General features: G+C 61.5%; 60 protein-coding genes and 1 pseudogene (2 of these 61 cut by a window edge). 28 read left to right on the forward strand and 33 right to left on the reverse strand.

Going from position 1 to position 55,009, the window contains the following annotated elements; genetic code table 11:
* From NKI50_RS06980 to NKI50_RS07020, 9 genes are all read right to left on the reverse strand, one after another.
* On the reverse strand, positions 1-565 hold the 5' portion of the coding sequence (locus NKI50_RS06980; protein WP_352590402.1) for a hypothetical protein. Its footprint begins 350 nt before the window's first position; only the first 565 of its 915 coding nucleotides appear in the window; it begins with the start codon at positions 563-565; its stop codon lies beyond the left edge, outside the window.
* The gene (locus NKI50_RS06985; RefSeq protein WP_352590405.1) at positions 562-957 is read right to left on the reverse strand and encodes a phage holin family protein; all 396 of its coding nucleotides are present in this window, start codon (positions 955-957) and stop codon (positions 562-564) included. The genes NKI50_RS06980 and NKI50_RS06985 overlap by 4 nt, the downstream gene beginning before the upstream one ends.
* Positions 954-1,682 carry a hypothetical protein gene (locus tag NKI50_RS06990; RefSeq protein ID WP_352715914.1) on the reverse strand — a complete coding sequence of 243 codons (729 nt, stop codon included), beginning with the start codon at positions 1,680-1,682 and terminating at the stop codon, positions 954-956. Before NKI50_RS06990 ends, NKI50_RS06985 begins: the two co-directional genes overlap by 4 nt.
* 271 nt (positions 1,683-1,953) lie before the next feature.
* On the reverse strand, positions 1,954-2,427 hold the full coding sequence (locus NKI50_RS06995) for a DUF2269 family protein (protein WP_352715917.1): 474 nt from the start codon (positions 2,425-2,427) through the stop codon (positions 1,954-1,956).
* Entirely contained in the window at positions 2,427-3,713 is a 1,287-nt protein-coding gene (locus tag NKI50_RS07000; RefSeq protein WP_352715920.1) for an SDR family oxidoreductase, read from the reverse strand. Before NKI50_RS07000 ends, NKI50_RS06995 begins: the two co-directional genes overlap by 1 nt.
* Positions 3,714-3,749: 36 nt before the next feature.
* On the reverse strand, positions 3,750-4,088 hold the full coding sequence (locus NKI50_RS07005) for a hypothetical protein (protein ID WP_352715922.1): 339 nt from the start codon (positions 4,086-4,088) through the stop codon (positions 3,750-3,752).
* A complete protein-coding gene (locus tag NKI50_RS07010; protein ID WP_352715925.1) occupies positions 4,088-4,450 on the reverse strand; it encodes a hypothetical protein in 363 nt (120 codons plus the stop codon). The genes NKI50_RS07005 and NKI50_RS07010 overlap by 1 nt, the downstream gene beginning before the upstream one ends.
* The gene (locus NKI50_RS07015) at positions 4,450-5,670 is read right to left on the reverse strand and encodes an NRAMP family divalent metal transporter (RefSeq protein ID WP_352715927.1); all 1,221 of its coding nucleotides are present in this window, start codon (positions 5,668-5,670) and stop codon (positions 4,450-4,452) included. Before NKI50_RS07015 ends, NKI50_RS07010 begins: the two co-directional genes overlap by 1 nt.
* Positions 5,667-6,065 (reverse strand): hypothetical protein, encoded by a 399-nt coding sequence (locus tag NKI50_RS07020; protein ID WP_352715930.1) that lies wholly within the window; start codon positions 6,063-6,065, stop codon positions 5,667-5,669. The genes NKI50_RS07015 and NKI50_RS07020 overlap by 4 nt, the downstream gene beginning before the upstream one ends.
* 218 nt (positions 6,066-6,283) lie before the next feature.
* Between NKI50_RS07020 and NKI50_RS07025 the strand changes: the two genes are divergently transcribed.
* Both NKI50_RS07025 and NKI50_RS07030 read left to right on the forward strand, forming a co-directional pair.
* Positions 6,284-6,496 carry a DUF2934 domain-containing protein gene (locus NKI50_RS07025; protein ID WP_352590413.1) on the forward strand — a complete coding sequence of 71 codons (213 nt, stop codon included), beginning with the start codon at positions 6,284-6,286 and terminating at the stop codon, positions 6,494-6,496.
* 6 nt (positions 6,497-6,502) lie between these two features.
* A complete protein-coding gene (locus NKI50_RS07030) occupies positions 6,503-6,631 on the forward strand; it encodes a hypothetical protein (protein WP_280940403.1) in 129 nt (42 codons plus the stop codon).
* A 182-nt stretch (positions 6,632-6,813) separates the two neighbouring features.
* Here the strand turns inward: NKI50_RS07030 and NKI50_RS07035 are convergent, their stop codons facing one another.
* The 6 genes from NKI50_RS07035 to NKI50_RS07060 all read right to left on the reverse strand — a co-directional run bounded on the left by NKI50_RS07035 (position 6,814) and on the right by NKI50_RS07060 (position 12,549).
* Positions 6,814-7,575: a GntR family transcriptional regulator gene (locus NKI50_RS07035; RefSeq protein WP_352715934.1), complete on the reverse strand. Its 762-nt coding sequence runs from the start codon at positions 7,573-7,575 to the stop codon at positions 6,814-6,816.
* A 69-nt stretch (positions 7,576-7,644) separates the two neighbouring features.
* A complete protein-coding gene (locus NKI50_RS07040; RefSeq protein WP_352715938.1) occupies positions 7,645-8,427 on the reverse strand; it encodes an SDR family NAD(P)-dependent oxidoreductase in 783 nt (260 codons plus the stop codon).
* 100 nt (positions 8,428-8,527) lie between these two features.
* Entirely contained in the window at positions 8,528-9,442 is a 915-nt protein-coding gene (locus NKI50_RS07045) for a PfkB family carbohydrate kinase (RefSeq protein WP_352715941.1), read from the reverse strand.
* On the reverse strand, positions 9,439-10,638 hold the full coding sequence (gene uxuA / locus NKI50_RS07050; protein WP_352715944.1) for a mannonate dehydratase: 1,200 nt from the start codon (positions 10,636-10,638) through the stop codon (positions 9,439-9,441). The genes NKI50_RS07045 and uxuA overlap by 4 nt, the downstream gene beginning before the upstream one ends.
* Positions 10,639-10,795: 157 nt before the next feature.
* Entirely contained in the window at positions 10,796-11,455 is a 660-nt protein-coding gene (locus tag NKI50_RS07055) for a ThuA domain-containing protein (RefSeq protein ID WP_352493889.1), read from the reverse strand.
* 11 nt (positions 11,456-11,466) lie between these two features.
* Complete coding sequence (locus NKI50_RS07060; protein ID WP_352715947.1) at positions 11,467-12,549, reverse strand: Gfo/Idh/MocA family protein; 1,083 nt, start codon at positions 12,547-12,549, stop codon at positions 11,467-11,469.
* A 265-nt stretch (positions 12,550-12,814) separates the two neighbouring features.
* Here NKI50_RS07060 and NKI50_RS07065 point away from each other — a divergent pair, with 265 nt between their 5' ends.
* Complete coding sequence (locus NKI50_RS07065) at positions 12,815-13,723, forward strand: dihydrodipicolinate synthase family protein (RefSeq protein ID WP_352715950.1); 909 nt, start codon at positions 12,815-12,817, stop codon at positions 13,721-13,723.
* On the opposite strand, the gene NKI50_RS07070 is transcribed toward NKI50_RS07065, so the two are convergent.
* The 5 genes from NKI50_RS07070 to NKI50_RS07090 all read right to left on the reverse strand — a co-directional run bounded on the left by NKI50_RS07070 (position 13,724) and on the right by NKI50_RS07090 (position 16,203).
* Positions 13,724-14,125, reverse strand: a complete 402-nt coding sequence (locus tag NKI50_RS07070) for a DUF1801 domain-containing protein (protein ID WP_352482862.1) — start codon at positions 14,123-14,125, stop codon at positions 13,724-13,726. It lies immediately after the preceding gene.
* A gap of 89 nt (positions 14,126-14,214) precedes the next feature.
* Entirely contained in the window at positions 14,215-14,685 is a 471-nt protein-coding gene (locus NKI50_RS07075) for a DUF1801 domain-containing protein (protein WP_023716564.1), read from the reverse strand.
* Between the two features lie 320 nt (positions 14,686-15,005).
* Complete coding sequence (locus NKI50_RS07080; protein WP_352715952.1) at positions 15,006-15,398, reverse strand: VOC family protein; 393 nt, start codon at positions 15,396-15,398, stop codon at positions 15,006-15,008.
* 74 nt (positions 15,399-15,472) lie between these two features.
* Entirely contained in the window at positions 15,473-15,883 is a 411-nt protein-coding gene (locus NKI50_RS07085; RefSeq protein WP_352715955.1) for an SRPBCC family protein, read from the reverse strand.
* Positions 15,880-16,203 carry an ArsR/SmtB family transcription factor gene (locus NKI50_RS07090; protein ID WP_023716560.1) on the reverse strand — a complete coding sequence of 108 codons (324 nt, stop codon included), beginning with the start codon at positions 16,201-16,203 and terminating at the stop codon, positions 15,880-15,882. The genes NKI50_RS07085 and NKI50_RS07090 overlap by 4 nt, the downstream gene beginning before the upstream one ends.
* A 199-nt stretch (positions 16,204-16,402) precedes the next feature.
* Here NKI50_RS07090 and NKI50_RS07095 point away from each other — a divergent pair, with 199 nt between their 5' ends.
* From NKI50_RS07095 to NKI50_RS07110, 4 genes are all read left to right on the forward strand, one after another.
* The gene (locus tag NKI50_RS07095) at positions 16,403-16,645 is read left to right on the forward strand and encodes a type II toxin-antitoxin system Phd/YefM family antitoxin (RefSeq protein WP_352493885.1); all 243 of its coding nucleotides are present in this window, start codon (positions 16,403-16,405) and stop codon (positions 16,643-16,645) included.
* Positions 16,645-17,070 (forward strand): type II toxin-antitoxin system VapC family toxin, encoded by a 426-nt coding sequence (locus NKI50_RS07100; RefSeq protein WP_352482869.1) that lies wholly within the window; start codon positions 16,645-16,647, stop codon positions 17,068-17,070. Before NKI50_RS07095 ends, NKI50_RS07100 begins: the two co-directional genes overlap by 1 nt.
* A 100-nt stretch (positions 17,071-17,170) precedes the next feature.
* Positions 17,171-17,401: an AbrB/MazE/SpoVT family DNA-binding domain-containing protein gene (locus NKI50_RS07105; RefSeq protein WP_023676182.1), complete on the forward strand. Its 231-nt coding sequence runs from the start codon at positions 17,171-17,173 to the stop codon at positions 17,399-17,401.
* Positions 17,391-17,798, forward strand: coding sequence for a PIN domain-containing protein (locus NKI50_RS07110; protein ID WP_352715958.1), 408 nt, complete (start codon positions 17,391-17,393; stop codon positions 17,796-17,798). The genes NKI50_RS07105 and NKI50_RS07110 overlap by 11 nt, the downstream gene beginning before the upstream one ends.
* A 64-nt stretch (positions 17,799-17,862) precedes the next feature.
* On the opposite strand, the gene NKI50_RS07115 is transcribed toward NKI50_RS07110, so the two are convergent.
* The 9 genes from NKI50_RS07115 to NKI50_RS07155 all read right to left on the reverse strand — a co-directional run bounded on the left by NKI50_RS07115 (position 17,863) and on the right by NKI50_RS07155 (position 26,888).
* Positions 17,863-19,119 (reverse strand): RNA polymerase sigma factor, encoded by a 1,257-nt coding sequence (locus NKI50_RS07115; protein ID WP_352715960.1) that lies wholly within the window; start codon positions 19,117-19,119, stop codon positions 17,863-17,865.
* 118 nt (positions 19,120-19,237) lie between these two features.
* Positions 19,238-19,606 (reverse strand): YciI family protein, encoded by a 369-nt coding sequence (locus tag NKI50_RS07120; RefSeq protein ID WP_352547395.1) that lies wholly within the window; start codon positions 19,604-19,606, stop codon positions 19,238-19,240.
* A gap of 399 nt (positions 19,607-20,005) precedes the next feature.
* Positions 20,006-20,788: an ABC transporter ATP-binding protein gene (locus NKI50_RS07125; protein WP_352493882.1), complete on the reverse strand. Its 783-nt coding sequence runs from the start codon at positions 20,786-20,788 to the stop codon at positions 20,006-20,008.
* A gap of 10 nt (positions 20,789-20,798) precedes the next feature.
* Positions 20,799-21,596 carry an ABC transporter permease gene (locus NKI50_RS07130; protein WP_245278504.1) on the reverse strand — a complete coding sequence of 266 codons (798 nt, stop codon included), beginning with the start codon at positions 21,594-21,596 and terminating at the stop codon, positions 20,799-20,801.
* Positions 21,597-21,693: 97 nt separating this feature from the next.
* Positions 21,694-22,695: an ABC transporter substrate-binding protein gene (locus NKI50_RS07135; protein WP_352715963.1), complete on the reverse strand. Its 1,002-nt coding sequence runs from the start codon at positions 22,693-22,695 to the stop codon at positions 21,694-21,696.
* Positions 22,696-22,910: 215 nt separating this feature from the next.
* The gene (hutC, locus tag NKI50_RS07140) at positions 22,911-23,642 is read right to left on the reverse strand and encodes a histidine utilization transcriptional repressor HutC (RefSeq protein WP_352715966.1); all 732 of its coding nucleotides are present in this window, start codon (positions 23,640-23,642) and stop codon (positions 22,911-22,913) included.
* 31 nt (positions 23,643-23,673) lie between these two features.
* Complete coding sequence (locus NKI50_RS07145; RefSeq protein WP_352716036.1) at positions 23,674-24,696, reverse strand: zinc-dependent alcohol dehydrogenase; 1,023 nt, start codon at positions 24,694-24,696, stop codon at positions 23,674-23,676.
* Between the two features lie 15 nt (positions 24,697-24,711).
* The gene (gene hisD / locus NKI50_RS07150) at positions 24,712-26,034 is read right to left on the reverse strand and encodes a histidinol dehydrogenase (RefSeq protein WP_352482878.1); all 1,323 of its coding nucleotides are present in this window, start codon (positions 26,032-26,034) and stop codon (positions 24,712-24,714) included.
* Positions 26,035-26,114: 80 nt separating this feature from the next.
* A complete protein-coding gene (locus NKI50_RS07155) occupies positions 26,115-26,888 on the reverse strand; it encodes an SDR family NAD(P)-dependent oxidoreductase (protein WP_023716546.1) in 774 nt (257 codons plus the stop codon).
* Positions 26,889-27,085: 197 nt separating this feature from the next.
* Here NKI50_RS07155 and NKI50_RS07160 point away from each other — a divergent pair, with 197 nt between their 5' ends.
* Positions 27,086-29,146, forward strand: coding sequence for a N,N-dimethylformamidase beta subunit family domain-containing protein (locus NKI50_RS07160; protein WP_352493881.1), 2,061 nt, complete (start codon positions 27,086-27,088; stop codon positions 29,144-29,146).
* Positions 29,147-29,201: 55 nt separating this feature from the next.
* Here the strand turns inward: NKI50_RS07160 and NKI50_RS07165 are convergent.
* Positions 29,202-30,055, reverse strand: a pseudogene (locus tag NKI50_RS07165) (SDR family oxidoreductase).
* Positions 30,056-30,249: 194 nt separating this feature from the next.
* Between NKI50_RS07165 and NKI50_RS07170 the strand changes: the two are divergent.
* From NKI50_RS07170 to NKI50_RS07205, 8 genes are all read left to right on the forward strand, one after another.
* Positions 30,250-30,537, forward strand: a complete 288-nt coding sequence (locus tag NKI50_RS07170) for a winged helix-turn-helix transcriptional regulator (protein WP_245278483.1) — start codon at positions 30,250-30,252, stop codon at positions 30,535-30,537.
* A gap of 280 nt (positions 30,538-30,817) precedes the next feature.
* Complete coding sequence (locus NKI50_RS07175) at positions 30,818-31,171, forward strand: hypothetical protein (protein WP_023716542.1); 354 nt, start codon at positions 30,818-30,820, stop codon at positions 31,169-31,171.
* A 103-nt stretch (positions 31,172-31,274) separates the two neighbouring features.
* Entirely contained in the window at positions 31,275-31,637 is a 363-nt protein-coding gene (locus NKI50_RS07180; RefSeq protein ID WP_352715972.1) for an ArsR/SmtB family transcription factor, read from the forward strand.
* Positions 31,618-32,136, forward strand: a complete 519-nt coding sequence (locus NKI50_RS07185; RefSeq protein ID WP_352715975.1) for an SRPBCC domain-containing protein — start codon at positions 31,618-31,620, stop codon at positions 32,134-32,136. The genes NKI50_RS07180 and NKI50_RS07185 overlap by 20 nt, the downstream gene beginning before the upstream one ends.
* Positions 32,137-32,480: 344 nt before the next feature.
* Entirely contained in the window at positions 32,481-32,897 is a 417-nt protein-coding gene (locus tag NKI50_RS07190; RefSeq protein WP_352493877.1) for a hypothetical protein, read from the forward strand.
* 103 nt (positions 32,898-33,000) lie between these two features.
* Positions 33,001-34,215 (forward strand): glycosyltransferase family protein, encoded by a 1,215-nt coding sequence (locus tag NKI50_RS07195; protein WP_023716538.1) that lies wholly within the window; start codon positions 33,001-33,003, stop codon positions 34,213-34,215.
* A 1-nt stretch (position 34,216) separates the two neighbouring features.
* Entirely contained in the window at positions 34,217-35,461 is a 1,245-nt protein-coding gene (locus NKI50_RS07200; RefSeq protein ID WP_352482310.1) for a glycosyltransferase, read from the forward strand.
* Positions 35,458-36,654, forward strand: a complete 1,197-nt coding sequence (locus tag NKI50_RS07205; RefSeq protein ID WP_352482311.1) for a glycosyltransferase family protein — start codon at positions 35,458-35,460, stop codon at positions 36,652-36,654. Before NKI50_RS07200 ends, NKI50_RS07205 begins: the two co-directional genes overlap by 4 nt.
* Positions 36,655-36,783: 129 nt before the next feature.
* Here NKI50_RS07205 and NKI50_RS07210 read toward each other — a convergent pair whose 3' ends face one another.
* A complete protein-coding gene (locus NKI50_RS07210) occupies positions 36,784-37,455 on the reverse strand; it encodes a class I SAM-dependent methyltransferase (RefSeq protein WP_352716038.1) in 672 nt (223 codons plus the stop codon).
* Here NKI50_RS07210 and NKI50_RS07215 point away from each other — a divergent pair.
* The 4 genes from NKI50_RS07215 (at position 37,441) to NKI50_RS07230 (ending at position 42,223) form a co-directional block, all read left to right on the forward strand.
* A complete protein-coding gene (locus NKI50_RS07215; RefSeq protein ID WP_352715979.1) occupies positions 37,441-37,905 on the forward strand; it encodes a hypothetical protein in 465 nt (154 codons plus the stop codon). The two genes, NKI50_RS07210 and NKI50_RS07215, sit on opposite strands and share 15 nt — an antisense overlap.
* Positions 37,906-37,922: 17 nt before the next feature.
* Complete coding sequence (locus NKI50_RS07220; protein ID WP_352715982.1) at positions 37,923-40,637, forward strand: ABC transporter transmembrane domain-containing protein; 2,715 nt, start codon at positions 37,923-37,925, stop codon at positions 40,635-40,637.
* 158 nt (positions 40,638-40,795) lie between these two features.
* Positions 40,796-41,245 (forward strand): cyclic nucleotide-binding domain-containing protein, encoded by a 450-nt coding sequence (locus NKI50_RS07225; protein WP_254023581.1) that lies wholly within the window; start codon positions 40,796-40,798, stop codon positions 41,243-41,245.
* Positions 41,246-41,368: 123 nt separating this feature from the next.
* Entirely contained in the window at positions 41,369-42,223 is an 855-nt protein-coding gene (locus NKI50_RS07230; protein WP_352715985.1) for an MBL fold metallo-hydrolase, read from the forward strand.
* Between the two features lie 90 nt (positions 42,224-42,313).
* Here NKI50_RS07230 and NKI50_RS07235 read toward each other — a convergent pair whose 3' ends face one another.
* Complete coding sequence (locus NKI50_RS07235) at positions 42,314-43,090, reverse strand: polysaccharide deacetylase family protein (protein ID WP_023716530.1); 777 nt, start codon at positions 43,088-43,090, stop codon at positions 42,314-42,316.
* Positions 43,087-44,175 (reverse strand): glycosyltransferase family 4 protein, encoded by a 1,089-nt coding sequence (locus NKI50_RS07240; RefSeq protein ID WP_352715988.1) that lies wholly within the window; start codon positions 44,173-44,175, stop codon positions 43,087-43,089. The genes NKI50_RS07235 and NKI50_RS07240 overlap by 4 nt, the downstream gene beginning before the upstream one ends.
* Before the next feature lie 92 nt (positions 44,176-44,267).
* Here NKI50_RS07240 and NKI50_RS07245 point away from each other — a divergent pair, with 92 nt between their 5' ends.
* The 8 genes from NKI50_RS07245 to NKI50_RS07280 all read left to right on the forward strand — a co-directional run.
* A complete protein-coding gene (locus tag NKI50_RS07245) occupies positions 44,268-45,428 on the forward strand; it encodes a DUF3095 domain-containing protein (protein WP_352590503.1) in 1,161 nt (386 codons plus the stop codon).
* Positions 45,429-45,534: 106 nt separating this feature from the next.
* Positions 45,535-46,878 (forward strand): nucleotide sugar dehydrogenase, encoded by a 1,344-nt coding sequence (locus NKI50_RS07250; protein WP_352590467.1) that lies wholly within the window; start codon positions 45,535-45,537, stop codon positions 46,876-46,878.
* 51 nt (positions 46,879-46,929) lie between these two features.
* The gene (locus NKI50_RS07255; RefSeq protein ID WP_352715992.1) at positions 46,930-48,270 is read left to right on the forward strand and encodes an adenylate/guanylate cyclase domain-containing protein; all 1,341 of its coding nucleotides are present in this window, start codon (positions 46,930-46,932) and stop codon (positions 48,268-48,270) included.
* Between the two features lie 165 nt (positions 48,271-48,435).
* Positions 48,436-50,331, forward strand: coding sequence for an ABC transporter ATP-binding protein (locus NKI50_RS07260; protein ID WP_352715995.1), 1,896 nt, complete (start codon positions 48,436-48,438; stop codon positions 50,329-50,331).
* Complete coding sequence (locus tag NKI50_RS07265; protein ID WP_023716524.1) at positions 50,328-52,226, forward strand: ABC transporter substrate-binding protein; 1,899 nt, start codon at positions 50,328-50,330, stop codon at positions 52,224-52,226. The genes NKI50_RS07260 and NKI50_RS07265 overlap by 4 nt, the downstream gene beginning before the upstream one ends.
* 2 nt (positions 52,227-52,228) lie before the next feature.
* Positions 52,229-53,227: an ABC transporter permease gene (locus NKI50_RS07270; RefSeq protein WP_023716523.1), complete on the forward strand. Its 999-nt coding sequence runs from the start codon at positions 52,229-52,231 to the stop codon at positions 53,225-53,227.
* On the forward strand, positions 53,224-54,405 hold the full coding sequence (locus NKI50_RS07275) for an ABC transporter permease (protein ID WP_352482321.1): 1,182 nt from the start codon (positions 53,224-53,226) through the stop codon (positions 54,403-54,405). The genes NKI50_RS07270 and NKI50_RS07275 overlap by 4 nt, the downstream gene beginning before the upstream one ends.
* A 202-nt stretch (positions 54,406-54,607) precedes the next feature.
* Positions 54,608-55,009: the 5' portion of a class I SAM-dependent methyltransferase gene (locus tag NKI50_RS07280; protein WP_352715999.1), read on the forward strand. It continues 78 nt past the right edge of the window; 402 of the gene's 480 nt are visible here — the first part of the coding sequence; it begins with the start codon at positions 54,608-54,610; the stop codon falls past the right edge of the window.

Genomic DNA, 55,009 nt, shown 5'->3' on the forward strand with positions numbered 1-55,009 from the left:
ACAGGTCCTGCGCCGACTGCCGCACCCGCCCCGTCATATCGGTGGCGGCCGAGCCGACCTGCCCGGCTGTGCTTCTCAATCTTTCTTTGGCGCCGCTCGCAACGTCTGCCACAGCCTCAGTCGCACCGCCTGCCACGGACGCAACCGAACGAGCGGCATCGGAGAGCATGGAGCCGGCGGAACCTTCGCCCTCGGCACCGTACTCATCGCCGCGTGAGTCCTGCCAGGCCCCGCCCAAGCCCCTCTGGTCAGAGAAGTTTCGGGTGCCGTCAGGCTCCCTGCCGGTCGAATAGGCATCAAGTGCTGAACTGTCTACCGACGTGCCCTTGCCAAGCATCAGCCAGGCTAGGCCCGCGCCGACCAATGTAAGCGGCAACGGATTGTCCCTGACCTGAGTCTTAAGATTGCTGAGCATGGCGGATCCCTCGCCGCTGAACATCCCGGTGAATTCGTCGATCAGTTGGCCCGGTGTCATCTTGCTGCGGATCGTGTCTGCGGTATCTGCCACTCTGGCGCGCGCAATATCAGCATCGCGTTCCAACTCGGCTGCGGATTTCTCGGTCATCTTATCTGTTCCTTGATCACGCGTGCGTCGCGTTTAAGTTGGTCTTGTGTCCGGTCGGGGGTCAACTCGGAGGGAGCCATGCTTGCCTTGCCCGAGCGCAAGAGTATGACGCCCAGTACTGCCACCACGACGCCGACGAGCAGCGAGGACCATCCGGCTCCCAGGCCGGCGCTCGCCAAGGCAATCACCAGCGCCTGCAAAAGCACCATCAGGGCGGCAAGCAGGCAAATGACGCCTCCCATTACCTCCACGGCGCCGGCGCCGACCTTGCTTACCTTTTCCGACATTTCAGCCCGCAACAGCCTGCTTTCGGTTTGAAGCAGTGTTGTGACCTGCTGTGCCAGATCGCTGACAAGGGTTGTCAGGCTGCGAGTGTCCTGATTGTCAGTCATGGGTTTCGCTCCAGGCTTGCATTGGCCCAGTCATCGCCGGACTGATCGGATCCTAGCGGGGCCGGCTCAACTGCCTCTGCCGATCGCCATCCGAACTCATTCGAGCGAGGACCCGTCTCGGGCGCCCGGCCTGTTTCCGACTGGCCCGGTGCTCCGGTTTGGGCAGAGGGTGGCGAGCTCTTGATGAACCGTCCCAACGCCAGGCCTGCCAATACCGAACCGGCGATCAGCGCGCCCGAGTTTTTGCGGCCGAACGACTGAATTTCGCCAAGCACCTCGTCGAACGGTTTATCCTTCAGGGACGAGGAAAGCCGCTCGAGCCCGCCTGCGGCGTCAAGGGCGAATTTCGAAGCGGTCCGTTGATCATTGTTGGCAAGATGCTCGCTTGCCGCGCGCAATGCGCCGCTGAAGGCCTTGAGGTTGGCGCTCACGTCGCGCTGCGTTCCCTCCGCCTTGTTGAACAATGCTTGCTTTGCTTCCGATGCGTAATCTCCGGCTTTCCTGGTGATCTCGTCACGCGCATCGTGGAGCGCTTCCGTTGCGGTCTGCTTTTCCCGTTGTAGTCTTTCCGAAAGCTCGCTTCTGGCTGTCTCGAAATCGGCCGGCTGACGGCCCTGATCGTCCTGGTCCTGCATGGTGTCTCCTAGTGGAATCCGAGGAAGGAGAGGATCGCAAGCACGACGACGACGAGGCCGATGAGATAAATAACACTGTTCATGGCGCAATCTCCTCCACTGCGCACCGAACTTGCCTGTGCTTCCCGTGTTCCCTCGGACGTCATCTTTTTTGGTAAGCGAAGCCTAACCCGCCTCAAGACGGGATCTTGTCCTGTGCCGATGGCGGTGAGCGCGCGGTTGGGAATGATACGGGACCGGACTCCGGTGCGACTTACGGGTCGAGGCGCAGTTCCTTTCCGGCAGATATTCGTGCTGCATGGGCCGGAATTTTTCCGCAGTGCCTTGACTGCGCATTATCGCAGTGGGACCTGCCTGCGACCTACCACTCGATTGCTGGCCGCGCGATCATCAGCCAGAAAATTCCGAGTACGGCAGCGAAGGCGGGGACGCCGAAGGCGAACCACAGCCAGAAGAGCCGATGATAGCGTGGCGGCAACGGCGCGCCTGCAGCGGCGGCTTGCGAGGCCAGCTTGCGCATCTCCATCTGCATCCAGACGACCGGGAGCCAGAACATTCCGGTGAAGATATAGAGCGTGATCGAAAGCACGATCCAACCTTCCGACAGCGAGTAGCCTGCCTGCCAGGCGAGCGCGGCGCCCGTCAGCGGCTGCGCGACGACGGCCGTCGCTGTGAAAAGAAAGTCGGCTACGACGACCATGCGCGCCACCGCCGCAACCGTTGCCGTATTGCCCGTCCTGTGGGCGAGCAGCATGAAGAACGCGATGCCGGCGCCGGTGCCAAGCAGCACGGCCGCGCCGATGACATGCAGAAATTTCAGCAGGAAATAGTCCATCAACGCTCCTCCAGCACTGCCAAGGCTACAAAGTGCAGCACCAGGATCGGCAACACTTTGAGGAACGGCCCAAGCGGTTCGTTCCACAGCTCCGGGCGCAGGAAACTTCCGACGGCTAAGTAGAGGAGCGAGAGCGCGATGCCGCCATAGAGGCCTTTTCGCGTCGTCGACCGCCAAGCTATGAGCGCGCCAATGGCGATGTCGGCCAGAGCGCCGGCGATCACGATCGGCGCCGACAAGATGCCAGCCACTGTGCTTTGCATCAGATCGATGCCGCCGTTATAGCCGGTGGTCAGCGACACAATACCCGTCGCGATCCAGAAGAACGGCAGGACGACGAAGATCGCAGGCTTGATGAAATACAGCCGGGCAAACCATTTTTCCTGCACCGTTGCCGGATTGAGCGCGAGGAAACCCGCCAGGGTTTGCGGCCGTATGCCGGTCAAGGCGGTCCAGTTGGAGGGATCTCCAACCGCCCCTCGGGCGATCTCCCTGGCCGCGTTGGTACGCATTGGTGGGCGCCAGCCGAACATCGCGGCAAGATCGCCGAGGCGGTAGAGAAGCCTTGCAACAGCCGCCGGCAAGACAAAGCTAACTGCCGGAGCCCAGCCGAGCCATCGGCGATAGCTGCCGACGACCTCGTCCATGCTCAGCTGTTCGGGACCGACAAGTTCCAGCACGACGCGAGACGGACTGGCGGGAGCGAGAAGGAAGACGACGGTTGAGACCACGTCGTCGAGTTGTACCACCTGGAGCCGGCCGGTGTCGGGCATGGACGGCAGCACCGGCAGCGAGGCGAGACCCCGAAACAATGCGCTGGCTCCAAACACCGGCCGCCCGAGCACCACGGACGGGCGCAGGATCACCCAGTCCAGATCAAGCGCCATAAGCGCTTGGTCGCCGGCCAGTTTCGTCGCCGAGAACGTCGAAGGCTGCGTCCGATCGACGCCTATCGCCGAGAAGTGGATCACCCGGGCAACCCCTGCCCGCGCACAGGCGAGGAAGAGTGCTGCCGCCGCATCGCGATGGACTTCCCGCGTCTTTTCACGGGGGCTGTCCTGCAGAACGCCGGCACAATTGACGACGGCGTCGATGCCCGTGAGATGCGGCAACCAGTCTTCGGGCTGCAGCGCCACCGCCATGTCCAGCACCAGCAACTGATAATTGCCGGCCCGGTTTGCGCCGGAGCTGCGGACCAAGCCGATCACCTCATGCCCTTCGGAAAGAAGGCGTGCGACGACCGAGGCACCGATCAGGCCGGTGGCGCCGGCAACCAGAACTTTCACACTGGACCCCATTCTCCGACGGCGGGAAAGTGTCGTTCATTCCCGCTTATCGCCCTCGATACTCCCCTTCATAGCGGAAAGTTCTTCCTTCGTGCATAACAACCGCGGCCGCGCCGGATCGGAGATGTCGAGCTTGGCCCAGGGAATGCGGTATATGCTGTCGCGACTGCGCATTCGAAAGACGTCGAGGACCGCAATGCCGATGGCCGAAGCGGACAGGCGCTCGAATGCTGCGTAGATGCCGACATGGTACTCGGTAACCACGAGGTCATCGCCATCCGGTTCGGCGCGTATCTCCTCGATATGGCCGATGCTTTTGCCGCGCTGCGAAAGCACATTCCTGCCAGCCAATTGCTCAAGATTGACGGTGGCCATCACCCAGCTCCCGGGATACGCCCAATGACATGATCGCGCAGCCAGTTCTGCCAGTCGAAAATCGCCGTTTCGCGGACGTCGATATCGAACTCGATGTCGACGCCGATGTCGCGCACCTTGTTCCATGCGATGCGGTGCGGCTCGGCATGGCGCCTGCCGCCGAGCCTTGCCGCAAGCCGCGCCATCCAGCGCCCGGGCCGCTCGCCAAGCCGGCGCGCCAGCGTGATCGAACCGAGCTCGACCGCAATAATTTTTGGCGGCTTGCCTGGCCCGAGTTCGGCCACCAGCCCGTCCACCTTGCCGATCTTGACCTGCTCGCGGTCGACCACTTGCTTGTCCAGGATGTCGCGCAGCAAATCCATCAAGTGCCTCCGAATATCTGCAAAGGAATAGTCACGACTGCGAGCACGAAACCGAGCGCTATGATGAAGATGACCGCGGCATTCGCGATCAGGCCATTGCGGTGCTCGCCGACATAACGCTCGTCGTTCAGCAGGAAGAGGAACGGAACCACGGTCAGCGGCAGGCTGGCGGCCGTCAGAGCCATGGAAAAGATGGTGAGCTTCAGCGGATCGAGACCCAATGCGATCGGAATGGCGGCGAGAAACAACGAGATCGTATAGACGGTGCTGAAGCCGGGATCGTCGCGCGGTTTCAGGTCCTCGCCCCAGGTCCAGCCGAAACCCTGCGCCACAAGGTACGCTTGCTGCAGGCCGATTTCGAGCGCGGCACCGAAGCAAGCGATGCCTAGTGAAGCAACGAACAGGACGAACCCCCAGAAACCGAAGATCGGAATCAGCATCAGCGGCAGCTGGTGGTAGTCGTCGATCTGCTCAATGCCGTGCGCTGCCAGCACGAGCGCCGCCACAATCAACACACCGATCGAGATTGTGCCGCCAAAACACATGCCCAAGCCGGCAATGGCCCGATTGGCTCCGAGATAGCTCTTGTCCCATTGATCCTCGATTGCTCCCGACGAATAGAACATGAACAGATAGGGCGAGATCGACGCACCAAGAATGCTGACCGCCATGAACCAGTAATTGGCCGCATCGTGCTCGGGCAGAGTGGGCACGGCACCGGCCGCAACCTGCCCCCAATCGGGCTTCAGCATGACGGCGCCAACCACGAAGCACAGCGTGACCAGCCCGAGGACCGCGACACCTTTTTCGATGAATCCGAACGTGCCTTTCCAAAGGAACAGCCATGCCAGAAAAGCGACCGGCAGCGCCCACCACTGAAAGCCGATGCCGGTGGCGAGCTCGAGCGCAATGGCAACACCGCCGATTTCGGCTGCCATGACCAGGAAGTTGACCAGCAAAGTCGCAAGCAGCGGCCACAGAAAGGCGTTGAAGCCAAACCGTTCCCGGATCCCGTCGGCGATGGTGTGATGGCTAACGGCGGCGAAGCGTCCGGCCATTTCGACCAGGAAGATGATGCAGATCGTGCCCAGGACGACGGCCCATATCAGCTGGAACCTGAACGCCGCGCCGGCCTGAGCTGCGGTCGCCATCGATCCGACCTCGAGAAAGCCGCCAACGCTGGTGACGACGCCGAGCGATATTTCGAGTAGCTTCTTCATGATTTCGGCGCGAAATATCTGGCGTAGGACGCGCTCAGATCGGCGGCGGCGGCCCGCAGATCCTGTTGCGCGTGTTCCACGTCCGAACGGTTGCCGTTCTGCACTGCGGTCGCTGCGCGTGTTACCGCCGCCGAAAGCTGTCCGACCGCCGTCGTCAGACCGGCTTGCTCGCTGGGCTCAGGCGACTTGGCGGACTGGATTTGCGCACCGGCATCGGCGAGCGCCTTGCCGACCGATTGCAACGTGCGCGACGTGTATTTCGAAGGGGCTGCCCCAGCGATCCAAGCCTCCAGAACCAGCGATGCGGTCTGTGTGGCGGAAGCCGCGATTTTCGACTGCTGCTCGACCTGGTCGGAAGGCGTGCATGCCGTCAGTACAGATATTATCAGCAGCAAGCACAGGCGGTCTGGTCGAAGACCGACGGCTGTAACGGCATTTACAATACGTGCTTGTAGCGTTGCTGCCACACGATTGTTCTCCCCGCACCAAGCGACTTCGGCGTGAAGTTTGATCTAGAGCGCCCGGTAATCACGTCAACTGAACCGGATGAACGGCGCTGGCAGCGCGGAACAAACCAGCGACCGCTGGATTAGGTGATGAGGAGGCAAAGGCCATGGACAGGGAAGAGCGTATCAGGCAGCGAGCCCATGAGATCTGGGAGCGCGAAGGCCGTCCGCAAGGACGCGAGCGCGAGCATTGGGATCAGGCCGTGCAGGAGATCGAAGCCGAGGGTTCCGAGGCCGAACGCGGTCCGGTCGTGCCCGATCCAACGGTCGGGGCCGGCTCCAATCCAGAGGCGCGCGGCAGCAAGCGGCGGGGGAAGTGAGGTCCAATGCCTCGTCTCGTCGCCTGGATCGTGGTCGTACTGGTCGTGCTGTTCGCCGCCTGGCTGATGATCGGACGCGACAGAACCAGTGGCGGAGCTCAGCCCACGCCGCATGCAATAGATCAGAATGGATAGGAGCTGACATGGCGGGAACCGATACTCATCCTGAACAGGACCCTGCCGAAGGATCGCGATCGACAGTGGAAAAGCAGCTCCGCAAGGAGCAAGGCGGCGAGGGTCAAAATCGCAAAGCCGAGCCAGCTTCCGACAAATCCGGCAGCAAGACCAAGACGCCTTCGGAAGCGCGCAAGAAAGGCTCAGGCTTGGATTGAGCCGGCTGACGGCGGGCTCACGCTGCCGTTTGCCTCGAAATAATGGGGATAGCGCTCCTGGACGATTTCGAGGACCTCGAAGATACGGCGAAGATGCGTTCGCATTGCTTCTTCTGCCGCAAGCGCGTCGGCCTGCTCGAGCGCATCGACAATCCGCCGATGCTGGCCGAGGACCACCGACATGCTGTCGAGGCGCGGGAAAGACAGAAAGCGGAAGCGGTCCATGTGCAGCTTCGCCGCGCTGATGTCGGCCCAGATTCCGGGGAACCCGGCATGGCTGGCGATGTGCTGGTGGAACAGCTCGTCCGACTTGAAGAAGCGCCTGTCGTCCGCAATGGAGGCGAACGTCTCCTGGACCGCCAGTTCGCCTTTGAGCACGGCAAGCAGGTCGGCACGGCGCAGGCTCTCGACCGCACGATTGATCAGGCCGACTTCGAGCGATTCGCGCAGGAACTGCGATTTCTCGAGATCGGCGATCCGGAGCGGCGCCACCATGCTGCCGCGCTGCGGATAGATGCCGATCAAGCCAAGACCGGCCAGCCGGGCGAGCGCCTCCCTGACAGGTGTGCGACTCACGCCGAGGGCTTCCGACATCGCCTTTTCAGAAATCAGCTCGTGCGGCTTCAGGCGGAAGGTCAGGATCTGGTCGAGCAGGACCTCGAACGTCCTGGCCGCAACTGAAGCGCCGGGGCCGGTTTCGCCCAGCCGCCCCTCGGTGAGGGTCCGCATTCCCAAAAGCCCTGCCATCGGCGATCCCCTTATAGGCTCTGCAGTTTCAAGCCGTTCATGAAATGCCTACGAGCAGCAGCGCCGGCGTTATTCCTTGCGCGGAGAACCGCCGATGCGCGCCAGCAGGCCGCCATCGACGCGCACGACCTCGCCGGTGACGAAGGAAGCGTCGTCGGACAGCAGGAAGGCAACGACGGCGGCAATCTCCTGCGGCCGGGCGGTGCGGCCGAGCGGATGCATGTTGTCGAGGATGCGCAGTATCTCGTCGGGGTTGTCGTTGAGCTTGACCGCATCCCGCAGCATCGGCGTGTCGACGGCGCCCGGAGCAACGGCATTGACGCGCACGCCGAGGGGGGCGTAGTCGACGGCCATCGATTTGACGAGGCCGATCAGGCCGTGCTTGGCCGTGCTGTAGGCCAGAACCCCTTCCTGGCTGGCCAGGCCCTGCACCGAGCTCATATGGACGATGGCACCGCGGCTTTGGCGCAGCAGCGGCATCGCCGCACGCGACAGCAGGTAGGCAGCCTTGAGGTTGACGTTCATCACCTCGTCCCAAAGCGCCTCGTCTGTGGTCTCCACCGTTCCGTAACGCTGGATGCCGGCATTGTGGGAAAGCATGTCGAGCCCGCCGAACGCGGACCGGGCAAGCTCGACGGCGCGGCCGCAGGCTTCTGTGTCGGCGGTTGAGCCAAGCACGGTGCGCACGGTCACGCCGCGCGCCGAAAGCTGCGCCGCGACCTCATCCAGCTGATCGCCCGCCCGGTCGAACAGGATAAGGTCGACGCCTTGCTCGGCCAGCCTTTCGGCGACGGCACGGCCGATGCCCATGGCCGCGCCGGTAACCAGCGCGCGTTTTCTGAATTCAGCCATTTATCCTCCCAATAACAGTTGCGCAGCGACTACCATGGTAGTCGATCGGGCGCCACTTAACGTGCTCTTTTCCGCCGAGCCCGCCCAAGCGTGTTCGGCATCATGCCAATCCTTGCAGGAATGCCAGCGTTTCCGCGCGCGTCGGTGCGCCAAGACGTCCGCCAAAGCGCAGGCATTTCAGCGCGGCGGCGGCGCTGGCCACTGCTATGGCCCGCTCTTCGTCCCAACCTTCGGCCAGACCGAGGGCGAAGGTGCCGTGAAACACGTCGCCTGCCGCCAGGGTGTCGACGGCTTCGACCCGCGGCGACGGCAGGTGACGGACATCATTGCCACCCGGGTGCTGGAACGCGGTGCCGTTCGCCCCATCGGTGACGGCCACGAAGGCGCCGGTCCGTTCGCCGAGGATAGCAACGGCAGAACCGGCGGATATCTCCGAACCGCAAAGGATGCGTGCCGCCGGCAGCGAAGCAACGACATGCGAGGCGATCGGCAGCAGCCGGTCCAGCACCGGTCGCGACGCGACATCTGCGTCAAGGACCGCCGGAATGCCGTATTCACGAGCTTTCGCCAGCGCCAGGGCGGCGGCTCCGGGCCAGCGGACATCGACCAGCACGGCGTCGAACTGGGAAAAATCCGCGGGTGGAAGGCGGTCCGGATCGGCTTGCGTGACGGCATCGTAGAAGGGCACGATCATACGCTCGCCGGCGGCATCGACCAGGATCGTGGCAATGGCCGAGCGGCCACCCTCGACCCTGCGCACCAGCGAACAGTCGACCCGCTCCGCCTCCATCTGGCCAATGACATCGCGGCCGACGGCATCGTCGCCGACGCTTGCCCATAGCCAGACCTGCCCGCCCTGGCGGCTGGCCGACGCGGCGGCGCTGGCCGCCATGCCGGCCGCGATCTGCACGGCCTCGCTTGGCAGGAACTTGCCGGCGCCGGAGGGCAGGACATCGAGGCGCAAGATCGTGTCGTAGGTGAGCGCGCCGACGCAGAGCAGGCGGGGCGCCGTCATTGCAGCCGGTAGCCGCGCTGATGGGCAATCGCCGTCATCACGCCTCTCAGTTCGGCAAGGCCGCGAAGACGGCCGACGACGGGGTAGCCGGGATGGGTGTGCCGCGCGGCGTCATCGATCAGCTCGTGGCCATGATCCGGGCGAAACGGCAGCAGCGCCGCCGGTTCACCGGCGTCGCGACGGCGTTGCTGCTCGTCGAGCAAGACCGAGACCACCGAAACCATGTCGACATCGCCGTTCAGATGCTCGGATTCCATGAACGAGCCGTCCGGGTCCTTGCTGACATTGCGCAGATGCACGAACTTGACCCCATGCGCAAAGCGCCTGGCGATGGCAGGCAGGTCATTGGCCGGATTGGCGCCCAGCGACCCTGTGCACAAAGTAAGGCCGCTATGGGCCGATGGCACGGCATCCAGGATAAAGGCAATGTCGTCGGCGTTCTTGACGATCCGGCACAGGCCGACGAGATCGCGCGGCGGGTCGTCCGGGTGGATCGCCAGCGTGACGCCCGCCTCTTCGGCGGCCGGCAACACGTTTTCGAGAAAACGGACGAGGTTCTCGCGCAGCCCGTCGTGCGACAGGCTCGACTGCTCGGCAACCACTTCGCGCAATTCCGCTATGTCGTAGCGCTTGAAGGCGCCCGGCAGGCCGGCCATGATGTTGGCGAGCAGACGCTCTTTTGCCGTGTCCGGCGTCGTCTCGAACCATTCGCTTGCCCGCTGGAGAACATCGGACGCATAGTCGCGCTCCGATCCCTTGCGCTGCAGCATGTAGCAATCGAATGCGGCAAGCTCGTGCATGTTCATGCGGAGCGCCCGTCCGCCGCCCGGCAGCGGCGCAGCCAGGTCTGTGCGGGTCCAGTCGAGGATCAGCATGAAGTTGTAGCAGACCGTGCGCACGCCGCAGGCGCCGAGATTGCGCAAGGTCTGCCTGAAATTGTCGTAGAGCCGGTCAAGATCGCCGCGGCCGAGCTTGATGTCTTCGTGCACGGGGACGCTCTCGACGACGCTCCATTTCAGGCCCATCGCCGGATCCGCCTCGATCAGCGCCTGGCGGTGCCTGATGGCGTCGATCGGCCAGACTTCGCCGTAAGGGATGTCGTGCAGTGCCGTCACGATGCCGGTCGCGCCGGCCTGCCTGGCATGGGCAAGCGTTGCCGCATCGCCCGGGCCAAACCATCGCCACGTCTGCTCCATTCGACCCCCAACTGCGGAATTCCCCGATGACCGGTGGTGTATTGGATGCTACCATGGCAGTCAATCGATTGCAGTTCGGGGACCCTGCGAGATACCGTCGGGGGCGGCTTTGCTCCTTGAAAAGACTGCAACGACACCTGGCGTTCAGATCGAACGGCTACGCAAGGTCCGAGTTTCGGCTGGCCCAAATCGCGCCGCGTTCGAACATCGTGCGCATTTGCGGCACGGCGAACTCATCGGCGGTGTGGCCGAGCGCGCTATAGAAGACGCGGCCCTTGCCGTAGCGGCGCTTCCAGACGACCGGCATGACGACGCCGGCGATGAAGTCGAGATGCTCGCCGGTAAACGTCGTTGTCGCCAGCACCGCGTTGGTCGGATCGACATGCATGTAATACTGCTCAGAACGGTAGGCGAAACTATCGATGCCTTGCACGATCGGATCGTCTGGCCTGGTGATATCGACGTGATAGTCGATGATGTTGCCGGGATGGGCGACCCACTGGCCGCCGGTCATGAACTGGTATTCCGGCTCGTTGCGGAAGCTGTCGCACATCGTGCCGTGAAAGCCCGCAAGGCCGGTGCCGGCCCCGACGGCGCTGGTCAGGTTTTGCAGCTCCGGCTTTTCGATCGTCGACATGGTGATCACCGGGACAATGAGATCGAGCTTGCCCAGTTGCGGATCGGCGAGTGCCGAGGTCCCCTGCTCCAGCCGCACGTCGAAGCCGTTGCCGGTCAGCATCTCCTTGACGATTTCGGCGCTTCGGGCCGGGGTGTGACCTTCCCAGCCGCCCCAGAAAATCAGTGCCGTCTTGCTCATCGCATTATTCCCTAGGGCAGATCGGCGTGCATCGGCGCCGGCCGGGCGCAGCCATATCTCAGGTCGATACGCTGGCCTATCTCTGCTGAAGAGATGATCGATTCCATGATTTCCAGGACATGGAGGGAAAGATCGAGGCTGGCGCGGTGTTGCCTGCCGGAGACGATCGCCTGCGCCATGTCGGCGAGGCCGAGGCCCCGGTAATTGCCGTCGCCATAGGAATGGATCTGACCGGCCACCGTCCAGTCGCCCTTGCGCTGGCTCGTCCTGACGTCGCCCTGGAACTGGTTGGGGTCGGAGACGATCATCGAGCCGGTGGTGCCGTAGAGCTCAATGTGATTGTGATCGTGCTTCCAGACGTCGAAGCTGGTGGTGATCGACACCGCCGCGCCATTCTCGAATGCGAGCAGGCCGGAAATATGGGTCGGCACCTCGACCTGGATGGTTTCGCCCTGGCGCGGTCCAGAACCGATGGTACGAGTGGCATAGGATGACTTCGCCTGCCCGGTCACCGACTTTACCGGGCCTAGGAGATTGACCAGGCAGGTCAGATAGTAAGGTCCCATGTCGAGCATCGGCCCACCGCCGGGCTGATAGTAGAAATCTGGATTGGGATGCCAGAGCTCGTGGCCGGGCACCTGCATGAAGGCAGAGCCGGCGACAATGCTTCCAACGGTGTCCTCATCGACCAGCCGCCGCGCCGTCTGGTGGGAGCCGCCAAGAAAGGTGTCGGGGGCGCAGCCGATACGCACGCCCTTTTCGCGTGCGGCCGCGACGAGCCGCTCCGCGTCGCTGAGCGTCGTTGCTAGCGGCTTCTCGGAGTAGACGTGCTTGCCTTGCCCGACAGCCTGCAAACCGACCGGCACGTGATGCTGCGGCGTGGTCAGGTTGAGCACGATCTCGACGCGGGGATCGGCTAACAGCGCCTCGATCGGCATGGCAGCCAGGCCGTAGGCCGCTGCCTTGGCCTCAGCTGCCGTCCGGTTGATGTCGGTGACGCCGACAATGTCGAGCACCGGGAATTGTGGCGACGCCTTCAGATAGGCGTCTGAAATGTTGCCGCAGCCAATGATGCCGACACCGATCCTCCGCATGGGCTTCTCCTCAAAAGGCGGCATTGATGAAACAGCAGAACTCGTTTGTCACCCCCTTTTCGGCCAGGCGATGTTGTCCCGTGAAAAGGATTTACCTCGAGAGCCTCAGAACCGCGGCCCGATCACAATCGCGCGCCTATGCGCGAGCCGCTTGCTTTCGAGGTCGAACGCCCGGTACTCAGCAACACTGCTTCATGTAGCTTGCTCGACATTCTTGATGCCGGCGTTGAGCACTGCACCGATTTTCACCGGTAGAAGGACGCACATGATCCGCCCACAAGGAACCATCGCACCGATCCTGACGCCGTTCGAAAGCGACGGCCGCATTGCCCGCGACCTCTGGATATCACACGCCAAGTGGGTGCTGGATCAGGGAGCGCATTTCCTGTCGCCGTTCGGTACCACGGGCGAGGCGTTGTCCGTCTCGTTGCGCGAGCGCATGCAAGCGCTGGAGTGGCTGGTCGAGGCCGGCATTTCGCCAAGCCATCTGATGCCCGGCACCGGTGTCACAGCACTTGCCGAAACCGTCGAGCTGACGGCGCATGCGGTCGGTCTCGGCTGTGCCGGGGTGATGGTGCTGCCGTCGTTCTTCTATACGGCCGCCGGCGACAACGGACAGGCCCGCTACTACAGCGAGCTGATCGAACGGGTGGCGAACCCGGCGATGAGGATGATCCTCTACCACATCCCGCAGAATTCCGGCGTACCGGTGAGCCCGGCGCTGACCGCCCGGCTGAGCGAAGCGTTTCCCGATGTCGTGGTGGCCTACAAGGACAGTGCCGGTGACTGGAACAACACCGCGGCGGTCATTGCGGCAGCCCCAAAGGTCGCGGTGTTTCCGAGCTCGGAAGCACAGCTGACGAAAGGCCTCGCCAACGGTGCTGCGGGGTGCATCTCGGCGACGGTCAATCTGAATGCGGCAGCGATCCGGGCCCTCTATGACGCAACGCTGGCGGGAGAGGACATTACTGACGCGGAGGCCGGCATCAAGGCGTTCCGCAAAATCATCCAGGATGCCGGCCTCATCGCTGCGATGAAGGCGGTCCTGTCAGCACGATCGGGCGACAGGCGCTGGCTGAACCTGCGCGCGCCGCACGAGAATGCAACGCAGACCAGCGGCGAAGCTTTGCTCGCCGCTCTCGGCCCGCTAGCCGACCATATCGGCCGGAGCTGACTATCGGGCAGCGTTCAGGGCGGCAGCAGCGCGTATCAGCGCCTTGAACGCATTCTCATTTATAGCCTCGCCCTCACGGATATCGATGGCGCGCCTGGTGTTGCCTTCGAGGCTGGAGTTGAACAGGCCTGAAGGGTCCTGCAGCGAGGCGCCCTTTGCGAAGGTCACTTTCACGACGTTCTTGTAGGTCTCGCCAGTGCAGATTATTCCGGCGTGCGACCACACCGGAACGCCTCGCCACTTCCACTCCTCGACCACTTCCGGGTCGGCCTGCTTGACGAGAGCGCGGACATGCGAAAGCGTCTGGCCTCGCCAATCGCCCAGCTCGCTGATCCTCGCATCTATCAGCTGAGAGGGAGAGTTGCCTGCATTTCCTTCCATCGAGCCACTCTTCATCGTCATTGTCGCTTTCCCTAGGGTTGTTGCCGCTCGCCCGTCACATGAATACCGCTAGTCGGCACCTGGTTTGCGGGAATGACTGGCATTCCCACTCACATTCGCTCGCCCGGCAATTGGCTGGCTTGCTTCACCCAGGCGGCCAGTTGAGTTTCGTCCAGCTGGTCGTCCTGGCGGATATCGAGGTAGCGCACGTCCTTGTGCTTGGACTCGCCTGGAGGGACAGGATGCAGCGACGCGCCGCGGAAGAAAGCCAGCTTGATGTACTTTGTGAAGCAATGGAAGTTGAGGAACCAGCCTTGACCCTCTACGCCATAGAAGGGCGAGTTCCATTTGACGGCCTTGCGCACGTTGGGCACGCTGCGCACGATGAGCGCGTCGAGGCGGCGCCCGACGTCGCGTTTCCAGCCCGGCATGGCCGCGATGTAGGCTTGCACAGGGGCGTCGCCATCGGCCTTCGCTATCTGCGGGTTGCCGCCTGCGAGGAGGACCGGCTTGGCAGCGGCAGGGTTGGCGGCGGGCTTCTTCGCGACCGCCAATGACCTGATGGACGTCTTGTTGGCCATGCGTTCACTCCAATGCGCCGGTGCCCCCTGCGTTGCGCCAGTGGGAGCGTAAGGCAGCACGAACATGTACAGACCGGTAAGCAGGAGCAAGCCGAGCGGAAACAGCGGCAAAAGGTATACCCAGTAGGCGGGTTCCTTGCCTGCTCCCAGGCTGATGAAGATAGCGGCGACGACCGCCGCAAAGATAATCGACAGCCAGCGGTGGATCTGCCGAACCCATTTGTTCCAATCCATTGAGACCTCCTCTGAAGACGAACCGAAGCGGATCGGCGGCCCGTTTGGCGACTCCCGCCGGGCAGCCACGCCACTGAACGCGTGCCTTACCAGCGCGCCAGCTGGGTGATTTGAACGACATTGCCGCAGCCGTCGTTCAGCTGGGCGATGGTCGAGCCGGTTACTTCGGTCGGCGGCATGGTGAATTCGGCGCCGCGCGCTTTGATACGCTCGTAGTCGCCCATGATGTTGTCGCTGAAGAACATGACCGCGGGCTGGCCCTGCTGGAACATGGCTTTCTGGTAGGTCTTTGCGGCCGGGTTGTCATTGAGCGCGAGTTGCAGCTCGGCACCGTCCGGCTCGTCGGGTGATGCGACGGTCAGCCAGCGAAACGGCCCATTGCTGAAATCGGCCTTCTTCGTAAAGCCGAGCGTTTCGGTGTAAAAGCCCAGAGCCTTTTCCTGGTCATCCACGTATACTTTGGTCAACTTGATCTTCATTGGCTTGCCTCCATTATCGCCCCGCCATCTGCCGGTCTGTAACAGAGCCCCTGCTTGAATAGCGCCCGCGGACCTCAGTCCGTCCGCGCCAGAACCTGCTCCAGATCGTCAAAGAACCTCGGCCAGCCGACTTTGGCACCCCGGAAGTAAGGCTGCTGATCCGGCCGGAAGCCCGACTGCTCCATGCGCAAGCGGACCCCGGTACTCGTGGGGGTGAGGGTCCAGGAGACGACACTCTTGAGATCCTTGGTATCCCACGTGTAAGTCAGCGTTCTGTTCGGCTCGACCGTCCGGACCTGACATTCGACGGAGCCCCAGGCCGCGTGAAGATTAAAACGGTGGTCCGCGACAGGCTTGAAGTCGTTTTTCATGAGCCACTCCTCGATCAAGTGTGGTTGCGTGAGCGCGCGCCAGATCTTCTCGGGCGGATAAGCGATCTCCCGTTCGACAACGACGGAGAGTGTTTCGGTCGACGTTCGGTTCACTGGTCCATCCTTTTGAGCAGGTCTTCGAGGTCGTCGAACCGGCTCTGCCAGAACCCGGTCATCTGGCTTGTCCAGTCGATCAGGGGGGCAAGCGCAGCAAGCTGCGCGCTATAGTGGGTCTGTCGTCCTGCATGGCGGTCGCGCACCAGCCCCGCCTGCCTCAAAACCCCGAGATGCTTCGACACGGCCGGTTGCGAGATCCCGGCCTGAGCCGTCAGAGCCCCGACCGTCTGCTCTCCTTCGCGACACAGTCGCTCAAAAATAGCGCGCCGAGTCGGATCGGCAAGCGTTCTGAAGAGTACATCGTGAGCGTTTGGCATTGGGATCGATAACCCTTCGGCTATTGATCGATGTATAACCATTGGGATATGTATTAGTCAAGCGGAAAGCGGCATAATTCTCGTTACAGGAGCGATCACCTGCTTCGCTCACGCAGCCAGTTGCTCATTCGCCGTACTCTGCGCTGGAATCGTCAAGCGTGATGCGCTATATGACCATCTACATGGTCAGGAGCGTGACATGGACGTGGTCAATCTGGCGGACGCCAAGGCACATCTGAGCGAGCTCGTCGACCGGGTCGAGGCTGGAGACTCGATCGACATCACCCGGCGTGGCAAGCCGGTCGCCCGACTCACGGCCGTGGCCCGCCCCCGCAGGCGGATCGACGCCGTCCTGCTCCAATCCCTGACCGCAACCATGCCTCTGCAGGCTCAGGCCGCCGCCGATCTGGTGCGATCGATGCGAGATGGCGATCGCTATTGATGCTTTATCTCGACACTTCGCTGATCGTAGCAGCGCTATCCAACGAAGCCATGACCGCGCGCGTTCAGGGCTGGCTGGCGGAGCAGGACCCAGCGCAACTTGTGATCAGCGACTGGACCATCACCGAGATGTCCTCCGCCATGGCGATCAAGCTTCGGACCGGACAGATTGACCTGGAGCAGCGCGCAGCAGCGCTCGCGATGTTCAACAAGCTGGTCGCCGAGAGCTTCACCGTGCTGCCGGTGACGGGCGGGCATTTTCGGGTCGCCGCGAAATTCGCCGATCAGCATACGCTCGGGCTTCGTGCTGGCGACGCCCTGCACCTCGCGACGGCATCCGAGCATGGCGCCACGGTGAGAACCCTCGACCAGCGGCTCGCCGAGGCAGGGCCGATACTCGGCGTGCCGACGCAGTTGCTGGCATGATCAAGGCTCCTCCTTCAAATGCATATATCCCAAGTTGCCTTGATCTCGACCACTTCTGGATATACATGTCTCCTGGCGTATATCTAGGAGAGGAAGTGGCATGCAGGTCGCCAAATGGGGAAACAGTCTTGCGGTCCGCCTTCCCGCCGCTGTGGTCGAAGCGCTTGAACTCAGGGAAGGCGATGAGATCGAAATCCATGTCGCTGACGCCCGCCAGCTTGGCGTGGCGCGGAAGCCCGGGCGCGAGGAGTTGCTGAAGCGTCTCCGCGCCTTCCGTGGTCGGCTCCCCGCTGACTTCAAATTCGATCGGGACGAGGCGAATGCCCGTTAGTTTTTTTGATACCAATGTCCTACTTTATATCGCGTCAAGCGATACGGCGAAGGCTGATCGGGCCGAGGCGGCCATCGCTGCTGGCGGGGCGATCAGCGTGCAGGTTCTCAACGAACTCGCCAACGTCGCGCGTCGGAAGATGCAAATGTCATGGACCGACACGCATGCGCTGCTGACCACGCTGCGCGACCTGTTGACGGTTCATCCGCTCACGCTCGAGACCCACGAAACAGGATTGAGGCTCGCCGAGCGGTACAGCCTTTCTACCTATGACGCGATGATCGCGTCCGCGGCGATTCACGCTGGCTGCGATACACTTTTGTCAGAGGATATGCAGCACGGAATGGCGCTCGGCGATGGCTTGCGCATCGTTAATCCCTTTCGCGTTGCGGGTTGATCTCGCTCATTGAAGGCGGCTTTCGGCCCTGCCGAGCGGCGTTTCAGGCACCGAGGGCGATGCTTCAACCACAAGCGTCGGCGCGGGCGAGGAGAAAGGCCGCTTCCCGCGCGTTGCGGGTGAGCTTGGCCGCCGCCTCGAATTCGGCGCGGGCCTCGGCCAGCCGGCCGGCCCGAAACAGAAAGTCGCCCCTCGCTGCCGGCAATGGCGCATAGTTGCGCAGGGCGGCGGCGCCGGCAATCTCGTCTACCAGCCGCAGGCCCGCCTCAGGCCCGAAGGCCATGCTGTGGGCGACCGCTCGATTGAGATCGACCACCGGCGAGGGCATCACTGCTCGCAGCCGGTCGTAGAGCGCTGCGATGCGGGGCCAATCGGTATCGGCCGGACTGCGCGCCCGCGCATGGCAGACTGCAAGCGCGGCTTGTAACGCATAGGGGCCATCGCCCCCGAGAGCTTCGGCGCGGGCCAGCGCGTCAAGGCCCCGGCGGATCAGCAGTTGGTCCCAGCGTGCGCGGTTTTGCTCGGTCAGGGTCAAGAGGGCGCCGTCCGGCCCGATGCGTGCGGGCAGGCGCGATGCCTGGATTTCCATCAGAGCCAGCAGGCCGAACACTTCGGCATCCTCGGGCATCAGCCCCGCCAGCATACGGCCCAGCCGTTGTGCCTCCAGGCACAGGCCCGGCCGGACAAGGTCGTCGCCGGCCGTGGCAGCATAGCCTTCATTGAAGATGAGATAGATGACCTCCAGCACCGAGGACAGACGCGCCGCACGCTCGGCACCGCGCGGCACCTCAAAGCTGAGCCCGGCCTTTCCGATCGTCTTCTTTGCGCGGACGATGCGCTGGGCGATCGTCACCTCGCTCGACAGGAAAGCACGGGCGATCTCGTCCGTCGTCAGACCGCCGATGACACGCAGCGTGAGCGCCGCGCGGGCGTCGGCCGAAAGTACGGGGTGGCAGGCTGTGAAGATGAGGCCCAGCAGCTCGTCGCCAAGATCGTCGTTGATGGCCATTTCGATCACCTCGGCCGCGCCGTTGCACTCGCCGTCAAGCTCCCGCGCGATCTCTTCATGCTTGCGCTCGCGCATCTTGTCGCGACGGATCGCGTCGATGGCGCGGCGTTTGGCGACCGTCATCAGCCAAGCGCCGGGATTGGCCGGCACGCCGGCCCTGGACCATTCAGACAGAGCTATGACCAGGGCGTCTTGCACCAGCTCCTCTGCAAGGTCGACATTGCGCACGAGGCGGACCAGACCCGCGATGAGCCGGGCCCGTTCAATGCGAAAAATCGCTTCGATCGCCTGGTGCGTCTCGCCTGCAGTCATGCTGCCTTGTCGGCCAAAGCCATAACGGAGGCAAGCAGATTGCGGCCGACAGTCTCGGTTGCCGCTGAGCTTCTCGCGCGTTCGGTCATGGATTTCCGTGACCTCCGGCGTCAGATTCTCATTGCCAATCAGCCATCTCGTACAGCGGCCGGATTTCGATCTCGCTCGGTCCCGGCATGGGATTGGGGCAGCGCTTCACCCAGGCGACCGCCTCGTCCATGTCCTTGACTTCCCAGAGCCAAAAGCCGGCGACCAGTTCGCGGGTCTCGGCGAAAGGCCCGTCGATGACCGTCCGGCGGGGACCATCGAACGCAACGCGCTTGCCCTGCGAGGAGGGCTTGAGGCCGTCGGCGTCGAGCAGGATGCCGGCATTGCGCAGCTCGTCGTTAAATCTGCCCATCGCCTCCATCGCCTCCTTAGCCTCGGGTGTGGGGAGAAAGCCCTTTTCGCTGTCCTCGGTAGCCTTCACGAGCACCATCACACGCATCGTCTGTCTCCTTGTTTGAGCCGGCCTCATAGGCCGGCATCGGAACGACGAACGGAGTTTAGGAAATCGACATTGTCCTGCAAATTTTTTTCGACGGTTGAGGCGCGGGACGCCAATGGCCGCTTCCGGGTCAGGAATCGCGACGGTGCGATATTGAGATTGGGCGCTTGACGGGCGCCCGAGTCACAAGCTCGAACACGAGTTTCAAGAACGCGTTGATCGGGCGAAGCTCCTGCTACCCTTCAGACGGCCGCGAATGAACCTGTGAACCGGCTTGTGATCGGCAATCCGTAGCGGCATCAGGCGTTATCCGGCTGAAACTCCGTCTTCCGAGACGATCCCCGCGCCCAGCCGCGTTCGTTGCGCTGCTCTTGGACCTGACACGCATGAGTGGCCCGCCTAAACCATTTCGGGACGTTTTGAAGCCTCGCGGATCGCCTTGTGCACGCTGCGCTGCAAATCCATGAAAGCCGGGGTTTCCATGACCTCTTCCCGGCGCGGGCGCTCGATGTCGACATTGAAGGTCTGCATGATGCGTCCCGGGCCGATCCCCATCACAACGATGCGGTCGGACAGGTAGACCGCCTCTTCCACATCATGGGTGACGAAGAGCACGGTGAGCCTGTGCTCCTCCCAAATCTGCGTCAGGAGTTCCTGCATCTGATGCCTGGTCAAGGCATCGAGCGCGCCAAAGGGCTCGTCCATCAGAAGCATTTTGGGTCGATAGGAAAGAGCACGCGCTATAGCCACACGTTGCTTCATGCCGCCCGAAAGCTCAGACGGATAGCGATTGGCGCTGTGCGGGAGCTTGACCAGATCGAGATGCTCGCGTGCTATCCTGCGGCAGGTCGCGCGATCATGACCCGCGGCCTTGAGCGCGAACTCGATATTCTGCTGCGCCGTCAGCCAGGGAAGCAGGGTGTAGGACTGGAAGACGACGCCGCGGTCGAGACCCGGCTGCAGGATCGGCGAGCCATCGATGGCAAGATCTCCTGCGTCGAAATCCTGCAGTCCGGCAACGATCGACAGCAGCGTGCTCTTGCCGCAACCCGACGTGCCTACCAGCGAGACGAACTCGTTGTCGGCAAGATCGAGATTGATATCGCGCAACACTTCCGTGCGCCGCGCGCCCGTGCCGAAGCTCTTGTGGAGACCTTTGATCCCCAATTTGGGCAAACTCATCGGCCCGGCCTCATTGCACGTGGCCCTCCTGCCGGAACAACACTTTTCCCAGTGCCTTCATGACCTGGTCGGTGATGAGACCAAGCACGCCCAGCAGCAGGATGTAGCCGATGATGGTGTTTGTCTGGAAATAGCGCTGGGACACGGTGATGCGGTAGCCGAGGCCTGATGTCGCCGCGACAAGTTCCGCCAACACCAGCCAGGTCCAGGCCCAGCCGAGACTGATGCGCAGCGTATCCCAGATGCCCGGCAAGGCGCTGGGAACCACGATGCGCGTCAGGATCTTGCGATCCGGCAGGCCGAGCGTCCTGCCAAGGCCAATGAAATCAGCGGGAACCCGCTTCACATTGTCCATGATCATCAGCACCTGCTGGAAGAAGGTGCCGATGAAGATGATCAGGAACTTCTGCGCATCGCCCGTCCCGGACCACAGGATGGAGAGGGGCACGAACGCGACCACCGGCATGTAGCGGATGAAATCCACAAGCGGCTCGATCGCCGCTTCCCAGGTCCGGAAGCTGCCGATCAGCACGCCAATCGGAATCGCCAGGGCCGAGGCGATGAGGAAGCCAATGGAAATACGGTATATCGAGGTCCTGAGATCCAGCCACAGCGTGCCGTCACCCGCGAGCTTGCCGAGTTGGGTCACCACGCTTCCCGGCGAGGGTAGGAAAATCGGCTTTACCAGCCCAAGCCCCGTTGCCGCCCACCAGGCGAGGCCGAGGCCGGCAAAGACGGCCACCGCTATCATCAGGAAGCGCGAGCGTGCGATAGGCGCGCCGATCCCGGAGGATCGGCGACGGCGCATCGGCTGTTTGGTCACCGGCCCCGGTGCTGCGTGAGACGGGCTTGGCTTGGTCGCACGCTGCTCGGACATTTGCGTCACCACCGCGAGCCGGCCCTCGTCATTTCGCGGCCTTGACGAATGACGGGTCGATCATCTGCTCCGGCGTCACGTCCGCCTGAAGCAGCCCGGCGTTCTTGGCGGCCGCCTCGACATCGGCGAATGTCTTGGTGGAAAATTCGCCCGTCAGCGCATCCTTGTTTTCGGCGAGAGTATAGTAACGCACGCCATCAAAGGCGGTGTTGAGGTCTTCGACGCTCGAACCGACCGCCTTGGAGATGATCGCCCGGCCGTCGGGCGTGTCGGCGTTGTAGGCCTTCAGGGCCGCATCCCAGGTCTTGATCATGGCAAGCACCTGGCCGGGACGCGACTCGATCACCTCATCGCGCACCACGAACACGTCGCTGATCAGGCCGGGATCTTCGCCCGCGGTGAAGAGCAGCTTGACATCCTTGTTCTGCGCCCTGGCCGCGGTGAGATAGGGCTCATAGGTAACCGCGACCGGCACCTGGCCAGCGATCAACGCACTGCCGGCATCCGCCGCCGGCATCGGAACCGGCTGGACATCGGCGATGGACATGCCGTTCTTGGCCAGCGCGTATTTGAGCAGGATGTCGCTCGTCGTGCCTTCCTCGAAAGCGACCTGCTTTCCCTTGAGGTCAGCGACGGAGGCGATGTCCTTGCCGGCGATCATGGCGTCCGCCGTCATGCTGACGTCGAGCAGAAGCACGATCTTCACCGGCAGGCCGGCCGCAACCATGCCCATGGCCGTGTGGGTCGCGATATTGGCGGCATCGAGCTGGCCGCTGGCCAAGGCGGCGTTGATGTCCTTGTCCTCGGCGAAGTTCACGATCTGTACGCCGGACAGCCCGTTTGCCTTGAACAGACCCTTGGCTTCGGCGACGTGCCACTGGCCGTAGCCAAGCCATGGCTCGATGCCGATCTTGAATGTTCCTGCCTCAGGCGTCGCCGGAATGGTTGTATCGGCCGCGTAGGCCGCCGGGGCGAACCCGACGGCAGCAACCATAACGAGTGCCCGAAATTGTCCTGCTAGGTTACGCATCGTCTTGTTCCCCTTGATGATCAGGCCGCTTTTTTTGAACCAAACATCCGGCCTGGTGAGAATGCGGGCTTCTGCTCTTGCGGCACCGTGCCTCGGCATCTTAGCGTCAGTTCAACCGAAGTGCGACGACACTTCAACGTCAGCAACAGCGGATGTCAAGGCTAAATACATACATGCATATACAAGTCAGACCTCTCTGAATCGCTTCACTGCGATCAGGTTTTTTTGGACGGAGAATACCGACTGCCAAGCGAGTAGCGGCTTCCAACGTAAGTCAGCTTGCTGATCGTGGCAACGACGGCGCCCGTCCATGTCCGGCGATGCAGAAGCAGGCAGCAGCTGCCGGCATCGATGCCCAGATGCCGCGCCGTTTCGGCATCGGCAGGGGTCGCCGAAATGATATGCTCGACCTCCGTCACCGGGGTTTTCTGCATGAGATAGTCGTAGGTTGCTGTCCTGGAAAAATCCTGCTTGTCATAGTCGGGTATCAGGCCCGGGTTGACGAAGCGCTCTTCCAGTTGCACAGGCAGGTCGTTCTCGAAGTTGACGACAATGGAATGATAGATCGACACGCGCTTTGCGAACTCGAACGAAAGCGCGAGTTCCTTTGTCGGCATGATCTCTTCGAGGACGATAACCGCGGAGCGATGCCTGTTTCCCCGCGCGACAATTTCCGCTGCGATGTTGTTGATTTCGATCAGTGCGGATTGCGGTCGAGGTGGCGCGATGAATGTGCCGACGCCCTGGAGCCGGATCAGAAAACCCGCAGAGGTCAACTCCCGCAAGGCACGATGGACCGTCATCCGAGACACGCCGAGTGTCGCCACGAATTCATTTTCGGACGGCAGCTTCCGATCCTTGCTCCATCGCCCCGTTCCGATGTTCGTCAGGATGTAGTCCTTGACCTTCTCGTAAAGAGGGCTGACGGTGTCGGGCAAAGTGATCATTTCAAAAATCCTTTCCGGCAACGTTCGGAAATCACACGCGCCCGGCAGACCGCATCCGGATGATTGTTTTCAAGCCATCGCCCTGCCCCGCCAACAGCCGCTCATAGGCTGCGGGAACATCATCCAGACCGATCTCGCGGTCGATCAGTTCGACCATGGGCTCGGTCAATTCGCCGAGCATCCGGATGGCGTCGGGAAGCTCATCTGCAAAGGCGTGGCATCCCAGCAATGTGATTTCGCGTTCAACCAGGATGTTGGGATCGATATCGAGGCGCCTATGGAATATGCCGACCATCGCAACGGTGCCGCCGGCATCGAGAACGCCGAGCAGCTGGCTGAGTGCTGCGATGCTGCCGGTCGCTTCGACGGCAGCGAGCAAGGGGGCATCGGCGGTCGCCGCGGCAATGGCGTCCCGGTTCAAGTCGACGATGCTGGCGCCTGTCACCCGCGCCACCCGGGCGCATCGGCCAGGGTTGCGATCGGCGACGAGCACGGTGCCTGCGAAGGTTCGAGAGAGCAGCAGCGCGGCAAGACCGCCAATGGTGCCGCAGCCGACGACAAGAACGGAGCCGACCGTTTTCGGCAGACGCCGCACTGCATGCAACGCTACAGCCAGCGGCTCGGCCATCGCCGCGACCCGTTCGTCAAGCGCGGTATCGACGACGTGCAGCAGGCGTGCGGGCAGGACCGCTTGTTCGGCAAATCCGCCGTCGCATATTTCGCCAACAAAGCCCAGCGACGTGCAAAGATGCCGCCTGCCTGCATGGCATTGCGCGCACTCTCCGCACCAGAAGCGGGAATCGGCGACCACTCGGTCGCCAACAGCGACGGTGTCCACGCCCTCGCCGATGGCGATCACCGTGCCTGTCAGTTCATGGCCTGCCGTCGAAGGCGACCGGCTTATCCACTGGCCCGTGCGGAAGTTGTGGAGATCGGAACCGCAGATGCCTGCGGCATCGACCCTCAGCTTCACCCAGCCCACCTCGGGAGCGCCTGGCGCGGCGATATTCTCGACGCGCAAGTCGCCGGGTCCATGGAGTCGTGCCGCCCTCATCATCATCGTTTCCGCTCAGCCGGCGAGATAGCGATCGCGGATCTCCGAAACCGCGTTCTCGTGCGAGCTGAACCCTTCGTAACGGGCGAGCCTGCGGGCATGCAGTGCGAGTTCCGGATAGGCGGCCGAGGTCACATAGCCGACTGATGATCTCTTGACGAAATCCGTCACAGAAAGCGGTCCGAAGGTTCGCGCCCACCGGCTGGTCGGCAGCACCGCATTGGGCCCGAGGACGAAGTTGGCGAGGGTCACCGGGGTATGCGGCCCCATGAGGATCTCGGCAGCTTCTGTGATACGTCCGAGATGCGCAAATGGCTCCGTTGACAGAATCTCGAGATGCTCCGGCGCATAGTCGTTGATGAAGCGGTAGCTGTCCTCCAGCGATTCGGTCAGCACAATACCGCCGCGTTTTCCGGTGAGCACGGCGCGCGAGAACTCCACGCGCTGTTCGGTCATCCGGGACCAGTGTTCCGGTATCGCAATCAACGCGGCTTCGGCGACCTTGCGGCTGTGCGTCACCAGATAGGCGGACGAATCCGGCCCGTGCTCGGCCTCGATCAACAGGTCAAGAGCGGCCAGGCCGCCGTCGATGCTGTCATCGGCAAAGATGATCGCTTCGGACGGACCGGCGGGGAGACCCGTGTTGACGATCGGGGACAACACGCTCTTTGCCGCCACTACCCACGGGCTCCCCGGTCCGACGATCTTGACGGCGGGCTTCACAGTCTCGGTTCCATAGGCGACAGCGGCAACCGCATGGGCGCCGCCGCACTTGTACACGGTCTCCACGCCGGCGAGGCGGGCGGCAACCAGCGTCGCGGCATCGACGGAACCATCCGAAGTCGCAGGCGTCACGATCGCGATCTGCGGAACCCCGGCAATCACCGCCGGAACCGAGGTCATCATCGTCACCGAGGGGAAGGCGCCTTTGCCGCGCGGAACATAAAGCGCAACCGAAGCGATCGGTGTGTATCGGTCACCCGCATAGGCGCCAGGCCGAACTTCCTTGAGCCACATCGTCTCCGGGCGCTGCTCCTCGTGGAAATGCCTTATGTTCTCGATGCCAAACCGGATACTCTCCACGACATCCTTGTCGACCTTGTCGAATGCCGCATCGAACTCCGCTTCCGAAGCTTTCAGTCCACCGTCGGCAACATCGGCTTTGTCGAGCTCGCGCGCAAACCGGAGCAAGGCCGCGTCACCTTCATTCTTGACGGCCTGGATGATTGGACGGACCTTTTCGATGAAGGAAGACAGATCTCCTTCGGCGCGTTTAAGTAAATTGGCGCGCTGATCGACACTGAGGGATGACAGGCGGTGGAAGCTGACGTCAGACATGGCGGCTCCTTTTCTTAGTACGCAATCACGGTTAGCGCTTGTCGATCACTTCTGGGACACGTCTCCAGTCCCTGAAGCCTTCAAATCGATGCGAGAAAGCCTCCATCCACGGGAATGGACTGGCCCGTTATGTAGGCTGCCGCATCCGAAGCGAGGAACACCGCGATTCCGTGCAGGTCCGAGAGATCACCAAAACGGCGCTGCGGAATCTTGGCGAGCATCGATTGCTGCCATGCCTCGTTGCTGTAGAACACGTCTGTCATCGCTGTCCTGAAATAGCCAGGCGCGATGGCGTTGACCCGGATCCCGAGATCGGCCCACTCCGCCGCAAGCGCCCGCGTCATGCCGAGGAGGCCTGATTTCGACGAGCCGTAAGGCACCGCCGTGGGAATCCCGACCTCGGAGGTCAACGAGCAGAGATTGATAATGACGCCGGGCCGTCCGGCGTCTCTCATCTGCCGCGCGGCGGCTTGGGCGCAGAAGAAGGCGCCTTTGAGATTCGTATCGACAATCCTGTCCCACAAGGCCTCGTCGACATCGAGCGAGGGCCGGACCTCTTCCACACCCGCATTGTTGACGAGAATATCGAGACCTCCGAGCAGGCTGCCGGCCTCGGCTGTCGCCGCCCGGCATTGGTCGACATCGGTGACGTCCAGGGCGATGGCATGCGCGGCCCCGCCGGCAGTGCGGATGGCGGCCACCGTCTCCTCGAGCGAGGCCACGCTGCGCGCCGTGATCGCGACGTCGGCGCCGGCTGCGCTGAGCGCCTCGGCGATGCTGCGCCCGATGCCACGGCTTGCGCCGGTTACGAGCGCCTTCCTGCCTGACAGGTCGAAGAGAGATGCGTTGCGCATGTCATCCTCCTTGGTAATGTCGCGCTTGGACCGATCGCGTCGAGACTATCCGAATGCAGCTTATCTATACAAGCATGTACATCATGGCGGTAGTGCGCCATGCGGAACTTTGCTTGTCAGAGCGGCAGCGTATTGGCCGGCATCGGACCGGTCTGCGCGGTTCGCCGCAGCCCATCTGGAGTTCATCGGGAGGATAGATGAAGCGCGCAGTAGACCACGACGCGATGAGCGTGGTTGGTTATACCACCCCCTGGAGTGCCAAAGCAGGCCAGCAGATCAACCTCAGCCTGTCATGCGATCGGCCGATAAAGGCCACACGAATTTGCCGACTCGACAAGCCGGCTCCGGAATTTCTGGCCTGGTCCATCGAAGCGGTGGGTGAACCACGGCATCGGCATTTCGACCAAGGGTCGTTCCTGTTCGTGCGAGCCGGCGAACTGGCCAAAGTACAAGCCGTCCACGGCATTCGTTTTGAGCTGTTCCTCACGCGCAACGGAGGTGCGCGTACGATCCTGGAAGCAGGCGCCCTCGGGCTGCGCCTCCGCGACGGCGCATTTGCCCTGGAAATCGGCGGCGAAACCTTTGTCGAGAGGAAGGCGCCAACTGGTGTGTGGCTCACTGTCGAGTTGGATCTGCGGCAGGAGCAGCCGCGTCTGCGGATCAAATCGCATGATCTCCTCGCGCCTTACGAACTTCGTGAAGGTTTTGGCAGCCCTGCGCGGAACCTTCAAGCGCACGGCATCCATTTCGGCGCAAGTGCTACTCACCACGAACCTACCCTCAACGCGAAATTTGCCGCGATCCGGCTCGAGACACCGCAGGGGACCATTGCCTGGGATTTCCCGACGCTGTTACCAACGCAGCCGATCCTGTCGTCGGGCAGAGCAGATCCGCTGCTCCTCGATGTGATCAATCAGCCAGCCTTCTGCATGACTTCGGCACGCTGGGACGGATCGAGCTTCGAACCTCGCTTCGTGCCGTCGCACTACGACGCTATCCATTGCCACGACGACGACATCGGCCCGCTTGAGTGGCCGGCATCGCACTGCGTGACAATCCCTGAAAACGCACGCCCAGGCGTCTACGCGTTCCAGATCGAATGGGAGGATAGCTACGAACGCGTGGTGTTCTTCGTCACCTCATCACAGGTTTCGTCGCCGCTGTTGTATCTCGTGCCGACGGCCACCTATCTCGCTTATGCGGACGAATATCTCCCAGATCATCTTTATGAATGGAAAAGCGACGACCGGGGACATCGCTTCGCGGTCGCCAACAATCTGAAGTCTCTTTACGACTACCACTCCGACCTTAGCGGCGTTTCTATCTGCTCCTACAAAAAGCCGAAAGTGACGCTCAGGGACGATTACGATTATCCCCTCTGCGGCTGCCCACACAATTTGCCGGTCGATCTGCACTTCCTCCGATTCTGCCACGACAATGGAATCGTGTTTGACGTCATGACCGATCATGATTTGCACGAATGCGGTATAGACGGTCTGCGTGGACACCAAGCGGTCGTCACCGGCAGTCATCCCGAATATATGTCGATCGAGATGGAGCAGGCGCTGCGGCAGTTTGTGGCCGAAGGCGGCAGCATCGCCTATCTCGGCGGAAACGGCTTCGCCGCCACTGTGGCTTTCAAGGACGATCTGATGGAGCTGCGGCGCTCGCCGCTGGAGGCCGGCCGCACGTGGGACGGCCCGGTCGCCGAACAAGCGCTGTCGATCACCAACGAACCAGGCGGCTATCTCCGCTCCCGTGGCCGCGGCGAATTCTCGCTGATCGGTGGCGCGATCTCACTGATGGGATTCGAAGGCGCACGCCCCTTCACGCGCACTGACGAAAGCCATGAAGCAGGATGCGCATGGCTGTTCGAAGGCGTTGAAAATGCGACCTTCGGTTCGGACGGCATCGTGCTGGGCGGTGCCGCGGGCTACGAAGTGGATGCGACGGATCCAGCCCTCGGCACATCCGCGGACACCGTCGTGATCGCGCGTGCGACGGGATTTCCCGACAGCTTCTTCCAGGATCCGACGCGCTGGTGCGAGGGCGGGGATACGCAACGCATCGCCCGCCGCTGCGCCGAAATGACCCTGCGAAAGCTCGCAGCAGGCGGCTTGATCTTTTCGGCAAGCTCGGTTGCCTGGTGCGGCGCGCTGCCAGCCGCAGGCGCCATGAACGATGTCGGCAGGATCACGTTTAATCTGCTTAACCGCCTCGGCGCGACGAAAGGAGAACCCGGCCGAGAAAATCGATAAGCTGATTGGTCTCATTACGAGAAAGACCGCATCCTCAAGTCGCTGAGCCCAGCCTTCAACCGCGCAATGCGGCCGCGACGAGGCTTTGCATCGAAGTGGTCGGACGACCGATCAGCCGCCCGAGGACGCCTCCGTCATCGAACAACGCTCCGCGTGAGGCTGCGGCGTCGGTATCGGCCAGAAGCGCAGCGAGGTCGGCCGGCAGCCCGGCCCCCGCCAACACATCCTGATAGGCGGCTTGGGAAAATCGTTGTAGGCGATAGCCTTGCCCGACTGCCGCGAGACCTCCGCCGCAAGCTCGGCGAGCGTAAAGGCTTGGTCTGCGGCGAGCTCGTACGTCTTTCCCGCATGGTCGTCGGTCGTCAGCACCACGGCTGCGGCCTCGGCATAGTCCCGCCGCGCTGCGGACGAGAAACGCCCGTCTTTCGCGGCGCCGACGAAGGCGCCGTGCTCCAGAGCCGCCGGAAGCGCCAGCAGATGGTTCTCGGTGTACCAGCCATTGCGCAGGATGACGGCGGGAACGCCCGAGTCCGCGATGACCTCCTCCGTCTGCCGGTGCTCGATTGCGAGCGTTGCGGAAGACGTGTCGGCATGCAGCATGCTGGTGTAAGCGATCAGCGAAACTCCGGCGCGTTGGGTTGCCTCGATCACCGCCCGATGCTGCGGCAGGCGGCCGCTGACCTCGGTCGACGAAATCAGTAGCAGTTTCTGGACGCCGGCGAAGGCCGGGGCGAGCGTGTCGGGACGGTCGTAGTCCGCCTCCCTTACGATCACACCGAGCTCCGCCAGATCGCTGGCCTTTGCCGGATTGCGAACCGCCGCGACGATCCGGTCGGCGGGAATGGTCTTCAGCAGTGCCTCGATCACGAGACGGCCAAGCTGTCCCGTTGCTCCAGTTATTGCATACATCGTTCAGTCCATTTCGTGGTTGTGTGATTGGAGAGCCTTCGAATAGCGGCCATCGTTACCATTGGAAACCACGTATCTTGCGGTTACCGCCATTTTCCGGTAACCAACTGGAAACTCCTCGAGAAGGGTGTGCGATGGTTCTCAAGGCGCGAAAGAAGGTGAAGGCTCCCCCCGGCTGCCCCATGTCGAGATGCATGGCGCTGCTTGGCGGCTGCTGGACACCCGAGGTGCTCTGGTCCCTGAGCGAAGGCCCGCGTCGGTTCTCGGAACTCCGCCGCGATATCCCAGCCGTTTCGGCGAAGGTACTGACCAGCAGACTGCGGGATCTCGAGGAGCGCGGCGTCCTCGGTCGCAACGTGATGGCGACCTCGCCGCCGACGGTGGAATATGAGCTGACCTCGTTGGGGCAGGAGCTGCTGCCGGCTATCAGGTCTATCGTGGAGGTCGGGTCGCGCCTGCTGCTCGGTGATTCTGTTCTTTAGAGAATCGCGAGCACATCAGAGAATCGCGAGTTTGTGGCGTCGACACTACTTTCGGCCTGCGCTTAACAGCGAGGATGACGCTTGATGTGCGTGTTGATCTGGTGGTGGAGCAGTTCCGCCCGCCCAGGTCAGCGTTCAAAATAGATGGCCAACCTTAGCCTCGGGTCATCATTTCGGACTGAAAGATACGGAGCGCCAAAGGGTGGTAATGCGCAGTGACTTGGGCCCACCAGGAGTCTAAGCTAGCATGCTTCTGCCAGCACGAAGAAAAAACCGCCGCATGCCCCGCTTTCTTGCCGTCTACACCATGAAGCCCGAAGACCTCGCCCGCTTTCGCAGCCTGCCTAAGCCCGAGCAGGATACGATTGATGCCGTCGGCTTACAGCTGTGGGCGGACTGGGAGGAGAGAAATGCCGCATTTTTCCCCGATCGCGGCGGCATGGTCGGTAAGACGAGGCGCGTTACCAGGGACGGCATCGCCGACGCCGTGAACCCTTTCTGCGGCTATATTGTCGTCGAGGCCGATACCATCGATGCCGCCGCCCGCCTGTTCGAGAACCACCCGCATTTCACCGTCTTCCCAGGAGACGGCGTGGACATCATGCCCTTCCTCACCGACCCTGCTCCGACTTGAACATCCGCTAATCGCTTGCGATTTCCAGAAGGGGCGGCCGGCAACGCAGCCCACTCGGCCTCCGCTTGCACGCCGCCAGCCCGTCTGTTAAATACTGAACCATATGGTTCAGTATTTAATGCCCCACCTCGATGCCTCATTCGCCGCGCTCTCGGACGCCACCCGGCGCGGCGTTTTGGAGCAACTCGGACGAGCAGACGCCTCGATCACGGACCTTGCCGAAAAGTTCCACATGACCCTCACGGGCATGAAGAAGCACGTCGGCATCTTGGAGAAGGCGGGGCTCGTCACCACGGAGAAGGTTGGGCGCGTGCGGACCTGCAAGCTTGGCCTACGCGCACTGGAGGAAGAGGCGGCATGGATCGAGAGGCACCGCCAGCTCTGGGACGCACGCTTCAACGAGTTGGACAAGGTTGTCGAGGAATTGAAACGGAAGGAGAAAGTCGATGGACGAAACAAGAGCTAGTGAGCCCACCCCCATGCAGAACCGCACGATGGTGGAACGGAAGTCCGACCGGGAGCTGGTCGTTACGCGAACCTTTGACGCGCCGGCACGCACCATGTTCGAGGCTTGGACCAAGCCCGAGCTGTTCATGCGGTGGTGGGCACCGAAGTCGATGGGCATGTTCCTGCGTTCCTGCGAGATGGATGTTCGTGTCGGGGGCAGGTACCGTTTGGTATTCGGCCACGATGCCTCAAACCCTGACGAGTTCTTCGGTAGGTATATCGAAGTGACACCGCACTCGCGCCTCGTCTGGACCAATGACGAAGGTGGTGACGGTGGACCCATCACCACGGTGACCTTCGAGGAAAAAGGTGGCAAGACGCTGCTGGTCATGCACGAGCTCTATCCCTCAAAGGAAGCTCTCGACGCTGCCGGCACCGGGGCGGCGGATGCGATGGGCGAGACGTTCGAGCAACTGGACGAGCTTCTCGTCACGCTAGGCGCGAGCGTGCGACGGTGATGAAGTCGTCGATCTCCCGGTCGGCAGCCTGGATCTTCAACTAGGCGGAAGAGAACCCCGACGAGATCGTCGCCGCCCTCTGTGAACCTACGAGGCCAATCATCAAACTCATTGAGGTTTCGCCAACTATCGGGACCAATCGAGTGATTTTCGCACCTCGCGACGTTCGGCGACGCGCTCAGGTCGTCTCAAAAAGGACCGTCACCGCCCCAGCTAAGGCATTAGCCAGAGGCCATAGCGATCGACAAGTAACCGGTGTTGCACACACTCTGCCGCAGGCGGTGTGTTGTGAGCGCTGGCGTCCACTCGATTCCTGCCGAAATTCCGGCTAGCTTGGGCGATAGATGGCTCAGTTCTGGTCGGTGAATCATAATCAGACCGCCCGTCAAGAGATTGATGGGCAGCACTTTTGGTCCCCCAAGACCGAGAGCAATGGCGCGCGAAATGAGTTCTACAACAACATGCGCCGTGCGACGCCCGGTGACCCTGTCCTTTCGTATACCGATCAAGCAATTGACTATATGCGCAGGATAGCGGAATTCGCTTTCACCGCTCGGAAACCAATCAAGTTCGGAGAGGCCTTATTGGAATCAAGAGCGATGACTTCTGCCGATCTTTTGGACACCGCTTTCCCCTTCGATCCATCCCAAAACAACAACAGGGAGTCTCGACCCGCTCCCGCCGAGGCGATATTCGCCAATCCATCTAGTTTCGGACTCAGGCAATCAGAAAGTTATCTGACAGGCATTCCACAGAAGTAATACAAATTGAAAATCGCGGCCTCATGTTTCAAAACCAGGATGGTTTCGAAGCCGGCGGGTCGCTCACGGTCCTCAAAGCGAGAATTCTAAGAGACGTTCAACAATGACCCAGCACGCAGAAAACGCTCGAATTCTCATGTACAGCCACGACACGTTCGGGCTCGGCCATTTGCAGCGCTGCCGGACTATCGCGCATTCGCTGGTCGAGGATTTCCGCGGACTTCAGGTGCTTATCATTTCGGGTGCGACTATCGCTGGCGCCTTCGACTACCGCGCCCGTGTCGACTTCGTGAAGATCCCCAGCGTCATCAAGCTGCGCAACGGCGAATACACCTCGCTGGAAAAGGACATCGATCTGCATGAGACGCTAAGGATGCGCCAGTCGATCATCCGCCATACAGCTGAGACCTTCCGGCCGGATATCTTCATCGTCGACAAGGAACCGCTCGGCCTGCGCGGTGAGATCGAGGACACGCTGTCCTACCTCAAGACGCGGGGCACCACTCTCGTGCTTGGCCTGCGCGAGGTAATGGATGCGCCGCATCTGCTCGAAGCAGAGTGGGCACGCAGGGATGTGATGCGCAAGATAGGCCTGTTCTACGACAAGGTCTGGGCCTATGGCCCGCCGGATTTCTACGATCCGTTGACCGGCTTGGATGTGCCGCCGGCTGTCAGGGCAAAGATGAGGTTCGTCGGTTTCCTGCAACGGAGCCTGCAGCGGAACGAGTTGCCCGGCCACCGGCCCGAGGGCGACTATATCCTCGTTACCACCGGTGGCGGCGGTGACGGCGCCGAACTGATCCACGACGTCATCGATGCCTATCAGCAGGATCCGCAATTGCAGCATAGGGCCCTGATCGTGCTTGGGCCTTACATGCCGGCGCGCAAGCGCAACAAGCTGCTCAAGAAGGGGTCCAAGATCCCCTACATCAAGATCATCGAGTTCGACAACCGCATGGAAGACCTGATTGCCGGCGCCAAGGCGGTAGTGGCGATGGGCGGTTACAACACCTATTGCGAGATACTGTCTTTCGACAAGCCGGCGCTGATCGTGCCGCGCGTCGAGCCCCGCCAGGAACAACTGATCCGCGCTCGGCGCGCAGCCGAACTTGGCCTCATCGAGATGCTTTTGCCGGAGGAAGCCAAGGATTCCCAGCGGTTTGCCGATGCACTGGTGGCGCTGCCGGACCGGCCCCACCCATCACAGAGCAATCCGCATCTGACGCTGGAAGGGCTGCCTCATATTTCCGAAATCGTCGCGGAACTGCTCGACCGGCGGGCCGGCCATCACCTTTCGGTCATTGAAGGAATGACCTGAGTTGCAACATCGCAAGATCGTCGTGGTTCTGAAGGGCTATCCGCGGCTGTCCGAAACCTTCATCGCGCAGGAATTGCTCGGTCTGGAGCGTGCAGGGTTCGACCTGATACTCGTCGCGCTCAGGCGGCCGACCGACGAAAAACGCCACCCCGTGCATGACGAGATCAAAGCGCCGGTCCATTATCTGCCGGAATATCTGCATGAAGAGCCGCTGCGCGTGCTTCGCTCGCTGTTTGCCTATCTGCTGCGGCCGTGCTTCTGGCGCACGCTCGGATCGCTGGCTGCCGATCTCCCCCACGACTTTACGCGCAATCGCGCGCGCCGCTTCGGGCAAGCGCTCGTGCTGGCGGCCGAATGGCCGGAAGACGCGGGCTGGCTGCATGCACATTTCGCGCACACACCGGCATCGGTGACGCGCTATGCCAGCCAGCTTCGTGGCCTGCCCTGGACCTGCTCGGCCCATGCCAAGGACATCTGGACTTCGGCGGACTGGGATCTGGCCGGCAAGCTTTCCTCGGCGCGCTGGACGGTCACCTGCACGAAAACCGGCTTCGACCGTCTGAAAAAACTCGCTAACGGCAACTCGTCTATACATCTGAGCTATCATGGGCTCGACCTTGATCGCTTCGGCAGTTTCGGCGAGGCGCGAAAGCAGCATGACGGCTCGGCGCCGGACGAACCGGTTGTCGTTCTGAGTGTCGGGCGCGCCGTTGAAAAGAAAGGTTACGATACGTTGCTGCAGGCCCTTGCCCTGTTGCCCGGTGATTTGGCGTGGCGTTTCGAGCATATCGGCGGCGGCGAGGAACTGGAGCGGTTCAAGGCGCTGGCGCAAAAGCTCGGACTGGATGGTCGCGTCTCTTGGAAAGGCGCGCTTGCGCAGGAGGAAGTGCTTGAGCACTACCGCCGCGCCGACATCTTCGCCCTGGCCTGCAGGATCACCGCAAATGGCGATCGTGACGGTCTGCCGAATGTTCTGGTGGAGGCGGCCAGCCAGCGGCTTGCCTGCGTGTCGACCGATATTTCCGGCGTGCCGGAGCTTTTATCGCCGGATGAAACCGGGCTGCTGGTTCCGACGGAAAACCCAATTGCCCTGGCACAGGCGCTGGAGCGCCTGATCCGTGATCCCGTACTGCGCGCCCGCCTCGGCGACGCCGCAGAGCGGCGCGTGCGCGGCAATTTCGATCATATGGCAAGCATTGGACAGCTCAAGGAACTGTTCGAGCGGGAGTGGCGGGCCGCCGAATGAAGCGGCTGCGCGCTTTCTTCTATGTCCAGCACCTGCTCGGCATCGGCCATCTTGCGCGCGCCAGCCGCATTGCGGCGGCTCTGGTCGATGACGGGTTTGACGTGACCGTCGTGACCGGCGGAGCGCCGATCGCCGGGTTTCCGGGACTCGGTGTAAAATCTGTAATCCTGCCACCTGTCACCTCCGGTGATGAAGGATTTTCCGGACTTGTCGACCTGGAGGGCAACCCGATCGACGATGATTTCAAGAAATGGCGTTCAGAGATGCTGCTGCAGGCATTCCGGGATTGCAGGCCTGATATCGTCATTCTCGAGGCGTTTCCATTTGGACGCCGACAGATGCGTTTCGAACTCTTGCCGCTGATCGAGGCCATCGACGCGACGTCGCCCAGACCGCTGCTGGCGACGTCCGTCCGTGACATCCTTCAGGAGCGCGTCAAGCCGGGCCGAAACGAGGAAACGGTCGATCTCATCAACAGGCATTTCGACCTTGTTATGGTCCACGGCGATCCGGCTTTCGCAACCATCGACAAGACATTTCCGCTGGCTGGGACGATCAGGGCCGAGGTCACCTACACAGGGCTCGTTGCCGCGCCGCCCTCACCCGCGGCCTCCGAGCGCTTCGACGTTCTGGTGTCGGTTGGCGGCGGGGCTGCCGGAAAGAGCCTTGTCAGCTCCACGATCGCAGCGGCGCGGAATGCCAACAACGCTCGGAAATGGTGTTTGATCACCGGCCCAAACCTGCCGAAAGACGAATTTGACGCGATCGCACGCGATGCCACGCCGGGCCTGTCCATCTTCCGGTTCCGCGAGGATTTCGCCAGCCTGCTGACAGGCGCCCGCCTGTCAGTCTCGCAGGCGGGTTACAACACGGTCTGCGATGTCCTGCGCGCGGGTTGTCGCTCCCTGCTCGTTCCATTTGCAGCCGGCGGGGAAACCGAACAGACGGTTCGCGCCCTGATGCTCGAAGAACTCGGTCTTGCAACGGTGCTGATGGAAAAGGACCTAACGCCTGAAGGTTTGGCGCAAGCGATCGAACAGGCGCTTGTGAGACCGACGCCATCCGCGCATCGTCTCGATCTGGAAGGCGCGCGTCGCTCCGCGCAAATCCTGCACGAGCGGTATCGAACATGGTCCCTAAAAGTGGAGCCCGGTTTCGGAAAAGCTCATGATCAAACAGACGATAGATCCTAGTCCTACTGCGTTACTGACTCAGTAGGACTAACGCACGTCGCGTCTGGTGAGTTTCGTGCGACGCGCTTCAAGTCCTGTTTTATGCATGTCGTTGTCCGAAAACCGCTACGCACTTTTGGGCGAAATACATTAAACAGTTCCAATCAGCATGAAGCGCGTATAATTTTTTGTCGGCAGTTCGCCGGAGAACCGCACCTCCCGTAGCGCCGCCATTGCTTCGAAGGTTGCAAGTGAAGCCACGCAGTTGATGTGCGTCGGCTCGCTGAAATAATCGTTCGATTGCAGCAGTACATTTGTGCCCCGCGGAAGCAGAGCAAGCCAGGCGCGCAGATCGGCTATGTGTTCGCAGCTCGTATTGACTATCAGGTCGGGCCGGACGGCCGCATAGTCGAGTGCGTACATATCTGCCGTTAGCGCCCGGAACCGGTCGCCGGCTTCCCGGTTGAGGGTCCGGGCGACCGGCGCGACTTCGGGATCGATGTCGATGCTATCGACCGCCGCGATGTCGAAGCGGGCGTCGTTGAAAAGCATTGCCGGCAATACGCCGTACCATCCACCCAGAACCCATATGCGCCCGAACCGGCCGCCGCAGCTTTCGAACAGCCTGTCGAGCGCCCACATCTTGCAGGCGACCTGCTTGTGGTTGAAGGCGTTGGCGATATCGGCCTTCGGATGCTTGGTGACGACGCGCGCCAGCCCTGCCACGAGAGGGCAGTTGACATAAGCAGCAATTCCCCGCGTGAGGTCCAAGGCTTGCTCGCGCCAGTCCATACCGGCATTGCGTGGTTGCGTGACATCCATCATATTTGTCTTGTATGTTGGGATTTCGGGCGACACAACGCAATCTTGCCTCCCGCAAGACTGTTTGATTCCGCGGACGTGATTATGCTGCAAGCCGCTTGGCTATTGCCCGGTGCCGGAGAGAACCTGTTGCATCTGTCCGGATCATCGGCGTCCATCCGCCAGCACCAGCCGCGCAGCTGCGGCCTCGTGCTGCTCGGCTATTCGCCAAAGCCCTGCGGAAGCCGCGAACCGTCTGGCCAGCTGCCTTCTTCGCTGATCAACAATGCCCATGTCGTTGTCATCGACCATGCGCCGGAACTGGCTCGCGCCGCCTCGCAGGTTCCTTGCATCGTTGAGCGCAGGACAATGTCCGTGCACTGCAGCTTCGACTTTGTCGTTGGCGACGAAGAAATTGCCGATACGCCATTCGCCAGCAGGTGCGTTTACATCCTGCATCCTTTCAACTGAAGGGTCCGCAGTCGCATATGGAACCCAGCCTAGCCCGCTATATCTGGACGCACACCAAGAAGCAGCAGCTCTGGATATTGATGATCGTCGTGCTTTCGATGGTCCCGTATTTCATGTCCTTCGACCTGCCGAAGCTGATCGTCAACGGCCCGATCCAAGGTAGGGGCTTCGAGCAACCGGGCGCGACCCAGCCATTCATGAGGCTACACTATAACCTGCCGTTCATTGGAGAGGTCCAGTTCTTCTCCGGTTTTCAGCTCGACCGCAAGGAGACCCTGTTTGCCCTTAGCCTTGTGTTCCTCTTGCTAGTCGTCATCAACGGCCTGTTCAAATTCTACATCAACACCTACAAGGGCCGCCTCGGCGAACGCATGCTGCGACGTATCCGCTTCGATCTGGTGGACCGTGTGCTGCGTTTTCCGCCGGTCTACTTCAAGCGGGTGAAATCCGCCGAAGTGGCGACCATGGTGAAGGACGAGGTAGAGCCGCTGGGCGGCTTCATCGGCGACGCCTTCCTGCAGCCGGTACTGCTCGGCGGCCAGGCGCTGACGGCCATGCTATTCATCATGATCCAGAACGTCTGGCTCGGAATGATAGCGGTCGTGATCGTGGTGATCCAGATCGTACTCATCCCGCGAATGCGGCGGCGGCTGATCGTGCTCGGGCGCCAACGGCAGTTGACGGCGCGCGCGCTTTCGGGCCGGGTTGGCGAAATCGTCGACGGCATCGGCGCGGTTCACGTCCACGATACATCAAACTACGAGCGCGCCGACATAGCTGCCCGGCTCGGGCTCATCTTCAAGATCCGCTTCGATCTTTACCAATGGAAATTCATGGTGAAGTTCCTCAACAATTTTCTCGCGCAGCTCACGCCCTTTCTGTTCTATATGATCGGCGGGTATCTGGTCATCCAGGGGAGGCTGGACGTCGGCCAGCTCGTGGCCGTGATCGGCGCCTACAAGGACCTGCCCGGACCGATGAAGGAACTGATCGACTGGGATCAGGATCGGCAGGATGTCCAGGTCAAATATCAACAGGTCGTTGAACAGTTCACCGTCGAGGGTCTCATCGCGCCGAAAATCGGGGCATTGACGATCGACGATCCTGATCCGATGACCAATCCCCTATCGGCGATCAATCTGTCTATAGCAGACGATGGCGGTGCAATGCTCCTCAACCGTATCTCCCTCCAGGTCAAGCCGGGTGAGACGGTGGCGCTGGTCAGTACCGCAACAGGTGGAGCGGAGGCGCTTGCAGAAGCCTTCGCGCGGCTGAACTGGCCGGACAGCGGAAGGGTCGCTTCGGGCACCGACGACCTGCTTGAACTTCCCGAGGCAGTGACCGGCCGGCGCATGTCCTATGCCTCGTCGGATGTTTTCCTGTTCCAGGCAAGCCTCCGCGACAACCTGCTCTACGGGTTGAAGCATGCGCCGCTGACATCGGTGCCTTATGACGGTGCCGCGGCAGACCAGCACCGCTGGAATATCCACGAGGCGCGCCGGTCGGGCAATCCGGATCTCGATATCCACAGCGACTGGATCAACTATGCTTCCGCCGGGGCTACCGGCCCGCACGACCTCTTTGAAGCCGTGCGCCGGGTGCTCGACGCGGTTGTTCTGTCGCGCGACATTCTGGATCTTGGCTTGCGCTCTTCGGCCGACCTCACGCGTCACACGGAACTTGCCAGGCGGATCGTTGAACTGCGTGCGGCGCTGCGAACCCGGCTGGAGCAAGAGGGGCTGAGCGGACTGGTGGTTCCTTTCGAACCGGGCGCCTACAACAAGGAAGCAACGATCGGCCAAAACCTGCTCTTCGGCGCTGCCGCCGGCCCCGAACTGGCCGACAGGGCCCTGGCGGCCAATCCCTATTTTGCTTCTGTGCTGAGGCAAGCCGGCCTCGACCGCACGCTCTACGAAATGGGCTTGGAGATCGCCAAACAGGCGATCGAGCTGTTTGCCGACCTGCCGCCCGATCACCAGTTCTTCCAGCAGCTCGCCTTCATGAGCGCCGAGGAGATACCCGCCTACGAAACCTTGCTGCAACGGCTCAAGAACCGTCCTCACGAGGCGGTTTCGGAGAACGATCGCGCCATGATCGTCACCTTGAGCTTTGCCTACATCGAGCCCCGGCACCGCTTCGGCCTGCTGAGCGAGGAGCTGATGAGCAAGATCGTCGCTGCACGCAGCCAGTTCTATGAAAACCTGCCGCCCGAACTGCAAAATGCGGTCGAACGGTATGATCCTGCCAAATACATTGCCGCGGCCACCGTCATGGATAACGTCCTGTTCGGGCGTGTGGGCAACAACCATCCCGACGCGCCGGACCGCATACGCTCCATCGTCTATGACATTCTTGACGAACTGGGGCTTTATGCCGAACTTCTGGATGTCGGCCTGGACTTCAACGTCGGCTCCGGCGGCAGGCGGCTGACCGGTGGACAGCGACAGAAGCTCGATGTTGCCCGGGCCCTGCTCAAGCGTCCCGATTTTCTCATTCTCAACCGGCCGCTTTCGGCGCTCGACCAGCGCATGCAGGATAAGGTGCTGCGAAACGTGCTCGAGGAAGCCAGGCGCGACGGCCATTCGCCGGCAATTGTGTGGGTCGTGACGAATCCGGCAATGGCGATGATGTTCGATCGCGTTATCGTCTTCGACTCGGGTCAATTGGCGGAAGACGGAACACACGAGACACTTTTGGCAGGGAACGGTATCTTCAAGGAACTGCTGTCATAGAGCAACGGACATTCAGATGGGATCATTCTGCCGGTGCACGACATCGGGCTCGCCACCTTTCGCGTGGTTCGTCTCGCCATCCCGGAAAGAGAATTGATTCCATCTGGGCGTCCGTTGCTCTAGTCTGGCAAACGCGAATTTTGGGAAGGTTTGCGACAATGCTGCTCAAGGATGAAGTTGGAATGCTGCAACGCGTTCCCTTGTTCTCTGCCATCGAGCCGACAAAGCTCAAGCTGCTTGCGTTCACATCCGATCGTGTGAGCTACAGCGCCGGCCAGATCCTTTTCCGGCAGGGCGACGAGGGAGACGCCGCCTATGTCATCCTTTCAGGCAGGGCGGATATTCTTGTCGATTCCGACAGCGGACCGATAAAAGTTGCCGAACTGGAGCCAAATTCGATCGTTGGCGAGATCGCCATATTGTGCAACAGCTCCCGCACTGCCACCGTCAGAGCGGCAAGTCCGCTGGAAGTCCTGAGAATCCGCAAGGATCATTTCCTGAGGCTTATGAGGGAGTTCCCGGAAATGACCATCGAGATATTGCGGGTTCTTGCCGATCGCCTAAGCCATACGACCGCGGATCTGATCGACGCACGAAGCGCCAAATAAACGAAGGACGTGCGCTCGATCCTCGCCGTCGTGACGGCACTGTCCTCTCGCTGAGAAGATCACCCGGAGAAAGCCTGTCTCGCCTAGCAGCAGTTGTTTGGATATGATGGGCGAAGGGGTAGCATGGACGACAACGTTTTCCTGGTCAGGTTTTGGGGTGTCCGCGGCAGCATTTCGGTATCAGGGCCAGAATTCTCTCGCTATGGCGGCAACTCAATCTGCGTCGAGATGCGATGCGGTAAGCATACGCTTCTGTTCGACGCAGGCTCTGGCCTACGGCCTGCCGGCGCGGCGCTTCAGGCGTTGGGCGTTACCGATTTCGACCTGCTTTTCACCCATTGCCATTACGATCACATCATCGGGCTGCCGTCTTTTGCGCCGATCTATGACCGGGGCGCCAAGGTTACGCTTTGGTCCGGGCATCTTGCAGGACACATGACGACCCGGCAGATGGTCGATGAGTTCATGCGGCCGCCGTGGTTTCCGGTGAAACTGGAGATCAGCAAGGCAAGCCTCGACTATCGCGATTTCGTATCCGGAGACGTGCTTCGCCCGCGCGAAGGGGTGGTGGTCCGAACCGGCAGTCTTATCCATCCGGGCGGCTGCATAGGCTACCGGGTCGAATGGGGCGGCCGCGTCGTGGCGGTGATCACAGACACTGAGCACGAGCCGGACAAACTCGATCAGACGGTGCTCGGCCTGATCGAAGATGCCGACCTCGTCATTTACGATTGCACCTACACCGAGGAGGAAATGGAACGCCGCCGCGGTTACGGGCACTCGACATGGCAACAGGGCGTCAAGCTCTGTGAGGCGGCCGGTGCGCGGGGGCTTGCGCTGTTTCACCACGATCCGACACGCACCGACAAGGAACTGGACAAGATCGAGAAACTGGCCAAGGACAGGTTTACCGGCGCTTTTGCCGCGCGGGATGGCCAGACGCTCAAACTTCCAGTCTCATTGCGCAAAAAGCGCTGAGCTATTTTCCTCTAGAGCGCTTCACCGTTTCACAGAAACGGCGAAGCGCTCTATCTCTTTGTTTTGACGCAATTCCGGACGGAAAACCGTTCACACTTTTCCTGGAATTGCTCTACCGGCGCTGCGCTCGATCAATGTCCTGATCGGAAGCCATGCGCAGGCTTCAGTCCGTGCGGTGACGGTGAACAGCCGTTCGAGGAAAAGCCAGGCCGATTCATCATGTACGAGATGGTGGGTGAGCAGACCGACCGGTTCGCCGCCATCGAATGCATGCTGCAATTGCGCGATGATAGCTTGAACCAATAGGCCGTGATCGCGGCAGCCGCGCGTGCCATGCCAATCCATGATGTCGACATTGCTGTTGATGACCGCCAGTGAAGCGCGCCTCGGCGGCCCATAGACCGACAATGCCGCAAATCCTATCGATCCAAGGTCGGATACCAAGCCGGCGTCAATCCTGTTCCAGGGTGGCACCAGCATCGGAACGGTACGTGCGCCGTGCAGGCCGGTTACGTGCGACAGCCCGCGAGCCAGATCATTGAGCACCGCCTCGCGTGGCCGATGCGCGCCGAGCTCCTGCTTTTTCTGGTCCTCGGGCGCATGATTTCGGTGCGCCCAGCCATGGATGGCGACCGTGGCATGCGGCGCCTCGTCAAGCCGGACGGCAAGCTTCTCATCAGTCAGGGCCGGAATGACGGCCAGAGTCACCGGAACCGCGAATTCACCGGTGAGGTCGAGCAGCCGATCAAGCGCAGGCGTCGGACCCACGGCGTCATCGTCGCGCAGCCAGAACTCTGCCTTGCGGTCTGCCCGTTGCCGGCACGCCAGTTCTTCCACCAAGGGCTGCCAGATCTGATCGGGTGTCATGAAACCGGGATCTTCGCAAGGAGTTCGGCCAGCCGCGCCACTGCAGCACCGAGGGAACGTTCTTCGAGGATGAAACGTCTGGCTTCCGCGGCCATGATGGTTCTTTCGTCGTTACGGGCCAGAAGCCTTTCAATGGCAGAAGCGAACGCCGCAACATCGCCCGGCGGGGTGAGAAACCCGGTCTGGCCATCCCGCACGACCTCCGGCACGCCGGCGATGTCCTGAGCCACCACCGGAAGGCCGGCGGCCTGTGCTTCAAGATAGGCAACGCCATAGGCCTCGCCGCAACCCGGCCAGACGTAAATTCCCCCACTGTAGAGGACATCCGGCACGGCGGCTGGCTCAATCGCGCCAAGCCATTCGATACGGTCGGCGGGCAAGCCGGCGAATTGCGCTTTGACCTCGTCACGGGCAGGCCCATCCCCGACGACCGACATGGTCCAGGGCAGATGGCCGATCGGACCGAGCGCTTGCGCCAGCATGCGATAGCTTTCGACTTTGTCGCCCGGGCGCATCATGGCGACGGTAACGAGGCGCGTCGGACAACTCCGTGCCGGCGTTTCCCGGAATACCGATGTGTCGATGAAGGGCGAAAGCATGCCGAAAGCGGCGTCGGGAATCGCATCTGCCAGTCCCTGACGATCCCTTTGCGTGAAGCAGATGTTCAGCGCTGCCTGTTCGACGGCTCGCGCCACCAACGCTTGCGTATCGGCCCACAAACCGGTGTTGCGCCGCCTCGAATAGGAGGCTTCCGCTGTCACATAGGGGACACCAAAGGCCAACGCCAGCTCGGGCCCGATCAGGTCGGGCGCCTTGTAATAGGGATGATAGGTGAACCACAGACCGGGCTTGCCGTCACGATCCCAAAGCCTTGCCAGCCGCGCGGCTTCCTCCCGGGCCTCGATCTTGAGCGCGTCGAAACTTTTCGAATCCGGTTCGCGTAGATAGAAGCGTAATTCGGATGCTAGTTCGACGCTATGCCCTCCATGCTCCAGCGCCTTGACCAGCATCCGTGCCATCTGGCGGTCGCCGGAGGCAACGGGATGATTGGGCGACTTCAGCGGCGCGTAGAAGGCAATTCGCATCGCCGGACCCTATCATCGGAAAGCCTGCGCAAGTCAATTTCGAAGCATGATCGACTTCACCTTCAAGCAGTGGAATGTGCTATCTGATGCTCATGGAAACAGCTGCCGCGTCCGATCCGTTTGTCGCTTCCCTGCCGGTCTTCGCAAAGTTCGAAAGCGTTGCCGATATCGATAACTATCGGCCTCTCCCCGATGGCTGGGCGCTGGCCACCGCCGACATCGTCGGCTCGACCAAGGCGATCGGGGCTGGGCGCTATAAAACCGTCAATATGGCCGGTGCCAGCGTCATTTCGGCGCTGCTCAATGCGCTGGGTCGGCAAGATCTTCCCTTTGTCTTCGGCGGCGACGGCGCGCTCGTGGCATTTCCCGGCTCGGCGCTGGAGATCACCCGCAACGCGCTGGCGGCTGTCCAGAGATGGGTGGCGGACGAACTCGACCTGACCTTGCGTGCCGCAATCGTGCCGATAAAGGATATCAGAGCGCAAGGCCTCGACGTTCGCGTGGCGAGGTTCCAGGCCTCCGAAGCGGTCTTCTATGCCATGTTCGCCGGCGGTGGCGGCAGTTGGGCGGAAGCCGAGATGAAAGCGGGGCGCTACCGCATCGATCCTGCGCCGGCCGGCGCGCGGCCGGATCTGACCGGCCTCTCGTGCCGCTGGAACCCGATCGAAGCCCGGCATGGCGAAATCGTCTCGATCATAGCCATACCGGGGGCGTCGCGCGACGTGCGCGATTTTCAGTTTCTGGTTTCCGACATCATCGCCCTTGCCGGCAGGCAGGAACGCGATGGCCACCCGGTGCCGGTGAACGGACCGGACTACAGTTTGCTGCCCGCCGGCCTCGATATCGAGGCGCGCGCCACGGCGCCGGCAGGACGGCGATGGCTGTCGAAGCTGTGGATAGTGTTCCTGATGACGCTTACGGCTGTTACCGATAGATATGGCTGGACGATCGGCAAATTCGATCCGAAGATCTACAAACGCGACGTGGCCAGCAATTCGGATTTCCGGAAGTTCGACGACGGCTTGAAGATGACCATCGACGTTGACGCGGATGTGTTGCAACGGATCGAGAACCGGCTGAAAAAGGCGGAAGAGGCGGGCATCTGCAACTATGGCCTGCACCGCCAGAAATCGGCCTTGATGACATGCCTCGTCGCCTCGCCGCTGCAGCGCGATCACGTTCATTTCATCGATGGCGCCGCCGGCGGCTATGCGATGGCTGCAGCAAGCCTGAAGGCGAAGGTGCCGGTCTGACAGCTTGCGGACATCGATTTTCCGCAATATGCCTCGGGGTTCTTGGGACCAAGTGAGCCTCGCCATGGAAGCGGACGGTCTGTCCGAATTAAGGGAAAGCAGATTTTTGGACGCCTCACGATCGACATATGACTGTCTTCTGAACCGGATTTCGACGCGCGCCGCGCAAGTCGGCGTGATCGGACTGGGGTATGTCGGGCTGCCGCTGGCGGTTGCGATCGCACGCGCCGGCTTCCCGGTTTCCGGCTTCGACGTCGAAGCCCAGAAGGTCGAGAGCCTGAACAACGGCCAATCCTATATCGAGGCGGTGACCTCGACAGCCCTTGCCGGCCAGGTGGCGAGCGGACGGTTCCGCGCCACTGCGGATTTTGCTGAACTGGCCGTCTGCGATGTCATCATCATCTGCGTTCCGACACCGCTGACGAAAAACCGTGAGCCGGACCTCTCCTTTGTCAGGAACACGGCAGGCACCATCGCGAAGCATCTGCGTCTCGGCCAGCTGATCGTGCTGGAATCGACCACCTATCCCGGCACCACCGACGACGTGATCAAGCCCATACTGGAAGAAACCGGCTTGCGGTCGAAGATAGATTTCTTCCTCGGCTTCTCGCCCGAACGCGAGGATCCCGGCAACCGAAGCTTTGAAGTCGCGACGATCCCCAAGATCGTGGCAGGCGACGGCATTGAAGCGGCGACACTCGTTCAGGCTTTCTACCAGGGCGTGGTCAAGACCGTTGTTCCGGTTTCCACCACGGCGACCGCCGAGGCGGTCAAGCTGACGGAAAACATCTTCCGCTCGGTCAACATAGCCCTGGTCAACGAGTTGAAGGTCGTGCTCGGTGCGATGGGCATAGACATCTGGGAGGTGATCGAGGCGGCAAAGAGCAAGCCCTTCGGCTACATGCCTTTCTATCCCGGCCCCGGACTTGGCGGCCACTGCGTTCCGATCGATCCCTTCTACCTGACGTGGAAGGCGCGCGAATATGAACTGCCGACCCGCTTCATCGAGCTGGCGGCAGAGATCAACACGGCGATGCCGCGTCATGTGGTCGATGAACTGGCGAAGGCGCTGGACCGGCGCTGCGGCAAAGCGCTCAGCCGCTCGCGCATTCTCATCATCGGGCTCGCCTATAAGAAGAATGTGCCCGACATCCGCGAAAGCCCCTCATTGCGGCTCATTGAACTCATCGAGGAATGGGGCGGCAAGGCGGAATTCCACGATCCGCATGTTACGGAGATCCCGACCACACGGGAGCATATGGCGATCAAGGGGCGTCGCTCGGTCGAATTGACCGAGGCGGCCTTGAAGGATTTCGATGCTGTCGTCGTTGCAACCGACCACGACGCGATTGACTATCAGGCGATCGCGGATCACGCTCTTCTGATCGTCGACACACGCAATGTTTTTGGCCGCCTCGGGCTAACCCGAGAGACGGTGGTGAAGGCCTGACGGCGTCCGAGCCGGCGAATTTGTGGCGGATCAAGGAGATTTCGAGATAGCATGAGCACAGCGCAAGCAGAAATTTCTGCCATTCTCATGGATAAGGTTGCCGATTGGCTGACCCAATCGGCGCTGGCGGGCGACGACCTGGAAACATTGGTAAAGGGCTTTTGTGAACGGCTGGCTGCTGCCGGCCTGCCGCTGAGGCGGGTGCATTTGAGCTTTTCGATGCTTCATCCGCTTTATGACGCGCTTGGCTTCACCTGGCTTCGCGGCCAGGGCTTGGAAGTAGAAGGCTTCCGTCATGACGACGGCGTTCCTTCCGACAGATTCCTGACCAGCCCATACTACCATCTGCTCAGCCACAAACTCGACCATCTGCGGCGCCGGCTCGACCCGTCGGTGCCGTCTGAATTTCCTGTTTTCGATGACCTCAAGCTTATGGGCGTCACCGATTACATGGCTTTCGTCCATCCCTTCAGCGGCAACACCAGTCAGGGCATGATCGGGTCTTGGTCAACCGACAGTGCTGCAGGCTTCAGTGACAACATGATTTCGGCGCTGCTGCGGATCCAGAACCATCTCGCTATCGCAACCAAGATGGCGGTGCTCACCAAGCTCGCCGACAACATGATGACCACTTATCTCGGCGGCGACGCCGGCAGGCGGGTGCTGGACGGCCAGATCAAGCGCGGCGAGGGCGACACAATCCGGGCTGCACTGGTCATGGCCGATATGCGCGGGTCGACAAGGCTTGCCGAAACCTCCGGCCGCGAAATCTATATCGATACGCTGAATCAGTTTTTCGATGCCATTGCTGCACCTTTCAATCGCAGAGGCGGGCAGATCATGAGTTTCCTGGGGGATGGCTTCATTGCCGTCTACCCTTGCGAAAGGCACCGTGCGCAGTCCGAGATCGCCTGCCGGGCTGCCCTTGCGGCAGCGCACAAGGCCACCGGGCGCATGATGGATCTCAATCTGCGCAGAAAGGAGCAGCGGTTGGGCGACATTAAATTCGGTATCGGCCTGCATGTCGGCAATGTGATGTTCGGCAATGTCGGGCTTTCCGACCGGCTCACATTCTCTGTCTTCGGCTCGGCTGTAAACGAGGTCCAGCGCCTTCAGACCCTGACCAGGAAATATTCGCACAGCGTTCTCGCCAGCGAAGATTTCGCCGGCTATTGCAGCGCCAACAACTGGCTGACGCTCGGCAAGGAGGAACTGGCGGGCATCAAGCAGAAGCTGACGGTGCTTTCACCCGATTTGTCGGGTGCTCTTGCACTCGATGAAGACGGTGCGCTGGAGCCGATTTACGACCGAATATCGGACGCCGAGCAGGTCATGCTGCTTCATCGCGATGCCGCGCGGCTGTCGGCGGGCGACCCGAGGAAGCTCCAGTAACCGTCACGATCTGATCCGAACGCCTTTGGTATGCAGTCCGGTCGCCGGTTCCGCCGGGGAACTGGCGACCGTTTCGAATCCAAGTTGCTCTAGGCTGGCAATGCGCTAGTCTCGCTTTTCTGGGCCTGCCGACCGGCAGGCCGCCAGAGTGGGGCTGGTGTGAGAATGAATTCGAGCGTTGATCTGCTGCGGATCGAGGATGTTGGCATCTCTTTTGCCATTATAGGGGGACCGTTGCATGCCGTCAGGCGTGCAAATCTTCGCGTCCTGCCCGGCAAGGTTACCGCGCTTGTGGGCGAGTCCGGTTCCGGAAAATCGGTTCTCAGCCAGGCAGTTATGGGCATTTTGCCGAACACAGCCCATGTCCGCGGCCGTATCCTGTTTTCCGATCCTGAAAAGCCCGGCACGACGCAGGATATCCTGCAAATGCCGCGTGACGGACCCGAAATCCGGGCGTTGAGAGGCAGCCGCATCGGCAAGATCTTTCAGGAGCCGATGACATCGCTGTCGCCGTTGCACACGATTGGCAATCAGGTCAGCGAATCCCTGCAGATTCATACGCCCATGGCTCGGGTGGAGCGCAAGGCGCTGACCAAGGAAATGCTCGGCCTTGTCGGCTTTCCCAACCCCAAGCGCGCCTATGACATGTATCCCTTTGAACTTTCGGGAGGATTGCGTCAACGCGCAATGATCGCCATGGCGCTTATCTGCCGGCCCGCCCTGTTGATCGCCGACGAGCCGACGACGGCGTTGGACGTCACCATCCAGGCGCAAATCCTGCAATTGCTGCGCGAGCTTCAGACGAAGCTGAACATGGCGATGCTGCTGATCACGCACGACCTTGGCGTGGTCGCCAATGTCGCCGACGAGGTGGTGGTCATGTACCATGGCGAGATCATGGAAGCGGGACCTGTGGAGGCGATATTCCGCCGGCCAGGTCACCCTTACCTGAAGGGCCTGATGGCAGCCGTTCCGCATTTCGACCTGAAGCCTGGCGAAAGGCTAAAGGCGCTCCGCGAGGTGCCGGTGAATGTCGGGAACCTGCTCGGCAAGCAGACGGCGCTGGCATCGAAGGGGCCGGACGACATCCTGCTGTCGGTCAGCGATCTGACAAAGACCTTCACGATCCGCAAGTCCGGATGGTTCGGCGGAGATCATCAAACCCCTGTTCGCGCCGTGGACGGCGTGAGCTTCGATATCAGGCGGGGTGAGTGCCTGGGTCTTGTCGGCGAAAGCGGCTCCGGCAAAACCACGGTCAGCAAGATCCTCATGCGGGCTGTCACCCCTAGCGGCGGCTCTGTGATCTTCAACGGCCGCGATGGTCCGATCGACGTCTTGGAAGCCGAGGGAGACGCCCTGCGCCTGCTGCGCGCGAAAATCCAGATGGTCTTCCAGGACCCGGTTTCGTCGCTTTCACCTCGCATGACGGTGGAGAACATCTTGAGCGAGCCGCTGGAAATCCATCAACGTGGCAATGCCGCGTCCCGACTCGCCACGGTCAAGAGCCTGATGCAGGCAATCGGGCTCGATCCGCGCTTCATAAAGCGTTATCCGCACAGTTTCTCCGGCGGGCAGCGTCAGCGTATCGGCATCGCGCGCGCGTTGGCGCTGGGACCTGAACTCCTGATCTGCGACGAGCCGGTTTCGGCACTCGATGTCTCTGTCCAGGCGCAGATTCTGAACCTTCTGAAGGACCTGCAGAAGGAACTGGGCCTGACCTACCTGTTCATATCCCACAACCTGGCGGTGGTGGACTACATGGCAGACCGCATCGCGGTGATGTGCGGCGGGCGTATCGTCGAGCTCGCGCCGCGCGAAATTCTGCTTAGGAAACCTATCCACCCCTACACGCGCTCACTGGTCGCCGCAGTACCTTTCCCCGATCTCGACAGGCCGATGGATTTCAAGACGCTGAAGCTCAGCGGCGCTTCCGACACCAGCGCATGGGGACCGCAATTCCGCGACGAGGGCGACGAGGATATGCTGTTGCCGCTCGATCTTGGCGGCGGCCACCTCGTGCTGGCCCGACGTTCGGCCGATGTCAGCGAGCTACGCCATTGATCAGCCGGCGCACCGTCCTTGGGCTCATGGCTTCGGCATTTCTGCCGGGCACGTTGCGCGCCGGCGATCTGGAGCCGGAATTTCTTCAGCCGCAGCTGAAGGCCAGGGCGCTGCCGGCCCTCGCCGAACGCCTGCCCAAGCGCCCGCGCGCATTGAATCTCGCTGCGATGGGTCGGCAGCCCGGCCAGTATGGCGGCACGCTGCGCACGATCATCGGCAGCCAGAAAGATATCCGGATGATGACGATCTACGGGTACGCTCGCCTGGTCGGCTATGACGAAAAGCTTAACTTGCAAGCCGACATTCTCGAAAGTTTCGATGTAGCGGATGATCGTGTCTTCACTTTCAAGATACGGGAAGGACATAAATGGTCTGACGGTAGCCTGCTGACGCCGGAGGATTTTCGCTATTGCTGGGAAGATGTCTGGCTGAACGATGAGCTTTCGCAAGGCGGGCTCGCCCCGGCCCTGCTGGCGGATGGCAAGCCGCCACGCTTCGAGATCGTCGATCCGTCGACGGTCCGCTATAGTTGGGATGCGCCCAATCCCGACTTCCTGCCCAAGCTCGCCGCTGCTTCGCCGATATCGCTTGTTCTGCCAGCCGCCTATCTCAAGCAGTTCCACAAGAAATACCAGGATCCATTCCGGCTCGCCGGCCTAATGAAGGAGAACCGGGCCCAGAAATGGACGCTCCTGCATATCCGCATGTCGCGGCAGTATCGCCCGGAGAACCCGGAACTGCCGACGCTCGATCCCTGGCAGAACCGGACCAAGCCGCCGGCCGAGCAATTCGTCTTCGAGCGCAACCCGTTCTTTCATCGAATAGACGAGAATGGCCGGCAACTGCCCTATGTTGACCGGATCGTCATGAATGTCAGCTCGTCGGCGATCATCTCCGCCAAGACCGGTGCGGGCGAGAGCGACCTGCAATGTATGGGAATTGACTTCAGCGATTACTCCTTCCTGAAAGACGCGGAGAAGCGCTACCCTGTGAAGATGCATCTCTGGAAACGCACACAGGGTTCGCGGCTGGCGCTGCTGCCCAATCTGAATTGTGCCGACCAGGTGTGGCGTGGCCTTTTTCGTGACGTGCGAGTGCGCCGCGCACTTTCGCTCGCTGTGGACAGGCGCGAGATCAATTTGGCTGTGTTCTACGGATTGGCGCAGGAAAGTGCCGATACGGTCCTGCCGGAGAGCCCGCTCTACCGGCCGGAATTCGCGAAAGCCTGGGTCGCCCATGATCCCGACCAGGCCAATGCCCTGCTCGACGAGGTCGGGCTTCAGGCGCGTGACGATGACGGCCTGCGGATACTTCCCGACGGACGCCCGGCGCAGCTCGTAGTGGAAACGGCCGGCGAAAGCACGCTGGAAACCGACGCGCTCGAGCTCATCACCGATCACTGGCGCAAGATCGGCATCGCCCTGTTCATCCGGACTTCGCAGCGCGACATCTTCCGCAGCCGCGCGCTTGGTGGCCAGATCGTGATGTCGATGTGGTCGGGCATCGACAATGGCGTACCGACCGCCGACATGAACCCGTACCAACTGGCCCCCACCGTCGACGACCAGCTGCAATGGCCGCTCTGGGGTGCTCACTACTTGTCTCATGGCAAGGTCGGTGAAGCGCCCGATCTTCCGCCTGTGGTCGAGTTGATGGCTTTACTCAAGCGCTGGAACGCATCGACCGAAGCCACGGAGCGCGCCGAAATCTGGAATTCAATGCTGTCGATCTATACCGATCAGGTGTTTTCGATCGGCACGGTGAACGGAACGCATCAGCCGATTCTGGCGTCCTCGCGGCTGCGCAATCTGCCTGACAAGGCGCTCTACGGCTACGACCCGACCGCCTATTTCGGTGTCTACATGCCGGATACATTCTGGCTTGGAGAGTCCTGAGCGTGCTTCGATATTTTGTCTGGCGCATCGCCGTGATGGTTCCAACGCTGCTGGTCATATCGGCACTGGTGTTCACGATCATCGAACTTCCACCAGGCGACTATTTCGACAGCTATGTTGCCGAGCTTCGGGCTCAGGGCGAAGCGGTGGATTCCGATCGCATCGAGATGATGCGCAAGGAATATGGTTTCGACCAGCCACCGGTCATTCGCTACTTCTACTGGGTCGGCGGGATGCTGCACGGCGATTTCGGCTATTCCTTCGAATATGAGCTGCCGGTTCGCGACGTCGTCGGGGACCGAATGTGGCTGACCGTGCTGGTTTCCTTCGTCACGATCATCTTTACCTGGCTCATAGCCTTTCCGATCGGCATGTACTCCGCCACGCATCAATACAGCTGGGGCGACTACGGCCTGACTTTGTTCGGCCTTCTCGGCCTTGCCATTCCGAACTTCATGCTGGCGCTGATCCTGATGTATTTCGCCAACATCTGGTTCGGCACGTCCATCGGCCATCTCATGGACCAGCAATATCTCGGCGAGCCGATGAGCTGGGCCAAGGCGAAGTCGATCCTCGCCCATCTCTGGATCCCGGTCTTGATCATCGGCACCGGGGGCACGGCAAGTATGATCCGGCGGCTGCGCGCCAATCTGCTCGATGAGCTACATAAGCAATATGTCGTGACCGCGCGCGCCAAAGGCCTTCATCCCTTCAGGGCGCTGGTCAAATATCCGCTGCGCATGGCGCTCAATTTCTTCATTTCAGACATCGGCTCTATCCTGCCGGCCATCATCTCCGGCGCCGAAATCACGGCGATCGTGCTGTCTTTGGAAACGACCGGGCCGATGCTGATCAAGGCGCTCCAAAGCCAGGACATGTATCTGGCAGGGTCGTTCCTGATGTTCCTCGCCTTCCTGACGGTCATCGGCGTCCTGATTTCCGACCTGGCGCTGGCGCTACTTGATCCGCGAATTCGTTTGCAAGGCGGCAGCACCAAATGAACACGCAATCGCCGCTGCCCGCTCCGGGTGCCCCACTGCAACACTACGTTTCCATCGCGCCCTTTGACCTGCAGTCGGTCGAGGTGATGACGCCGGAGCAGTCGAAGGTCTTTCAGGCGTCGCAGTTGCGGCTGATGTGGTGGAAATTCCGGAAGCACCGGCTTGCCGTCATATCCGGCATATTCCTGGCGGCGCTTTATTTCGGGATACTGATCTGCGAGTTCCTGGCGCCCTACAATCTGCACACGCGCAACATGGACTACATCTATTCACCGCCGCAGCGGGTGCACCTGTTCCACAACGGCCAGCTCGTCGGGCCGTTCGTCTATGGCCGTCAGATGACGCTGGATATGGACACGCTCAAGCGGAACTACATCGAGAAACAGGATGATGTTCAGCGGATCCGTTTCTTCTGCAAGGGCGACAGTTACCGGTTCTGGGGCCTGATCGAAGGTGACAGGCATTTTGTCTGTCCTGCCGAAAACGGCCAGCTCTTTCTGGCGGGCACTGACAGGCTGGGGCGCGATGTGCTCTCGCGCATCATCTATGGTGCACGCATTTCACTGACAATCGGCCTCGTCGGCATCAGTTTCAGCTTCCTGCTCGGCATTGTCATCGGCGGACTGGCCGGCTATCACGGCGGTATCTTCGACCTGATCGTTCAACGGATAATCGAAGTTCTGCAATCGATCCCCAGCATTCCGCTATGGCTGGCACTGGCGGCGATCATGCCGATAACCTGGAGTCCGATCCTGATCTATTTCGGCATCACCGTCATCCTCGGGCTGCTCGACTGGACCGGACTGGCGCGGGCCGTGCGTTCAAAGCTTCTAGCCTTGCGCGAGGAGGATTACGTTCTGGCCGCGCAATTGATGGGCGCCAGAAGCAGCCGCATCATCGGGCGGCATCTCATTCCCGGCTTCATGTCGCATCTGATCGCGACGGCGACGATCTCCATACCCGGCATGATCCTGGGCGAGACGGCGCTGAGCTTCCTCGGGCTCGGCCTGAGGGCGCCGATAACCAGCTGGGGCATCCTGCTCACCGAGGCGCGCAGCGTCAGCGTCATCGCGTTCTATCCATGGCTGCTTTTGCCGATGCTCCCCGTCATTCTCGTCATCTTGGCGTTCAACTTCCTCGGCGACGGCTTGCGGGACGCCGCAGACCCCTACAAGTGAGATCGCTATTCCGCCGCGCGCCGTGCCGCCGACTCGACCCGGTATGGTCCTTGTCAGCGGCCTGTTCGCTTGTTGCAATGTTCATCGTTCGCCTCGGCAAGACTCGATCTGGGTTTAACACGTCGGCGTCGGGTTTCAGCCGCGAAACGCTCTGGTCGGGGGCAGTTGATTTCGTGGACTGGTTCAGGACATACAATCGCACATGAGTCGCCTCGACAGTTTCATCCGGAGGATGACCGCACAGCGCGACATACTCGATCATGTCTGCGCCGAGGTGGCGAAAATTGAGGGGCCTGTGCTCGAGCTCGGCCTCGGCAATGGCCGGACGTTCCACCATCTGCGCGAGCGCCTGCCCGGACGCCGGATCGTAGCGTTCGACCGCGCACTTGCCGCACACGCCAGCTCAATTCCCGAAGCGGAAAATCTCGTGCTCGGCGAAATACGCGAGACCGCGAGCAGGTTCATTGGCATCGACGCCGCTCTTGTTCATGCCGACATCGGCACTGGCTATGAAGATCGCGATGCAGTGACCCTTACCTGGCTTCCCGATCTGACCGCGCGCCTGCTTCGCGTCGGCGGCATCGCGGTCAGCGGCATGCCGTTA

Origin of the sequence: Mesorhizobium sp. M0563, from assembly GCF_040321065.1 — a bacterium.
Lineage (GTDB): Bacteria > Pseudomonadota > Alphaproteobacteria > Rhizobiales > Rhizobiaceae > Mesorhizobium.

What these genes read in the sequence shown, in the direction of transcription:
- NKI50_RS07170 (WP_245278483.1), top strand. Translation starts at nt 30,250, where the DNA reads ATGGCGCTGCTTGGCGGCTGCTGGACACCCGAGGTGCTCTGGTCCCTG.
- NKI50_RS07205 (WP_352482311.1), top strand. Translation starts at nt 35,458, where the DNA reads ATGAAGCGGCTGCGCGCTTTCTTCTATGTCCAGCACCTGCTCGGCATC.
- uxuA (WP_352715944.1), bottom strand. Translation starts at nt 10,638, where the DNA reads ATGGAGCAGACGTGGCGATGGTTTGGCCCGGGCGATGCGGCAACGCTT.
- NKI50_RS07060 (WP_352715947.1), bottom strand. Translation starts at nt 12,549, where the DNA reads ATGCGGAGGATCGGTGTCGGCATCATTGGCTGCGGCAACATTTCAGAC.
- NKI50_RS07160 (WP_352493881.1), top strand. Translation starts at nt 27,086, where the DNA reads ATGAAGCGCGCAGTAGACCACGACGCGATGAGCGTGGTTGGTTATACC.
- NKI50_RS07075 (WP_023716564.1), bottom strand. Translation starts at nt 14,685, where the DNA reads ATGGCCAACAAGACGTCCATCAGGTCATTGGCGGTCGCGAAGAAGCCC.
- NKI50_RS07180 (WP_352715972.1), top strand. Translation starts at nt 31,275, where the DNA reads ATGGTTCAGTATTTAATGCCCCACCTCGATGCCTCATTCGCCGCGCTC.
- NKI50_RS07175 (WP_023716542.1), top strand. Translation starts at nt 30,818, where the DNA reads ATGCCCCGCTTTCTTGCCGTCTACACCATGAAGCCCGAAGACCTCGCC.
- NKI50_RS07045 (WP_352715941.1), bottom strand. Translation starts at nt 9,442, where the DNA reads ATGACGGCGCCCCGCCTGCTCTGCGTCGGCGCGCTCACCTACGACACG.
- NKI50_RS07090 (WP_023716560.1), bottom strand. Translation starts at nt 16,203, where the DNA reads ATGCCAAACGCTCACGATGTACTCTTCAGAACGCTTGCCGATCCGACT.
- NKI50_RS07125 (WP_352493882.1), bottom strand. Translation starts at nt 20,788, where the DNA reads ATGAGTTTGCCCAAATTGGGGATCAAAGGTCTCCACAAGAGCTTCGGC.
- hisD (WP_352482878.1), bottom strand. Translation starts at nt 26,034, where the DNA reads ATGTCTGACGTCAGCTTCCACCGCCTGTCATCCCTCAGTGTCGATCAG.
- hutC (WP_352715966.1), bottom strand. Translation starts at nt 23,642, where the DNA reads ATGATCACTTTGCCCGACACCGTCAGCCCTCTTTACGAGAAGGTCAAG.
- NKI50_RS07015 (WP_352715927.1), bottom strand. Translation starts at nt 5,670, where the DNA reads ATGAAGAAGCTACTCGAAATATCGCTCGGCGTCGTCACCAGCGTTGGC.
- NKI50_RS07005 (WP_352715922.1), bottom strand. Translation starts at nt 4,088, where the DNA reads ATGGCCACCGTCAATCTTGAGCAATTGGCTGGCAGGAATGTGCTTTCG.
- NKI50_RS07255 (WP_352715992.1), top strand. Translation starts at nt 46,930, where the DNA reads ATGAGCACAGCGCAAGCAGAAATTTCTGCCATTCTCATGGATAAGGTT.
- NKI50_RS07220 (WP_352715982.1), top strand. Translation starts at nt 37,923, where the DNA reads ATGGAACCCAGCCTAGCCCGCTATATCTGGACGCACACCAAGAAGCAG.
- NKI50_RS07235 (WP_023716530.1), bottom strand. Translation starts at nt 43,090, where the DNA reads ATGACACCCGATCAGATCTGGCAGCCCTTGGTGGAAGAACTGGCGTGC.
- NKI50_RS07195 (WP_023716538.1), top strand. Translation starts at nt 33,001, where the DNA reads ATGACCCAGCACGCAGAAAACGCTCGAATTCTCATGTACAGCCACGAC.
- NKI50_RS07035 (WP_352715934.1), bottom strand. Translation starts at nt 7,575, where the DNA reads ATGGCAGGGCTTTTGGGAATGCGGACCCTCACCGAGGGGCGGCTGGGC.
- NKI50_RS07040 (WP_352715938.1), bottom strand. Translation starts at nt 8,427, where the DNA reads ATGGCTGAATTCAGAAAACGCGCGCTGGTTACCGGCGCGGCCATGGGC.
- NKI50_RS07115 (WP_352715960.1), bottom strand. Translation starts at nt 19,119, where the DNA reads ATGACTGCAGGCGAGACGCACCAGGCGATCGAAGCGATTTTTCGCATT.
- NKI50_RS07095 (WP_352493885.1), top strand. Translation starts at nt 16,403, where the DNA reads ATGGACGTGGTCAATCTGGCGGACGCCAAGGCACATCTGAGCGAGCTC.
- NKI50_RS07190 (WP_352493877.1), top strand. Translation starts at nt 32,481, where the DNA reads ATGGCTCAGTTCTGGTCGGTGAATCATAATCAGACCGCCCGTCAAGAG.
- NKI50_RS07065 (WP_352715950.1), top strand. Translation starts at nt 12,815, where the DNA reads ATGATCCGCCCACAAGGAACCATCGCACCGATCCTGACGCCGTTCGAA.
- NKI50_RS07155 (WP_023716546.1), bottom strand. Translation starts at nt 26,888, where the DNA reads ATGCGCAACGCATCTCTCTTCGACCTGTCAGGCAGGAAGGCGCTCGTA.
- NKI50_RS07245 (WP_352590503.1), top strand. Translation starts at nt 44,268, where the DNA reads ATGGAAACAGCTGCCGCGTCCGATCCGTTTGTCGCTTCCCTGCCGGTC.
- NKI50_RS07210 (WP_352716038.1), bottom strand. Translation starts at nt 37,455, where the DNA reads ATGGATGTCACGCAACCACGCAATGCCGGTATGGACTGGCGCGAGCAA.
- NKI50_RS06985 (WP_352590405.1), bottom strand. Translation starts at nt 957, where the DNA reads ATGACTGACAATCAGGACACTCGCAGCCTGACAACCCTTGTCAGCGAT.
- NKI50_RS07080 (WP_352715952.1), bottom strand. Translation starts at nt 15,398, where the DNA reads ATGAAGATCAAGTTGACCAAAGTATACGTGGATGACCAGGAAAAGGCT.
- NKI50_RS07025 (WP_352590413.1), top strand. Translation starts at nt 6,284, where the DNA reads ATGGACAGGGAAGAGCGTATCAGGCAGCGAGCCCATGAGATCTGGGAG.
- NKI50_RS07185 (WP_352715975.1), top strand. Translation starts at nt 31,618, where the DNA reads ATGGACGAAACAAGAGCTAGTGAGCCCACCCCCATGCAGAACCGCACG.
- NKI50_RS07120 (WP_352547395.1), bottom strand. Translation starts at nt 19,606, where the DNA reads ATGCGTGTGATGGTGCTCGTGAAGGCTACCGAGGACAGCGAAAAGGGC.
- NKI50_RS07030 (WP_280940403.1), top strand. Translation starts at nt 6,503, where the DNA reads ATGCCTCGTCTCGTCGCCTGGATCGTGGTCGTACTGGTCGTGCTGTTC.
- NKI50_RS07070 (WP_352482862.1), bottom strand. Translation starts at nt 14,125, where the DNA reads ATGACGATGAAGAGTGGCTCGATGGAAGGAAATGCAGGCAACTCTCCC.
- NKI50_RS07105 (WP_023676182.1), top strand. Translation starts at nt 17,171, where the DNA reads ATGCAGGTCGCCAAATGGGGAAACAGTCTTGCGGTCCGCCTTCCCGCC.
- NKI50_RS07260 (WP_352715995.1), top strand. Translation starts at nt 48,436, where the DNA reads ATGAATTCGAGCGTTGATCTGCTGCGGATCGAGGATGTTGGCATCTCT.
- NKI50_RS07145 (WP_352716036.1), bottom strand. Translation starts at nt 24,696, where the DNA reads ATGAGGGCGGCACGACTCCATGGACCCGGCGACTTGCGCGTCGAGAAT.
- NKI50_RS07010 (WP_352715925.1), bottom strand. Translation starts at nt 4,450, where the DNA reads ATGGATTTGCTGCGCGACATCCTGGACAAGCAAGTGGTCGACCGCGAG.
- NKI50_RS07240 (WP_352715988.1), bottom strand. Translation starts at nt 44,175, where the DNA reads ATGCGAATTGCCTTCTACGCGCCGCTGAAGTCGCCCAATCATCCCGTT.
- NKI50_RS07110 (WP_352715958.1), top strand. Translation starts at nt 17,391, where the DNA reads ATGCCCGTTAGTTTTTTTGATACCAATGTCCTACTTTATATCGCGTCA.
- NKI50_RS07225 (WP_254023581.1), top strand. Translation starts at nt 40,796, where the DNA reads ATGCTGCTCAAGGATGAAGTTGGAATGCTGCAACGCGTTCCCTTGTTC.
- NKI50_RS07055 (WP_352493889.1), bottom strand. Translation starts at nt 11,455, where the DNA reads ATGAGCAAGACGGCACTGATTTTCTGGGGCGGCTGGGAAGGTCACACC.
- NKI50_RS07130 (WP_245278504.1), bottom strand. Translation starts at nt 21,596, where the DNA reads ATGCGCCGTCGCCGATCCTCCGGGATCGGCGCGCCTATCGCACGCTCG.
- NKI50_RS07275 (WP_352482321.1), top strand. Translation starts at nt 53,224, where the DNA reads ATGAACACGCAATCGCCGCTGCCCGCTCCGGGTGCCCCACTGCAACAC.
- NKI50_RS07230 (WP_352715985.1), top strand. Translation starts at nt 41,369, where the DNA reads ATGGACGACAACGTTTTCCTGGTCAGGTTTTGGGGTGTCCGCGGCAGC.
- NKI50_RS06995 (WP_352715917.1), bottom strand. Translation starts at nt 2,427, where the DNA reads ATGGACTATTTCCTGCTGAAATTTCTGCATGTCATCGGCGCGGCCGTG.
- NKI50_RS07135 (WP_352715963.1), bottom strand. Translation starts at nt 22,695, where the DNA reads ATGCGTAACCTAGCAGGACAATTTCGGGCACTCGTTATGGTTGCTGCC.
- NKI50_RS07100 (WP_352482869.1), top strand. Translation starts at nt 16,645, where the DNA reads ATGCTTTATCTCGACACTTCGCTGATCGTAGCAGCGCTATCCAACGAA.